Origin of the sequence: Xenorhabdus sp. KJ12.1, from assembly GCF_963876495.1 — a bacterium.
Lineage (GTDB): Bacteria > Pseudomonadota > Gammaproteobacteria > Enterobacterales > Enterobacteriaceae > Xenorhabdus > Xenorhabdus stockiae.
Genome location: NZ_CAWNQH010000077.1, coordinates 1 through 46,656, shown reverse-complemented (window position 1 = coordinate 46,656; position 46,656 = coordinate 1). Strand labels below are relative to the sequence as shown.

The window sequence follows — 46,656 nt, the reverse complement described above, 5'->3', positions numbered from 1 at the left end:
TTATGACAGTAACGACAAATCACATCCACTTTAGCCATATCTCACCCAGAATAAAAAGTAGGGAGTTTATCACAAGATCTAATCATTGGGAGCATGACCGCTTTCCAAGCCGTTAACGACCTTTTTCAAAAAAATTTTCACATTACAAATAAGCTGGCACATAAATTGGCAACAATGATTGCGTGTCACCGTTTCATGGAGTGATTGCCATAGCCGTTCTATTTTGTTTAACCAAGGCAAATAGACCGGAAGAAATAGAAGCGTCACGGTGGGATGATCCAATAGCCATTCTCTGACCTTCTTACTTCTATGAATACCATAGTTATCTAAAATCACGCTCAGCGTTTCTGCATCACGATAGGTTCGTTTTAATATTTCTAACATTTTGATAAATAAATCTGAACTTTTTTTCGTGTCACCCGTCGACACAATCTTTCCTGTTTGGGCATCAAGACAACCGGAAAAATAGTATTTTTGATTTTGACCAGGTGTCACAATCCGTTTTTGTTGGCCTTTAAAGTACCAGTCAGCGCCAATCTTAGGATTAAAATTAATATCAACTTCATCTTCATAAACAACAGTATGTTTTTCGCCAGCCTGAGAAAGCGCTTCAGTAATACGCGCCATTTTTTCGTCATATTCGGGATCAGATTGTTTTAATGCAGGGGCCACTCGTCGCCAGACAATACCTTGTTTGCAGAAATAACGGTAAAGTGTGTTGATGGAAAGCGTAATATGCATATATTTTCTGAGTAAAAACACAAAAAACGACAGACTCCAGCGAGAACCGATATAGCCAAATTGCTGGGGAGCGTGCTCTAAAAAATAATGGAGAAGAGGCAAATAACGTGCTAAATGCCACTGAATATTATGCCCGGCAGGTAAGCTCTGTAAGCCCGCCCATCCTTGCTCTCTAAACTTTTTCAGCCAACGCCAAACGGAAGATTCAGCGCAACAAAGTATTCCCGCCACTTGGGGGACAGAATGTATTTTACACAGTAGAAGTATCCCCATGAACCACCGTGCATAATCTTTATCAGATGTTTTTTGAACGATTTTTTTCATCTGCCGACGTTCATTGCGTGAAGTGGCTGGTATCATAAGCATGACTCGATCCTTTTTTCTGTGATTTTGCGTTTTGGGAACAAAAATTTCGCAAATTTAGGATCGAGTTTCTTTGATACTCCTACCATTTTGACAAGCTATTTAGCATTTTTATCTTCTTTTAATATCCGCTTTTACCGTGTGCCGATAATTATGCTGTTTATGATTATCTTTCGGAAGAAAATTATTTAATAGGAAAAACGCGTATTCAACGTATAGAAAGAAATAACTTCACCCACCGACACCGTATAAAAAGATTAAATCAAAAACAGTTGACTATTTCGCATCAAAGTAAATGCACAGTAAAAGAATAGTGACGTTCATTGAGCATTGAGCATTGAGCATTGAGCATTGAGCATTGAGCATTGAGCATTGAGCATTGAGCATTGAGCATTGAGCATAAAAAATACGTTTAGTGAATAACCTGACCATTAGTACAAGACAGGAAAAAAATAAGCGTATTTATATCAGAGTACATTCATAACACCTAAAAAAACAACGAAAAATAATTAAAAAAACATATTATCTTGATTTAGTGAAATATTCAACGCTTAATATTCAATCCATGAAAAAACATAACTTAGGTTTATTATTGCATAATAAATAAAAACTAGTTGAAACTTATCCAGCTCTATATAATGAAAATTATAATAAATAATTTACAGGAAGATAAAACCTTAGAACTAGAAAAATAAAAATAATATTTTTGAAGATAATCGAAAAAATCCGAACGAAATACCATATCAAAAAGAGATTAAAATGAACAAGCTTAATACTATAAAAAATAATATGAAATTATCACATCCAGTTGAGATTCTAGAAGAGTTATTAATAAGAATATATTTATATGGCCATACCTCAAATAGAGATCTTTCATTAAATAGTAAATTACCTATTCCTATCATCTCTGCATTTAAAAAAGAATTAATAAAATGTGATTATGCTGAAAACAAAGGTGTTTTTAAATTAAACTCTATCGGCGTAAAATACGTACAAGATGAGCTGGGATACCGATCAATTGATATAAATAAATATAACTTACTGTCATCAGAGGAGAAACGAGAAGAGTTTGAGAAAGAGATTTCCGTTTTATTGGAGCCTATATATAACAGCAGACCTCAAGTCAATGTTTTGTTAGATCAAGCACATGCAACATTAGAAACATCAATACGCCGGGTAATGCTATTACTTAATAATCCAAGGGTATTTAAACAAAATATTTTATTTTTGGGTGATGATGATTTGACTTCCTTAGCTCTGATGATGGCATTTAAAATGCTCGGCTACGACTGCTCAAAAAATATTTTTGTCAAGGATATCGATCAGGACCTACTAACATTTATTCGGGATGTCGCAGAGCAAAATGATTTTGTCATTAATACTGAATATTTAGATCTAAAACTCTCTAATGTATACACTAAAAATTTTGATATCGTCTTGACTGATCCACCTTATACATTGAGCGGATTAAAACTATTTTTATCACGGGCAATTAGTTTCACTAAAAATGATAATAGTGAGATCTTACTCTCCTTTGGTCAAAAAAAACCAATAGAAAACCAAGAAGTTCAAAGGTTATTCAATAATCAGAATCTTCTTATCAAAAATATTTATCCGCAATTTAATAAATATCATGGCGGAAGTATTATCAGTAATATCAGCGATCTCTATGTTCTTGCTGTTACACCTCAAACATACCCGACGATCTCAGGGGGAAATAATTATTCAGATAAAATCTATACTGGAGAAATTAACCCTCGTATAAAATTTTACCAATGTAAATCATGTAATAACATGATAACCATTGGACACGGAAAGAACATATTAACGATAGAACAACTCATAAAGGCAACTTGTAATAAGTGCCACGGCACTAAATTTCAATATCGTGGTCAGGAAAAAGTAAGTTCACCGGATAATACACGACAACTCGGCACTCACATCATCATAGATATGAAAGATTGTGATGCAGAGGTACTGAAATCTGTATCAGCCATTGAAAAAATCATGCTTGATATTGCCCAACAATGTCAGCTGAATGTTGTGACTCATAACTTCCATCAATTCCAACCATGGGGTGTCAGTGGTGCACTAATATTATCAGAGTCACATTTTACTATTCACACATGGCCTGAATATCAGTACGCTGCTCTTGATTTATTTGTTTGCAATGAATTTAAACATCAAGATGCATTTATGATGCAACTACAAACGCAACTTAATGCTCAAGAATATGAGTATAAGATACTACAGCGGGGTTTTTAATTTTAAAATAAATAGAATATCTTCTTAGCACCTTACTCAACGTTGAAACATTAAGTTTATTCACTCAACGAAAGAACTGATTGTTAATTAACCGGGCGTGAAAGACAATCAGTTACAGAATAAATAATACAAATCGTTATGATATCCCGAAACTGATTGCTTGATACCCAAAAAGCACAATAGGACCCTGAAAGCCCTTTAGATTAAACCGTTTTAATATAAAAAATATTCAAATAGAAAGTAGACGTTTTGCAAAACTCCCCTCTTTATTCTCTTTTTTGAATTTTCTATACTTTGATGCATAGCTTAGCATTGTTTCTTGATGCGGATATTCACGGATAAATATCCCTCCCCACAAATCATCCCATTTTTGATAATTGGGATCATTCAATAAATATATATGTGCTTTCTTGATATTCCAATGAGGAATACCCGGATACAAGTGATGCACTAAGTGATAATTATCATAATGTCTTCCAAACAAGAAGCGTTCCCACCAAATACCTTTTGTATTTCGTGTTAGCAATAATGCCTCCTTTTCGGATGCGGGCAGAGGATAATGTTCAGCTATGCCGATAATCCACCCAATAGCTACTGTAACCGTAAATAATGGAACTATCCAAAGTAGAATAAAATACAGGAAGTAACCAGAATAAATGATAATTGAAAGTATGATAATCCAATAAATAAAAAAGTAAGTTGATTCTTTATCATTTTTATTTTCTGATTTTTTCTTTATAACTTTATCTTCGTCTTTTTTTAACTCTTTATTCCTCCTTGATTTAATTATGTCTTCTATGACATATTTTATATATTTGAATGTTCTGTATCCTGAAAGGGTTAATAATATATTTTGTATAAAAAACTCCCTATCATTTTGATTAAAATCATATAATCCACTATCTATATGGAATTTATAATCAGGATCTTTTTCTGGGTCACCTAAATGAGCGTGATGATACCTGACATGGGGATCTTTATAAGTGCTAAGCAAATGAAATACCAAATTCCCAGATAAAAAAGTCCCGGCGATATAATTCAGGAACTTGTTTTTAGCTAAAACATGATGAGATGAATAATGTAATATATTAGTGAACGCCCGTTGTGTCGAACCTATCATCAATAAAGAGAGTGGGTAGAACCAGAAACTTATACCAACACTTAAATATATCGCAATTATTACAACAAGATAATCTTTTGAAAGTGCAATAGCCCAGTGATAATTATCCAATTTCCTTAGTGTTCTTAAACTGGAAATCACATTGCGAGATATATTGAAATGATTACTTAACTTTATTTCAGACAACGGCATAATTAAATCCTCTCCTGATATTTTATTAACAATGAGATGAATTAAGTTTTGATAGTTAACTATGTGACTGGAAGGTTCGTTTAATCAGCTTTCTTATTCCAGTCACTTAAGATAACTTAAAAGGAATTACGTCAATATTTCATTTTTCTCATTAAGAATGATATCTTCTGACTGTAAAAGGGCTTTAAGCTTTTCAACATATAAAAACTCTTCTCCCATCATCAAGATATCATCTTGATCACGTTGAATGTGCTCAGCCAACTGCATAACTAAAGCAGCAGCGCCTGTAGCGGTTAAATGTGCTTGTCCCTTCGGGTCTTTAATATGGGTATATATGTGTTTTCGATCCCCTTTTTCATCAGTTCCATGTATATCAATCCGAATTTGATGCTGATCTCCGGTACCGGGATGATAAAAAATCTTTTTACGTAACTTTTTAAACAGATCACCTGATATCAATTTCCAAATACCATTTTTTATAAAAAATGATAAGATCTTATTCGCCTTATGATTATCATAACCAATTCTCGTGGCAACGGTTTGAGCATTTGTTATTAAAGGCAAAATAAATTGATCAGGCATATCTATGCGAAAAACACTATACCGACAATTATCATCAAATAAGATAATACGTTCATCCGAAAAAGGGCGTGTTTTCTGATATCGCCCATTTTGTTTTACAGTAAATGGCGTCGCAAGGCTATCTAAATAATCAAATGAATCCGGGCCTGACTGATCATTCGAAGCACTGAGTATACTGATATCAATACTCGTGACGTTCACCAATGATTTACTCATATTATTGGCAAGTGTTGCAACCACACTCGCCATCCACGATGACGCAAAAATCATTGAGCTTGGTTTTTTATTTTTCATGATTACAGCCTTGCTTAGTGCAACCTGCAATCGTTCAGTCCAACGCGTTATATCTATATAAGCGATGCCATTTTTATTTGCAAAATGCAATAAATTATCTTTTGGATCATTAACAGTGGCTAATATTATGTCAATTTTTATTTCATCTGATAAATCGATATTATCAATATCAAGAGCCACTGCCTTTGCATTTCCTAATGTTTGGGCTAATTGACTGGCATTATAAATATTTCTTCCTGCAATAATTAACTCCAACTCAGGAGCATGCTGATTTAAAATCTGCGCAACTTGCTGCCCAACAATGCCATATCCTCCGACTAATAAGACAGATAATTTTTTCATTTAATAAACCCTCAGAATAGAACTCAAGATTTTCTTTCTAGAATGATTAAGTACATTTGGCAATACAACTTCAATTATTGCGTAACCTTTTACTCATGCGTTTTTTAGCTAAACTCCTTCTATCATTTTGATTTATATTTTCCTTATCTTGATGCGTACCACTATATTTATTGATTATATTCTGCAACGCAGTTTGGAGTTTAACTACAGAACTATAAGTAAACATCATTGCAATGGGAATATCCATATTTAACTTCTTCTTTAATTTTTCATTAACTTGGACAATATCAAGTGAGGTCGCGCCTAAATCAAAAAAGCTTATATACTCATCCAGTTCAGAAAGACCCAGTTGGTGTCTCCATACTTCTATAATAATCTCTTTTATTGAATCCTCAGCACGCGAATGTTTTATATTGTATACATGATCTTTATTATTTAATCGTGAAAGCTCATCTTGTTCTATTCTGTCTTTTATGGGTAATACTGACACTGAAAATTTATTAGGATAATGGGAAATTATCTGAAGAAATACATCTTGCCCTTCTTGGTTAGTTAAACCGAGCGTTGTATTGGGATTTGTTATAGTATTAACCGCCATACCCACTTCTAACCATCGATCCCAAGAGATGGAACAAATCCTGAAAGGAAACCTCTGGTCGTCTGCAATCGCCTCTAAATAAGCATTAGCCGCAACATACGCAGATTGTCCATAAGCTCCGTAATAAGATAGCAAAGAAGAACAAAACAGCATGGAACGAAGGCTTTTGTCACTAAAATAGGAAAGCAAGTTATTAGCACCCATGACTTTGGCAGCCATGATATCACGATGCAATGTGAGATTAGGTTGCGCAATCAATGCACCAGCATCAGATCCTGCTGCATGTATCACCATACTGAATGGTCCCAATTCCTTTTCAACTGATTGCAGCAATGAATGAAGCTCTTTTTCACAAGAGACATCAATAGAATGAATATAAACTTCACTCCCAACTTGTTCTATTTTTTCGATACTCTCAATTTTTTTCATTGTTTCCATTTGTGTTGGATCTTTCTTTATAAGATCCCATTCAGATCTTGCCGGAAACGGTGAGCGAGAGGCTAAAGCAAAACGTGCACGATACTGAATTGCTAATGATTCTGCCAGCTTTAATCCTATACCACCAAGACCCCCACTAATAAATACTAAATCCCCTTCTTGTAATCCATGTGATTTCTCAACACTATTCAGAGGCGTTATTGATAATGGTTTGAATTCAGGAAGCCATAACTGACCATGCCGTATTGCAACTTGATTATATTTACCTGAATTCACAAGACCCCGTATCAGCAAGTTAGATCTGTCATCCTGTACGTCATTTCCAGATAAATCTATTTGCATTACTTGATGCTGTTGGTACTCATGAGAAATTGATTGAACCAACCCCTTTAACAATGAAATCGTTGGTATCGCTTGTTCACATCCCAGCACGTTTTCAATTTCAGGGGTGAAAAGAATAAATCGTGCAGCTTGCAATTCTAGCAGAGTTAAAATGATGCGAAGACCTTCAACCCATTGCAAATAGTATTCAATGGGATCATTTTCGCATCTTTCTTTTTCAGGGATCAGAAGAAATCTACTTTCAGGTAATGGTGTTAATGATTTAAGACTATCTGAATCATCAATAAAAATCACTGTGCTATCAGGCCACAATGCTTTGCTTGAAGCAAGATAACCGGCATGACTTGATTGAGTACAAAGAATAAAAACCGGTTGATCTATATTTCCTTCTTCTATTTGAGGATAAAGTTCTCGCTGCCAACCAGGGAAATAGAGTTTATTATTATTTAACGTATTATTATCACTATTTATATTGATGCCAGAAACTAATTTATCCCTGAGTTGAGTATACTCCGTTCTGGCAAACTGATACACTGGCATATGAATCAAATGCCCTTGTAGCGGATTGATATTTTGCCAATCTATACCTTCGGTATTACACCATATTTTCCCAAGCTGACGATAAAAATACTCATGATCATCATCTGTTAAATTAGGGTGTTTAATCATATTAATGATTAATGGTTTATTTTCATTTTCGTTTTGATAATATTTATGTATGAAACTGGATAAAGTATTACCCGGACCCACTTCAATAAAAACAAGGTCATGGAACTCTGACAATGTTTCTATGCTACCTAAAAAATCAACTGTATTTCGTTGATGTGACAACCAATATGCAGATTGCCTGATACCTTCTTCAGAATGCCAGCTACCTGTTAAATTAGAAAGAATGGGTATCACAGGATGGTTAAAATTGACTGAATTTAACGCCTTGGCATATTCTGTCTGAATCTCATTTATCGTTCTGGAGTGGAATGCATGAGAGGTTTTTAATCTTCTGCATTGGATATTATCATTTTGAAGAGCAGATGCCAGCCTCTCAATATTAGCCGCATTACCAGAAATGACGACAGATTCTTTACCATTAATTGCAGCTATATCAAATTTTTCATCAAGGTAACTGCGTATCTGTTCTATTCCTAATGCGACACTCAGCATCATCCCTGGTGACATCATTTCGATGAGTTTTGCCCGCTGACTGACTAAGTGTAGGGCGTCCTTGAGGGAAAATACGCCAGATATTGTTGCCGCAACATACTCACCTAAACTATGCCCAAGTAAGGCAAACGGTTTAAATCCTTTATGTTGCAGTAAAGATGTCATGGCATATTCAACAATAAAAATAGCTAATTGGGTTATTTCGTTGGATACGCTCTTCTGTTCAGATATATTCACAAAAAAATCATGCAACTCTTTTTGAGTATCTTCAGATAATAAATCGAAACAATCCTGGCAGCTATTTCTGAATATTGTTTCCTGCTGATATAAGGCATAAGCCATACCCGGATATTGTGTTCCCTGCCCCGGATATAAAAAGACGATCCTCTTGGCTGAATGTTTTGCTTTTCCGTGAATAAAATCAGATAAGGTGCTGGATGTCTTACTCCCGGAACAAACCAATACAGATCGGGAATCAAAGTGTTCCCGCCCTTGTTGCAGGGTATAAGCAATATCAGACAATTTATGCTTTTTCTCTGAAAGAAGTTTTAGCAGCTCATTTTCCATCATCGATAAACTTGATGCATTCTTAGCAGACAACGGCAAAAGTGCCACTTGTTCAGGTGATTCAGGTTTCAATGGTTCATGGAGCATCTCTTCGAGGATGACATGCGCATTTGTCCCTCCAATACCAAAAGAACTGACGCCCGCCCTTCTGATTGATTCGCTATGCCACTCTTGGCTATTTTTATTAATGTAAAAAGGTGATGATTCCAGCTTTAATTTAGGATTGGGTGTGCTGAAATACTTATTGGCACAAAGCATTTTGTTTTTCAGCATTAATGCCGTCTTAATTAAACCCGCCATACCAGCAGCACTATCAAGATGCCCAATAATAGATTTAGTTGAACTTATTGCAATACTGCCCACCGGACAATCATGGAATACATTTTTTAACGCAGTAATTTCAATTGGGTCACCTAATTTAGTTGCCGTTCCGTGTGCTTCAATATATGAAATTGATTTAGGATCAATTTTGGATACTGTGATTGCACTACGAATAACATCTGTTTGCCCTTCAATACTTGGCGCGGTATAGCCAATCTTTCTTGCACCATCATTATTGATCGCGCTTCCTTTAATCAAAGCAATAATAGGCCGTTTTTCTGCAAGAGCCTGCTTTAACGGTTGCAGCACAATGGCTCCAATGCCCTCGCCTCCCACAGTGCCATTGGCCTGTTCATCGAAAGGGCGGCAAACACCATCCGGTGATTCTATCATGCCATCCAGATAGAGATATCCCTGTTGATTTGGTGTCACCAAAGCGGCGGCAGCCACTAAAGCCAACTGGCATTCGCCCAGTAATAATGCACGAGCTGCCATATGCACTGCGGTTAATGAAGAAGAACAAGCGGTTTGTAGTGCAACGGCCGGACCAGTCAGCCCCAACTTATACGCTAACCGCGTGGCCGCAAAATCTTTTTCGATAAGACTAAATGCAGAAAATAAACCGACTCCATCTTGCTTGCTCTCTTCATAAGCTGCCATTTGCCACTGTAACTGAGCACTGGCTACCAAATAACAGCCTACTTTTCCTTTATAAGCTGAAGGCACTAAACCTGCTGAACCTAATGCATCAAAACTACATTCGTGAAGGTGCCTGATTTGTGGCTCAAGTAATTCCGCTTCGCGCTTATTGTATTGGAAAAACTCAGCATCAAACCGTAAAGGATTTTCAATCACACCTTTCGCATTGACATAATTCTGGTGCTTATATTCATGTTCAGGAACACCATTCTTAGCTAACGTTTCATCAGAAAACCGGGTGATACAGTCATTACCCTCAAGACAATTTTTCCAAAAACTTTCGACCGTTGGGCTATCAGGAAACCGGCAGGAAATGCCAACAATAGCGATTTCCAGACCTGTTAATTTTTGAGATAATTTATCATTAATTGGGTTTTCTTCTTTACTCATAATATGTCATCACCAATGAAAATTAAAAATAAATACGAATCGAAAGTTCACGAAATCCATTCATATACTGATTGTTCATCATTTTATTTTTGACCATTTACACTCAATGATTAAACATTCCTATCGCATTATCAAATTGTTCAAGTTGATTATCGTCAACCAAATTATTTGCCTTGCCATGAGATTCTATAAAAATTGCTTGTTGTTCTATTGTGGTATATTGGAATAAATCAACAACTTCAATTTCCTTATTAAAAAATTCATTCAACTTAATACTCAGTTGTAACAATGTGTATGAAGAACCACCCAAATCAAAAAAATTATCACCTGAACTGATATTTTCCTTATTCATTTTTAAAACGTCAGACCACAGAGATAATATATTGACCTCAACTTCACTACTACAAGGTTTCATTTCAATGCTTCTTGCGATGCTTCTGGGATCAGGCAACCTCGCCACATCGATTTTACCGCTGTTATTTTGCGGGAATTCTTCAACCTTAATGAAATAACTCGGAACCATGTAACCTGGCAAACGTTCAACCAATACTTTCTTCAAAACCTCTCCGTTAAATTCAATATTGGTATATATATAAGCCACTAAAAATTTATTGTCTGAATCTTGGGAGTTAACCATAACAAAAACATCACAAATCGCTTTCGAACCGGGCTCAAGCCCATTGATTTGTTCATTAATCGTTTTTTGAGTAATGACTTCTATTTCCCCCAATTCAATTCTATAACCATTAATTTTGACCTGATTATCAGATCGGCCAAGATAAATTAAGCCATTCTTTCCTGAATATTGGGCAAGATCACCGGTTCTATAATATTTTTTACCTTCGATAGTAATAAACTTTTCGGCGGTTAACTCTGGATGATTTATGTAGCCTTTTGCAAGCCCCTTTCCAGCAATGGCAATTTCACCAATTGCGCCTTCAGGTAACCGTCTTAAAAAGTCGTCAATCAATATAATCTCTTCACCCGGCATCGGAAAACCAATGGGAATTGTCGGTGTTTGAATTTCACTCTGCTCGTTAAATTCAAAAGAAGTGGATTGTACACAACATTCTGTCGGGCCGTAAGCATTAGAAGCATTAGGAACCGACTCCCAACATTTGGCAAAATTATACCAATTATGTTTTTCCAACAATTCACCACCAATCATAAGATGATTGACCGTACAACGAATTGAATGTTCTGCGAATTGTGTTCGGATCATACGTAAATGTGTCGGTGTACAATCTGCAATCTGGATAGCATTCTTGCCCCAGAATTCAACCACCCTTTTTCCATCCCGCCTGACGGACTCAGGCACCATATGAAGAGTATGGCCGAGTAACAATGCCGGATATAGTTGTTGTACTGAGGCGTCAAAACTCAGTGCAGACATCATGGCTACATTCAGAGTACCCTGATAATGTTGATAAACTCTGTCATGTAATCCTAAAACCAGATTTATGACAGCAGCATGCGAAACTTCAACACCTTTTGGCGCACCTGTTGAACCAGACGTAAAAATAACATAAGCAGAATCTTCTGACGTTATATGATACTGTTCACCGATATCAATATTGGTATCGCTATCAAGCGATACATAAACAATATTCTGACAATCTTCAAGCTCACAGATCGTTTCATCAGAAACAATGACATGCTTAATCAAGGCGGTATCTTTAACATGTTTCTTTCGCGAAGCAGGCCAATTTATATCAAGTGGACAATATTTAGCCCCTATTTTTAAAACAGCCAGCATAGCAACAATGGCGGCACATGAACGATTCATATGAATACCGACGGTATCATATTGTTTAATTCCCTGGCTTAACAATGTAGTGGCAAACATTGAGCTTAATTTATCTAATTCGATATAACTGAGGGTGCAATGTTCATCTGTGATCGCTGTGCGCAAAGGATGCTGTTTTACTCGTTCTTCAAATAAAGAATGAATAGTAGAATGACTGTCAATTTCAGGTGTAAAGTGATGGGCATATACACCCGATTCTTCCGATAATTTGAGCGCACCGAGCGACTTATGAGAACGAATTTGCTGGCTCAACAACACGACCATTTTAATAATTTCGGTATAATAATTAACATGATAAGGTGAATAAACTTCACAACTTATTATTTCATCATCATGTTCAAAAAATACTTGAGAAACAGATAAATTATAAATTTCTTTATTCACCGTCTGACAGTTTTTCAATAGAATACACGATGTGAAAAATTTAGGTTGTTCACAAATTTCGTGAAATGAACCTATTCTATACTGTAATAAATTCTGGATATCTTTTGATACTGTCTTTATGAGATCGGCCAAAGATTGTTCAGGTGAATATTTTGTCGGAATACATATTATCTGAGGTTCTTCACCATCATCGAGATAACTTGTGGTTAAAATTAAAGAGCTTTGGCTTCTCTGCATTATTGACTGAGCAAAACCCATCAGTGATATCAGTAAAGTACTTAATCGTTTATCTGAACCATTCGCCATGGATAAGATATTTTGTGATTCTTCACGTGAAAACACTATTTTTTGTCGGTTCACGCCATCATGATTGAATATCAGAGATTTTTCAAACTCAGAGGGTTCATGATCATTAATTATTCTCTTCCAAAAATATTCTTTATCAATGTTTGTATTTAATTCATTTTTTACATTCATTATATCGATATCCTATCATTTGAGTGTTGACTCAATTGATCTCATAAATTAGCTGACCTAATTAACGTTCTCATTGACATTTTTCAAAGAATGTATTTAAAATACATAAAGTTAGTTAAAATCAATCATCGTTATAAACCTCATGAGCGTTTTCAATTCCCATGAAAACTTTAGAGATATTCAAATACCCTTCAGAGAAGACTCGTGTGTTTCTCATATCCTGCAACATACAATAATAGTCACTTAAATTTTCTGTTTCTATAATAACAAAATCCTGAAACTCTGCGGTAAAACCCTCAGTATCTATCGTTCTCAGGCTAATGGATGAACTGTATTTTTTTAATATCTCTGGCAAATGTTCATTTTGCAATTTTTTCCGTTCATTCCGATTAAGCGCATTCCATTTCTGATGTAAAATTAATGTCCAAATAATGACGTATTTCATTTTATTTCCTATATGATTTTATTTATTTCAAATGTTATTTTATTGATGACTTCACTTTTAACTTCTTGTAAATAAAAGTGCCCACCCTGGAATCCATAGATTGTACATCGACCTGAAATATAGCCCGGCCAATCTTTCATCATTTCATATGTCACCTCTGAATCTTTTTTACCATAAAACAAACCTACTGCAGTTTTATTATCAATTTTTGATTCACTCATGATAAAATCATCAATGACTTTAAAATCTTTCCTGATTATTTCAAGCATGATTTTCATTGCATGTTTATCTTCAATTAATTCACTGACATCCCCTAATGTTTTTAAATAATCTAAAAACTGATTTTCCGTCATTAAGTCGCGATGAACTAATTCTGCTCTTTTTATATGAGGTGGTTTGAATGCAGATAGGCCAATCCACAGTGGGTATATACAGCTCGCTTGCAATTTTAAAGTCAATTCATAAGTAATTAATGCCCCCATACTATGCCCAAAAAACGCAAATGGTTTATCGGTCTTAATCACAGGCAATAACGCCTCTAAAATGTCTTCCATCGATTCCAGGCACGCTTTGCCAAAACTCAATCCCCGACCAGGAAGTTCTATCGCAATGAACTCTATCCAATCAGGTAATTCTCGTTGCCATGTTCTGTAAAACATGTGAGATCCCCCCGCATGATGCAGGAGATATAATCTCAATTTCGCATTTATCGGTGTATTTAAATGAATTTTATCTAACATATTAACTCTATAAATAAGATGTTGTCGGATTATTGATGTAATTCAACATCCCCAGCCACATAATCATTTACGGACTGGGAATGTATTTACAGCCATTAAAAAACTTGAAAATGCTTTGGTATTAAACAGATATGGCTAAAAATTAAAATCCAGAAAATCACTCTCCGTCACTTCATCATGATGATTTTCATTGTTTGCATTCAATATAAATTTAATGTCTTTATCAGGATAAGCGATAATGTTATTTAACAATGTAATATATCGATACTTGAAATACTCCATTGTTTCCTCTTTAAATAAATTCTTTTTGTATTCAATGTTAAATTCATAGCCTGAATAATTTTCCTTAACAAAAAAGGTAATATCAAATCGGGTATTTTCCTGATGGAGATCATAACGAGAGAATTTAACTTCAGGTAATACAAAATCTGCCATTCCAATATTCATATAGGAAAATACGGTATCAAAAATCGGTGTTCTATTTAACCTTGGCTTAATATTAAGCTCCTTCACCATATTTTCAAACTGAAAGTCAGCATTCTCAAATGAGGCTATCGTTCTTTCAGCTATCCTTTTGACAAAGTGCTTAAAGGGTAATTCACCGTTACACTCAAAGACAATCGGCAACAAGTTTACAAACATACCAATGATATCTTGTAGTTCATTTTGCGGTCGTCCCAATATTGGTGTACCTACGGCAAATTCATCTTGTCCGGATATATCTTTCATCAAAAGCGCATAAGACGAAATGAAAAGCATAAATTTTGTGATATTTTCGCACTCTGCCAGCTCATCAAGTTGATCACTCAATGCTTTATCAATCACAAAATCTATCCGGCCACCTATATTACCGACCTCGTTTGTTCGGGCATAATCTATAGGTAATTTAAGCTCCGGTACATTTTTTAACGTTGATAACCAAAACGCCTTCTGTTTCAATATACGACTATCATTGACCATTCTTTGTTGCCAAACCGTATAGTCTTTATATTGTATTTCTAACGGTTTCAGCTCCTTATCCTGGTAAAGCTCTAAAAAGTCCCTTACGAAAATATCTTGAGAAAGCCCATCCGAAATAATATGGTGTAAATCCAAGAAGAATATGTAGTGTCCTTCCCGAACTTCAATTAGGGTCACTCTTATCAATGGTGGCTCGTCTAATTTAAATGGCTTAATAAGACTATTAACCTTAATTTTCACCTCATCATCACTCATATTGGATGAGTCAAGCTTTAAATATTCCACATTTATTTCAATGTCATCATGATATTTTTGTCTTGGTTCGCCATCATAAAGAATAAATGATGCTCTCAGTGAATCCTGTCGTTTAAATAATAATTGAAGTGTTTTGTTAAACTTGTCCCTGTCTAGTTTACCAACAATGTTAAATGCGGCTGTTTCGTTATAAGCAACCGAATTTTTATCCATAATCTGTTGCAGATAAAGCCGTCGCTGTCCGGATGATAGCGGGTAGGTTTCCTGAGCTTCTGCTGGCAATATCATTTGATACTCTGATTCTGCCTGTGAAGCAGATAAAATAACAATGTCTTCGATCGTCGGGTTCTTAAAGAAGTGTGTTAATGAGACATCTATTTTGCAATTTTTGTGTACCCTCGATAATAATGTTATCGCTTTGAGTGAATTACCGCCCAGTTCAAAGAAATCATCTTTTAAGCCAATCGGTTCAATTCCCAGAAAATCTTGCCAAATTGAGGCTAATTTTTTCTCAATATAACTTTTTGGTAAGACATATTCAGAATCTAAATCAGGTCTTTTTGCGTAATTCCCATGTTGAATGGCTGTCTCATTATCGTGGATAGCAGGAGCCGACCATTGGGCAATACGTGCATTGATATCCGCAGTTGAGATCACAATGGCTTGTTTTTCCCGATAATTGAGTACCTTTTCTAATAAAGCAATTCCTTCACTTCTTGTTACAAGCAAGTGTGACAGGCTACTGCCCACTCCCGCATTAATTTTTTCTTTTTCTGCTAATTCCCAGCCATCCCAGTTGATTAATGCCCATGTTTTTCTATTTCTCCGATTATGGCGTAATACAAACGAATCTAAATAGGCACTGGCGGCCGCATATGCGAAAAACCCTACACCTCCGAGAATAGGCGCCAAAGAAGAAACGATCAGGCAAAAGTCATAATTAACAGGTTCCAAAACTTGTTCTAATACCGTTATCCCTTTTTGCTTAGGAACGAGATGGCTATCAATATACCCTATCTCCGTTTCACTTATTGATCTAAACGAAGCGTCATCGCTTAACCCCGCCAAGTAGAATACACCATCAATACGGCCATATTTGGCAACCAAATCATGGATAAGTTTTTTCATGGCGTCATGATCACTCGCATCAACCTGAACAAACTCCAGGTTTTTTGCAGCATCGGTGACAGATTGCCACTTCTGGTCATGTTCGTGTTTGGCGCGTGAAGAAATAACCAAATTAGCGTTATACTCTGTAGCAAGGTATTGGGAGAATGTGTGACCAATAAAACCACGCCCACCAATGAGTAAATACACCCCCTCTTTTTTCAAGCGGGAGGTTTCATCCTTCACAAAGGGAATAGATGGTAAGAATGCTTCAGTCCATCTCCGGTTATTTCTGTAGATAACCGTTTTATTTCCGCCCTCTTCGATTTCGCGTATTAGCATCTCAGCAGAGCAATCATCAACATGACCAACATCGATAGCCCGGCAAGATATTTCATGGAATTCTTGTCGAATAATCGTGCTGATAGCCAGCATCGCAGCCGCATTCGGATCAATATCAGGTTCATTACAAACTTCACGTGCATTCTGGATAAGTAAGGTAATATTCTTTAAATGATTTATATTGCAAAATGCGCGATGTGATTTGAGTAAATAAAGTACCGAAGCCAATTGTTCATTAACCGCCAGGTTTACACCGGTACAATCAATGATAATGTCTTCAATTGAAATCTGGTTATTGTTAAGAAATTTGAATAAATTTGCATGATCTTCACTGTTGAGACCACGAATGGTACTTGGAGCTCCAATTTCCAATTTACATTGCTGACCAAGACTAACTTGAATAACTTTGTGATAATGATTGGCTAATGCTTGTTCGTAAAGGGTACTTTGCTCAGAATTATCCCCTAACTTGAATAAAAGCGCTGTCTTAACGTTTTTCTCTTGCTTCAGGTTTCTTAAAAGATCCTGTTGCCAGACAGATTGATAAAACCAATCTGATATATTTTCATTCTTGGTAATAGGTGTCTGACTCGTTTCTATACTTTCATTGCCAGAAAACAGATGTAAGAAATTCGCATTTTCAGGCCAGTAGGTACTTCTGTCAAAAGCATAACCGGGCAATGAAATACGTTTGCAATCTGGTGATGTGCGTATTTTGCTCCATTGAATTTTAACGCCTTGTTGCCATATTTTCCCTAATCCAGCCCAGAATAAGTAAGGATGACTGTTAGCTTTATTATCTTCCGGCAGTAATTGTATGATTGATTGCGAGGATTCTGGTGTCGTATATCGGCGAATTAAATTAACGAGATCTCTTCCCACTCCCACTTCAATCAACACATAATGATTACTGGCATTAAGAATATTTTCCATTCCCTGAACAAAACACACCGTTCTTTCCGCTTGTTCAGCCCAATAGTGAATTGATTTTACGTCTCCGGCAGAAAGTATTTTACCCGTCACAGAGGACATGATTGCTGTTTTCGGCGCATTTAACGTAAAGCCAGAAAGTATTTGCAGTAATTCCTCCTTTATTTTCGTCATTGCGGGGGAATGTGCTGCATGTTTGGATTTGATGGGCGTCGTCAGGATGCGTTTTTTCTTTAATACCTGAGAAAATTCTTCGATGGATAGTTCATCAGATGAAACGACACAAGAATCTTTATTATCTATTGCGATAACAATGTGATCAGGGCAAAGCGGCAATACCTCTGATGCAGGCAGTGGGATACTCAGCATGGCGCCAGTAGGCAGACTTTGCATGAGTTGTCCGCGTCTTACAACAAACTTTAATGCGTCTTCTAATGTAAAAACGTCAGCAATAGTTGCAGCAACCAGCTCCCCAAAGCTATAACCGATGAGCATTGAGGGTTTGATGTCTATATCAATTAAACATTTGGCAAGCGCATATTCGATAATAAAAATGGCTGGCTGTGCATATTGTGTTTCGCTAAGAAAATCACCATCGCCATAATTAAACCATTTGTCTTGCAGGGACTCACCAAGATACTCAGAAGCCAAAAGCAGACATGAGTCAACAATTGAACGGAATAATACGTGATTTTCATAAAGTGACAGTGCCATATTTGAATACTGTGCTCCCTGCCCGGGAAACATAAACACAATATTCTGTTCTGAATCTTTTGCTTTTACGGGGTTCGTCGTCTCTCTTTCCAAAGCTGAACATAATTCCTGATATGTTGAACCAACAAACGCTTTACGATAACGGTGATGTTTTCTTCCTTCCTGCAAAACATATGCAATATCATTTAAGCGGTACGGATTAGAACCTTTAAGCGCATTCAGCAAATTCTGTTGATTATTTTGTAGCGCGGTGGGCGTTTCTGCTGAAATTAAAAATACATTCGGCTGTCCATTATCTTGTACTTTTTCTTGTACTTCTTCTTGCTGATCAGCTTCGGCAATCACGATATGCGCATTCGTTCCCCCAATACCAAAAGAACTGACGCCTGCCATTCTTTTTTTCCCCACAGGCACTGTCCAATCCATAGGGCTGGCTACAACTTTAAACGGTGTTTCATCTATATGCAGCTTATCATTCGGCTTATTGTAATGCAGCGTGGGGGCTAATTGTTTATTCTTCAATGACATAATAGTTTTGATGACGCCTGCAACACCGGCGGCTTCATCTAAATGACCAATATTACTTTTTACCGCACCCAACCAACAAACATGATGGGAATTTTGGAATACACGTGCCAGTGCGGTCACTTCAATGGGATCACCAATTTCAGTAGCTGTTCCATGACATTCTATGTAACTGATATCTTCCGGCTCCACACCAGCCAACATATGCGCACTGGCAATAACCTCTGCTTGCCCTTCTATACTTGGCGCCGTGAACCCCACTTTACGTTGCCCGTCATTATTAACTGATGACCCTTTTATAATCGCATGGATTTGATCATTATCTTCTAAAGCACGATCAAGAAGTTTCAGAAGCAGAATTCCCACTCCATTGCCACCCACAGTACCATTCGAATGCGCATCAAATGGACGACAGTGCCCATCAGCCGAGCGGATCATTCCCCGCTGGTATGTATAGCCTGATTCCTGGGGTAATGAAATGGAAACCCCACCAGCCAATGCCAGATCACAATCTCCACTTAATATTGACTGGCAGGCAGTATGAATGGCAACCAAAGAAGTTGAGCAGGCGGTATGCACAGACATCACCGGCCCATTTAAACCTAATCGATAAGCTATCCGGGTAATGATAGATTCCGGCAGGCTCCAATTCACCGCATCAAAGATTTCAGCCGGAGTCAGCTTCTGTTTTAGCTGATGAGAAATCCACGGCAAATTGATCGAAGCACCCGCAAATAAACCTATTCTGTCTTTATTATCGCCGGGAATATACGCAGCATCTTCCAGGGCATGCCAGCAGCATTCGTGTAATAACCGACATTGCGGGTCCATTTTATCAACTTCGTCTTTGAGATAACCAAATACATTGTTATCAAAGGACTTGTAATCATTGAGTATCGCTTTAGCGGGGACAAAATTAGGATCATTGATCTCTTCTTTGCTGTACCCGTTCTTTATTAACTCTTCATCAGTAAATTTTTTTATACTTTCTTTTCCTGAAATAAGATTTTGCCAAAACATTTGTGGTGTAGTTGCATCAGGAAAATTACAAGCCATGCCAACGATAGCTATATCAAATGAATTCGTCATATATTAACAACCTAATTTTATATAGATAATTTAAACAACCTGATCTCCGGCTCTATGTTTTATTGGAGATAAAGGCATTATTGAAATAATCTGTCAAAATACGCATATCACGGTATAATTCACCCGCTAAGGAACGCAAATAAACCCATTACAAATTAGTCATTAACATGCTCCTATTTATTTTGGTTTTTAGCATAGGATATATGGCGAAAAAATATGATGAGTAAATGAATCAGGCTCATGATTAAAGTCAAAATTAACAATGTTAACATTAGTATAAAACTCATTGGCATCCAGATAATCAATGAATTCCAAGACATATTTAATAAAACGGCGGGAAAAACGAAACTTAACAGCGTCAAACTCAAACAGGCTAAGATTGAGATTATCACGATGACTTTCTTTGCCCCAGACAAGTGCCTGCTCTTTTTAGTTATATTATTACGATAAATTCTGAATATTATTATTAGCAAAAACAGGAAAAGTAAAACACCTGATGCTAAAAATACTCTATCAAATGTATCAAACAGTTCAACATCATTAGCGGAGGTCAGGTTTATTGTCCCATTTCCCGATGACAGTTGCTTTAAAATTTGTTCACCAATAGTAAATGTGACATTACTGTTAACATTCGCCATAACAGCAACAGCGACGTTAGATTTAGTATTCATTCCAATAAAACTGGAGAAATTCGGGTTCATTCCAGTATGATATATCTTATCGTTATTTATAGACCATCCTAGCGCATAATGAACATCTTTACCCTCATTCGTCGATAATTGTGTATTGGGCTCAAACATACGCTTTTTATATTTGCTTAATGGTGAATCGTTACCCTTAAGAAGAAAACGTAGCCACTTAGCCATATCAATTGCGTTTGTCTGAATATATCCGGCAGGAACATTAGAAATGAAGAACGGTGTATCGTATGGTCTGGGGGCAAGATAGCTTATCTGATAGCCTGTTGCCTTATGGTTAACCATAGCATCAACTGAGGTATCATTCATTTTCAGCGGGGTTAACACATATTTCTTTAATAGCTCAGAATAGGGTTGCTGTGTTACCACTTCCATCATTCTGGCTGCAATATCATAATTAATCGTTGCATAGGAATAAAGCGTTCCGGGGTTGTTATGAAGATCTATCCGTTCAATACGATTAATCATATTCTCCAGAGAATCGCTGCTATTACCACCATAAATAAAATCAACACTTGAAAATGGAATCCCCGATGAATGATTCAGCAATTGAATAAAGCTGACCTCTATCGGCTGATTATCATAATAAAATGAGAGCGAAGGCAGGACAGAAGAAATGGTTGTTTCTTGTTTTATTTTTCCTTCTTCAATGAGTTGTGCCGCGATTAACCCAGTAAAAGCTTTACTCGTCGATCCCAATTCAAACACTGTTTCCTGCTTAATGTCTCCATTTTGTTTTTCGTTCTGTTTGCCTAAAGTTATTAGGTGTGTTTTGTTGTGCTTATCAATAATGACCAGTGACAAACCTGGTATCTTACCCACTTTCATATAATCAATAAGTTGCTTTTTTAATTCAGTATGATTGTTTGGTTCACTTTTGACAAAAGAAGCGGTCATGAATATGATGCTAAAAAAAATAACAAGCAATCTGATTTTCATCCAATAAAGCCCCTGATATTTTATTTTGTAAAATTTAATTCGTCACGACTATTCCAATACATTCCGGGTTACATGGTGTCATTACTTCCGGTCACATAGCTGACTATGTGACCGGAATGGCACACTTCACTAAAAAAATAACCTGAAAGGTGAAGGAGTTATTAAGCCACTTTATTAACCGAGGATATCAATGACAGAATCCAATTCCGATTTTATGAGATTCAAGTAATTTAACTTATTATTGTCATGGTCATTATCCTGACATGATGCAATCAACTCGTTCATTCTTCCATTAATAAAATAGAATGCGCTTTCGAATTGTTTGACATGTTCGGGTCTTACAAGAATTAAAAAGCGCCTTAATGAATTAATTTGATTATTCCAACGTGTGAATATTTCCTCCAAATCCTTAGCAGTACTGTTCGTTAATAGCTCTGGGGTTTCAATAATTTTTTCTATCGCGGCCAGACCTATATAACAAGAAAACTCATTTTCATTATATTTTATCTCTTCTTTTCTTCTAAAATCATTAATCAGATTATTTAAAATGAGCTCCTTCTGTCCACGGCTATCAGGAAAATCACCAGTGCAATTTACGGTAATGACTAAATAAGGCCGGGATTTATTGAAGACTTCATGTGACTCCATAAAATCTAAACCTCTAAACCCAACAACCGTCTTCTCAAATTCCTGTGTGCTGATCTCCCCAAAATATTGGAAGCTTCCATCATATATTTGATACCCTGAATCGGTCTTTCCAACCAGCACAAAAACATGTGGGATTGTCTCGTCTTCCAGCACGATATCCTGGAATAGCGGCCTTGTTATATACTCCGCCTCTGATAAACCGTATGAAGGTGAAAAAGGCAGATAGTAGTCACTTCCGGTTACAATGACGACATTTCCAAGAGATAACTCTTTTTCACAGTAGCTCTGATAGGATTCGTAATCTTCGAAGAATTTCTTAGCATAAGAGAAGGCATAATTTTCTTCTAACCAAGGCCAGCCAAGCATATTACCAAAGTTAACTTCCTGATTAGATAATTTAACCTTATTTTCAGCCTGTTGTAATACAATGCCAATTAAGTGGCTGCCATCTGAAACCTGCATAATGGCATCATCGCAGTTTAGATGATGTTCATGTTTCAGTTTTTCTCTGACTGCTGAATATAAGCAACTGGCATACGTTGGATATAATTCAGGTGAAAAATGCTCATTGAATTTCCAACCCTTATATTCAATCTTGAGGCCATTATCTAATATCTTGCTTATCTCAGCCAAAGTCTGGCCCGACAACAACATATTCATGTTAATCGGTATATTAATTGCCTTCGCTTTTGCAACCACTTGCACTGCGGAGAGAGAACTCCCGCCCAGAGAAATAAAGTCATCACTGTTTTCAACGCCATCAATACCAAGAATGCGTTTCCAAATAGAACCTAATTCGGTGATAACTCTATCTCGTTCCTGGACCAGCAAGTTGATATTTGTATTGGCCGCTTTGATTGTGTTGGTCACTTTAGCGTGCTCTTCTTTTCTTTCCTCTTTTTCAACAGCATGAGGGGAATTGCCAGAAAACAATGCCTGCAACCTTTTTATATCTGTCGGGTATGCTTTTCCGCGTATCGGTGTTGGGGGAAGATGAATCAATTCAGGTTGCTGAACATTGATTTCCTGCTGCCAATTCACACCAATACCATGTAAGGAGATCAGGGCTAATTTTTCTATCAGCTCATTATGATGACTCATGTCTCTGGTTTTATGGCTTTGCCACGCGATACAAGCATGATTTACGCCATAATCTGAGTGATTCTGAACGAAAGTAGAAAGTCCACTTCCTGGCCCGACTTCTATAAACAGGCAATTTTCATTTTCTAAGATCGTCGCAATAGATTGTTTAAAGAGTACAGGTTGGCGAATATGATTAACCCAATAGTCACTTGCTATAACTTTGTTGTTATCAACCCACGTACCCGTTACATTCGATATAAAATCAATTTGAGGCTTATTAAGTGTGATTTCTCCGAGAGCCTGACTATATTTTTCCAGAACAGGATCCATATAACAGGTATGGAACGCTCTTTTAATTTCCAGACGTTTCGTTTTAATTAATAACCCGCGACATACTTCTTCTAATTGAGTTATTCCATCATCAGATCCCGCGACAACACAAAGCTCACTACTGTTGTCTAAGGCAATTTCAATATCCTCAGTTAATATTTCTTTCACTTTCTCTGATGAGGACATTACCGCAAGCATTGCCGCCGCTGCTGTCGATTGCATACATTGACCGCGAATGCAGATAATTCTAACCACATCTTCGTATGAGAATACTCCGGCCAGTGTCGCTGCCACGTATTCCCCCAAACTATGGCCTATCATTACATCGGGGGTAATATCATAAGATTTCAGAACTTGTGCCAGCGCATATTCAATAATAAACAGCAACGGTTGGACAAATTCCGTTTCGTAAACATGTTCATCCTGAGAGTCATTAATAAGCAGTGCTTTCAAGTCAGTTGCGCAATAATCATTCGCGATTAAAAATCCTTTATCACACCATTGCTTAAATAACACATTGTTGTTGTAAAGATCTTGCCCCATAGCCCTATATTGAACACCTTGACCAGGGAATAAAAATACCACTTTTCTCTTAATACCAAGTGATAGATTAATATTATCTTTTTCTGTTGAAGACAGCGCCTGAATCAATTCATCACGATTGTTTACTGTCGCAACAAATTGTGATGCCATTAGCTCCCTTAACATCAGACTATAAACGATATCACTCACATTCAGTTGTTGGTTATCGCTCTGAATCACCTGCTTTAACTGTTTTTTATAGGATTGTAATGATTTCTCATCCGGTGCTGACAAGATTAATGGCAATCGATTATTGACGTTTTGTCTGGACGATTTGCGCTGATCAGCCTGAAATTCTTCCAGTACAATATGCACATTCGTTCCACCCAGACCAAAAGAACTGACGCCTGCCCTGATTGGATTTTTATTATCACGTAATTCCGTATATTGGTTATTAATGATAAATGGGCTGTTCGTAATATCTATTTCTTTATTGAGACGGGCGAAATTTATCGTGGGTGGCAGCACTCTATATTTGATGGATAATGCAGCTTTAATCAGCCCAGTGATTCCAGAAGCAAAATTCAGGTGGCCTATATTTGATTTCACACTGCCAATTCTGCAATAGTTCTTTTTATCCGTTGAAAAAGCCTGTTTCAGTGCATTGAATTCAATGGGATCACCCAAATTCGTTCCCGTACCATGTGTTTCTATAAAGTTGATACTTTCTGATGATACATTTGCATCTCGTAATGCCGCCTGAATAACGTCAATCTGACCTTTTGTGCTTGGCGCAGTGTAACCGACTTTCATGCCCCCATCATTGTTAATTGCACTGCCGATAATAGTCGCATAAATATTATCCTTGTCTGCTATTGCTTGTTTTAGTGGTTTTAGAACCACCATACCAACGCCATCACTGAATACCGTCCCGTTTGCCTGAATATCAAATGGCCGACATTTTCCATCCTTAGAGTAAATCATACCCTCTTCAAATAAATAGCCAGCTTTGATTGGCAAAGTAATTGAAACACCGCCTGCCAGAGCGACATCACATTCTCCTGCACGCAGTGATTTAACGGCTTCACTAACGGCGACAAGCGATGAAGAACAGGCCGTTGAGATAACCATACTTGGCCCGGACAAGTTTAATTTATATGACACGCTCGTCGACATATAATCTTTGTCTGCAACCACCATAGCGCTATATTGACCGGCACTGCCTTCCGCCGTTGCCATTGCCTGCGCTAACCATTGTAAATTCCCTGATGCAGCCGCATATAAGCCGATTTTTAGCTTATTGTTTTTTGCCGGTATTCCCGCATCCTGCAATGCCTGCCAACTGCAAGTGTGCATCGCCCGTACTTGCGGATCCATTTGACGCGCTTCGTAAGGAGTATAGCCAAAGAATTCAGCATCAAACTCACCCGAATGAGGCATAATACCTTTGGCACGAATATAATTCGGGTTGTCTAATAATGCTGAATCAATGCCTTCTTCAATGAGCTCTTCCTTACTCATTGTGCTGATTGATTCTTTTCCGTAGCATAAGTTATCCCAAAATTCATGAATATCCTCAGCACCCGGGAATTTTCCGGCTACGCCGATAATCGCAATGTGTTTATCAAATATCGCTTCCGATTTAGCCCTGCTTTCAGTTGCATAAGAACTGTCATAGCTGTCTTCAATGCTTTCATCCTGAACGTTATCGGTACTGACTGTTCCAAACTGATTGGTTATATAGTCAGCTAATAGATCAGAAGTGGGATAACTAAACATATCAACAACGGAAATATCGATATTGAGTGCATCCGTTAATCTTTTATTGACTTGAACCAGATCCAAAGAGTTAGCACCTAATTCAAAGAAATTATCTTCACGGTTAATATGTGCTACTTTTAAAAAGTCTTTCCACACCGAAAGGATAGTTTCTACGATTTGGGCTTTGGAAATCGTTTTTCGTTGGGATTTATTGGCTTTATTAATATCGAACGTTTTTAAATGAGTACCAACCCATTGTTCAAAGCGTTTATCTAAATCACCGGTGGAAACAATAAATTGCCCTCTTAATGGTGATTGTAAAACACGCTCTAAAATTTTAATCCCTTCATCAGGTTCAATTAAAAGCTGACTCAATGAGGAGCCCAGTGCATTACCCGCATCATTACGTTCGAAAATCCATCCATCCCAGTTAACACTAATCCAGGGCTTACCTTTCTTGTTTTGCTGTTGCGCAAAAGAATCAGCAAACGCACTGACAGAACTATATGCAGAAAAACTCAATCCTCCCAGTATTGCGGCAATTGAAGAACAAAGCAGGCAGAAATCCAGCGGCTGATTTTCTGTTAATTCTGCCAGAATCTTATAAGCCTCAACTTTGGTTTCTAATTGTGGTAAACAGGCGTCCAGCGTTATTCTGTTAATGCCCTGGAATGAGTTTCCTTCCGTGACACCCGCCGCACAGATGATGCCATTTAATTCTCCATATTGTTCAGCGATCGTCGCTAATAAACGTTGCATTGCAGACTTATCAGCGACATTGGCAGCATAATAAGCTAAGTTTCCTGTACCAAGATCGGAAAGTTTATCGAGCCGCTGCAATATTTCGAAGGATGGCGAGTGCGATTTAATGGCTTGTTTCCATTCATGCTGATCAGGTAATTCCCTTCGTCCGGCGAGTATCACTGTCGCCTGATATTCTTTCAGGAGATATTCTGCAAATAAAAGCCCTAAATCCCCCAATCCTCCGGTAATGAGGTATATACCCTGCGGTTTAAGGAGCGAGTGCTCTTTCAGTGGATTTATTGCAAGCCGCTCATAGGCTTGTTTTGAACAACCCTCTTTTGTCCGACGAACAATAAAGCGCTCATCTGTTGCTAATAATTCTTCAGTTAATATCTCACAGGTTTTTTCAATCGATTCAGTCGTGTCAATTTGTACTAATCTGGGATGACATTTGCTGACTTCTTGCGTAATGACTTTTACTAAGCCATTGAGCATATTGGATTCAGGTTGTTCTGTATTAACCAGCAACAAACGGAAATCACACATATTTCCGACTGTTGTCCATGCCTGAAGCAGAGTAATGGCAGAAAACCATGTATTTTTTACTTCATGGCTTCCCGATAAAGGCCAGGCAAATATTATCGAATCAGGTTGTAATTGATTCTCTTTTAATTCATTAAACAGCCTTTCGAAATGGCTGGCTTCTCCTTCTGACAATGTAATAACATTGTTCGCAGTGGTGTAATTATCACCTGATAACACAAATCTTACTGCTTTTTCGTCAATATTCATATGACGACAAAGAGGTTCGCACCACTCAATATCTGGCACAAAACAGAGCGCCATTTTCACATCAGATTGGCTCGATTTATTTGGTAAGAGAGCATCCTGCCATATTTCACCATAGAGCCATTCTGAAATGTTATTTTTTGGGATTCGAATTTCAGATACTTTTTCTGAATAATTCAAACTGGCGCCGGAGTTTCCAAGCTCCATATTCTCTGAAATAAATTGATAACCGGGTAAACTCACTCGTTTTGGATTCAGATCTTGGTAAATGGCCGGCCAATTGACGGGTTGGCCTTTCATCCAGAGTTGTCCAAGTAATTTTAATAAATAAACTCTGTCGTTTTCCTCTTCTAATGGATGACGCATCACATTAATAACAGAGATATCTGTATTTGCCGCAACAATCTGTTTAACAAACGTAGACAGTGTTCTGCCCGGCCCGACTTCAATAAAAGTATTCAGCTCAGACTGTTCCAGGCAAGTCAGAATACCTTGATGAAATTCGACGGTTTCACACAAGTGCGAGACCCAATAATCGACAGAATTTGCTTGTTTTGCCGTGATCCATTGGCCTGTTACATTTGATATGTAAGCTTTATTGGGCTTTTTCCACTTTATCTCCCTCAAAGCCTGTTTAAATTTCTCTACAGCAGTCTTCATCATTGAGGTATGAAAGGCGTGAGAGGTTTCCAGTAATCGGGTACGGTAATTTTGTGCAATCAAATTCTTCTGAACTTTCTCAACTTCACCCTGAGGCCCTGCGATAACACAGGCATTCGATGAGTTTACCGTTGCTAACGTGACTTCATCTATCAAATAAGGCTCAATATTTTCTCTGCCCGTTGAAACACTCAGCATCGCTCCGGGCTCACATTCCTGCATGATAAGGCCTCTGATAGCAACGAGTTTCAGGGCCTCATCCAATGTCATGACTCCTGCCATTGCGGCTGCAACGTATTCACCAATGCTATGGCCAATCATTGCGTTCATTTCTATTCCCAGTGCTTCCAAAGTCCTGGCAAGAGAATAAGATATGGCAAAAATAACCGGCTGGGTAAATTGAGTGTTACGGAGTTTTTCTGCACTCTCCTGACCCTTCTCATCATAGAGTAGTGCGAGTAAATTTATTCCAAATTGCTCTAATAGATATTCATGGCACTCATCAAGCTGCATTCTGAAAATACTCAGCTCATTGTATAAATCCCTTGCCATATTGATATATTGAGCACCCTGACCGGGGAACATAAATACAATACCCGGTATGTGGTCAGAGGAAATTTCCGCGATCTTGTTTGTCTCTTTAACATCAGATAATGTGGTGTTGAGTTCCTCTATATTTCCTGCAACAAACGAGGTGCGATATTCATATTCTCCTCTTCCAATCTGGAGTGTATAAGCAATATCAGAAAGCGCCTTTGTATGAACATCTGCACTCAAAAACCGGTTCAGGGCTTCTGCCGTTTTAATTATCCCTTCTCTGCTTTTGCTTGAAAGCGTGATGAGTTCTGCACGATCCTGCTCGTCACTGGTTTGATCTGAGATTGATTGAATGGTCATATGCACATTGGTTCCGCCAATGCCAAATGAGCTCACACCTGCGGTTCTGATATTATTGTTATCTTCCCAATCAGTGGCAGTATTGATCAAACGGAACCGTGTACCTTCCAACGATAAATGATGCGCTGTTTCAGTATGGCAAGTGGGTGGGATCTTCTTATTCTTCAATGCCAGCAGTGCTTTAATAACCCCCGCAACACCTGCGGCACTATCGGTGTGACCAATGTTCGATTTAACGCTGCCAATATGACAAGTTTTGGGATTGTCGCTTGTGACGTTTAAAGCATCTTTGATGCCTTCTAATTCAACTTCATCGCCAACCAATGTTGCCGTTCCATGCGCTTCCAAGTATTCAACGTCATTGGCAGAGAGACTCGCCATTTCTAAAGATTGTTTGATACAGGCAGACTGCCCGTTTGCATTCGGGGCGGTAAATCCTGCTTTTTCATGACCATCATTGTTAACACCATAACCAACGATGACGCCATAAATATGATCATTATTTTCAATGGCATCTTCCAGCCTTTTTAAAGCAACCATGCCAATGCCATCGCTGAAAACAGTACCACTGGCATCTTCAGAAAATGGGCGGCAATGACCATCTGCGCTATTCACCATTCCATTGACATACATGTAACCGCTTTTTATCGGTACGGTGACGGAAACCCCTCCGGCCAGTGCCAAATCACACTGATTGACCCGCAGGCTCTGACACGCAAGCGTTATCGCTAACGCAGAGCTGGAACACGCACTCTGAACGGTCACGGCCGGCCCGGTAAGATTCAATTTGTAAGCGATTCTGGTTGTGAGAAATTCCCGGTCATTTAACAACCCAATACCAAATTGTTCGGTGGTGTCTTGCACTTCATCTTTTACCAAATCCAGCCATGCGTAATTAGAGCCGGAAGAGGCGAACAGACCCGTGACAGGGCGATATTTTGGATTACCATATCCAGCATCATCCAGCACTTGCCACGTTATTTCATGCAGCAAACGGAATTGTGGGTCCATATATTGTGATTCACGTGCTGTATAGCCAAAAGCGTCTTTATCAAAATCCAGTGAATGCTCAATAATGCCTTTTGCCCTGATATAATTTTTATTCTTGAAAATGTGTTCAGGAAATCCTGCATCGATCAGTTCATCATCCGTAAAGAAAGAAATACCTTCTTTGCCAGATAGTATATTTTTCCAATATTCCTGTATGTTATGACTTCCGGGGAATCGGCCGCTCATGCCAACGACAGCAATGGCATGTGCCGGGTAATCATTAAATACTCTCTTTTTGCTACCTGATGCTTTTCCTCTTGCTGCCCTTTTCGACTTATTGATGATCTTAGCTGGTGCTTCACTGATTAAGCTGTGTATTTTTTCAGAAAGTTTCTGGCAGGTTGTATAGCGATAAAAATCATTAACTGATAATTTTATTGCATAATGGTTATTGATCTTTTCGTGTAGCTGAACAATATCTAAAGAGCTGGCACCGATATCAAAGAAATTATCCTCTTTCGAAATTTTCTTATTTGAAAAATAGACTTTTAAAATATCCAATATCTCTTTAGACAAAGATTTAATATCGATTTTTTCTGCAAAAATGACATTTTCTTCCTGCTCATCGAGCAGATGACGGGCAGTATCTGGTTTTATTAAAGGTTTAAACTCAATTCGATTCGGAAGTTCTTTATAATTTAAGTGTTCTATCGAAATGGGTTCCATTTTCTCCCAAAATTCCTGGAGAATAAGATGCGCATTGGTTCCACCAACACCAAAGGCACTGACTCCGGCAGTGATAAGTTCATCAGTTTTACTGAGCCAGTTTTTTGTTTGCGTGTTAACATGAAAAGGTGTTTTTTCTAATTCTAATTTTTTATTCGCTTTCTCAAAATTAATGGATGGCACTAACGTTTTAAAATAGACACATAATGTGAGTTTTATCAGTGATATTATCCCTGCGGCGGTATCACAATGCCCCACATTTGATTTGACGGAACCTATAGCACAAGATTGTGACCCGTTAAAAACCGCTTTCAAGGCGGCAATTTCAATCGGATCTCCCAGTAAAGTTCCTGTCCCGTGTGCCTCTATATAACTAATGCTGTCAGGATCAACTTCTGCGACATCTAATGCAGCCTGAATAACATTTTGCTGTCCCTGAGTACTAGGGGCAGTAAAACTTATTTTGTCACTGCCGTCATTATTAATTGCGCTGCCTTTGATAACGGCATAAATTCTATCGTTATTTTCTATCGCATCACTCAATCTTTTTAGTACAACAACACCAACGCCATTACTGAACACCGTACCACCCGCGTGTTCATCAAAGACCCGTGTTTTGCCGTCTGCACTATTTATCATCCCTTCCTGATATATATAGCCAGCTTGATGTGGATGCGTTACGCTGACGCCCCCCGCTAAAGCAACCTCACATTCTCCGGCTTGCAGAGCCTGACACGCTGTATGCACGGCAACTAATGAAGTTGAACATGCTGTTTGTATCGTGACTGACGGGCCGCGCAAATTCAGTAAATAGGAAATACGGGAACAAAATGCAGAGTCATTTAATGTTGCGACATGGAACTGTTCTGCCGCAGAACTGAATTCCGTATTTAATGTTTTGAACCATGACCACTGATTACCTGCTCCTGCGTAAACACCAATTTCTCCCGGATAATTTTTGGCATCAATGCCAGCATGGTTAAGTGCCTGCCAACAAGTTTCAATCATCAAACGAGTTTGCGGGTCCATTTTTTCTGCATCTGAGTAATTAATTGCAAAATAATCGGCTGCAAAATGATATGGATTGTTGATTACACCTTTGGCAGGAACATAATTTTCATGTAAATATTCTTCAGCCGATACGCCATTATTTTCTAATATTTCTTGCGTGAATCTGCTAATACCTTCTTTTCCATCACGGAGCATTTCCCAAAAATCATGTACGTTATCTGCACCAGGGAACTGACCTGCCATTCCAACTATGGCAATTTCAAGACCAGTAAGATTATTTACCATAATTAACCTTTATTATGATCATTTGCTAATGAAAAGAGCTGGCTTATTCAATTTAAATAATTAATCATTTCTATAAAGAAGAAAATGATATATTGGCTCAAGGCATCAAATTCATTACGAATTTAAGTATTCAGATTTCCCCGGATTAGTTTATATATCTAATTTTTAATTTTCGGGATTTGCTGATAGATTCGTACTCTTATAGATATCACTCAATAATCGAATTTTTTCTATAAAAACTACGCAAGGCATGTTGCGAGATTATCATTTGCTGAATTTGATTAGTTCCTTCAATAATTTCCAGAACCTTGGCTTCACGATATAACCTTTCTACCGGATAGCGGCTGGATAGTCCATTTCCTCCGAGAACCTGAACGGCGTTATTGGCAACCAACATAGCGACTGCCGAGCTATTATATTTCGCTATATTCGTTTCCATAATGGCCTTGTGATCACCCTGATTCCTTAAATAGCCAATCTTTTCACAAGTGGCTTTTGCGGCATAAAATGCCGTAGCTGAATCAGCAATGATGCCTTGAATTAGTTGATGCTGTGCGATTTTTTGGCCGAATTGTTGCCTCTTACGCGCATAAGTCACCATCTCTTCCAACGCGGCATGGGCAATAGCAACCCCCGCCCAGGCGATACTATAACGACCAAAATAGAGGGCTGTATTAGCGACAAAGCTAAACCCTTCACCCTCACGCCCGACTAAACTCTCTTTTGGTATTTCTACATTATCAAAATAAAGTTCTGATAAATAAGCACCACGGCTTGCCATCAAATCCAGCATTGGTTTTCTCGTTAACCCTTTCACCCCAAATTCGACGATGAATGCACTCACTTTTTCTTCGCAACGGGCAAATACGAGGAATAAATCAGCAATCCCTGAATAAGTAATCCATTTTTTGCTGCCATTAATTCTGAACCCATCTTCTGTCACTTCATACTTTGTTTTGATGGCATTAGCATCAGAGCCAGCTTCCAGTTCAGATAAGGCAAAACATGCGATTTTTTCACCTTTCGCCATTGGCGGTAAATATTTTTCTTTTTGCGATTGGCTTCCTAGTTTTGCAAGCGTTTCACCCACTAAGCTTGTGTGAACCGTTAATAATGCGCGTGTTGAATTACATCCTTTACCGATTTCTTCAGTCAAATAACCATAAGAAAGCGGGTCCATACCTTGCCCGCCATATTCTTTGGGCAACATCGCGCCTAAAAAGCCCTGCGCTCCCATTTCAGTGATAATTTCACCGGGCACTTTACCCTGCTTATCAATTAAAGTTGCGGCTGGTCTTAATACATTATCTGAAAATTGCTTTGCAGCTTCCACCAAAGAATGGAGTTCATGTCCCATCATATAAACCTTACTCTCTTATTTTATTAATTAAGTTCAGCATTGAGTTGATTGAAACAAAATTTTCACGTTCTATATATTCATCCGGTACGGTTATAGAACATTTTTCCTCAATAAAACAAAGTAAACGCATGGCAAAAAGTGAATTGACCAAACCACTTGTAAATATATTAGTATCATCCGACAACTCAACATCATCATCAAATACAGAGATATTATTTTCAATAAATTCACGAATTTCTTTGGCGATTGTATCCAGGTCTTTCATTATCATATCCTATTAATTTATAATGACATCAACATAGTAAGGGAAGTCAGGTACTTGCTCTAATTCGTTTTCAAAGAGCATCGTCTCATCAGCGAGCTTTTCTATTTCTTTAAACCCTGAGAATTGGTAAGTCACAAACATTTGCCGATTACGAGGTGTACGTCTGAATTCAGCATACAATTTATGCCCTTTTGCTTTTGCCTGCTGCATAATATAAGTCAATGCTATACTTCCCACTCCACGAGAAAGCGTTCTACAGGACATTAATAATAATTTAATATAGTCAACCTCTTCTTTATAGTGTACTAATGCCAGACCTATCTTCCCGTAAGAGCCATATTTATCCACTAATTCAAAAACAAATACACCATACTCATCTGAGTGAATTAATTCATTTAATTCTTCTCTACTGTAAGTTATGCCTGTTGAGTTAAGCTGATTAGTCCGTTGTGTCAGTTCCTCAGCCCGGAGGAGATCTTCGTGTTTGGCTTTGGCGATATAAAACTTCATATTGAGTTGGCTGAGGAATTCTTCTGATGTACCAATAAATTCATCTTCCTCTTCTTTACGCAGAATATCTTCTTGGTAACGCTGCCTTCTTAATTTTGCATCATCCGATATTTCCATGTTGGCAATTCTAGGCAAATGAAGTATTGACTGATATTCCAAGGCATCAATACAAGTGACTTGCGGGAATTTAGCATTAACTTCATCCCTTTCTAAAATCTGATCATCAACAAAAATAAATGTATCCGCTGAGATATTTAAATTTCTCTGAATATTTTCAATCGAGGAAGATTTAGCACCCCAATGAATTTGAGGATAAATAAAATAGTGTTTTAAATTAAACTCACTCAGCATTTCCAAAGCATCAGACGCTTCATTCCTGCTTGCTATTGACTGCAAAATACCCATTTGATCCAATTGGTCGATGATTTTTTCTATTCCTGGCTTTAAATTAAGATTATCCCCCTCAGAGAGAACCCCATCCCATATAGTATTGTCTAAATCCCAGATGATACATTTTACCGGTGTATCACTGCTTACTGGCTTATTTGCTAAGTCATCCATCATTAATATTCCGCGTTTTTATAATTAAAAAAGCCCTTACCACTTTTTCTACCAAGATTTCCCGCTTCAACCATTTTCCTTAGCAGAGGACAGCAACGGTATTTCGGGTCCTGATAACTTTCATAGAGAACCTGCAAAGAGTTAACAACCGTATCCAGCCCAATCAGGTCTGCGGTTTCTAATGGCCCCATAGCATGTCCGTAACCTTCTTTGAAGATGCGATCAATATCTTGTGGGCTGGCGAGATTATCCTGTACGAGAAATGCCGCTTCGTTCATGAATAAGTGAGAAAGCCGGTTAGAAACAAATCCGGGAAAATCTTCTACAACAACAGGATTTTTCTCAATGCTCTGTAAGAATTTTTTTGCCTCAGTCAATGTTTGTTCGGAAGTATGGAAACCTTTAATCACTTCTACACATTTCTTTATGGGCACGGGATTCATAAAGTGGAGGCCAAGTACTTTTTGAGGAAAAGGTAACGCTGCTGCAATTTTTGTGATGGATATACAACTTGTGTTTACAGCAATATAAGTTTCAGGCTTAATGTATGGTGCTATTTTTTTATAAACATCCTGTTTAGTTGCCCACTCTTCATTGACATTTTCAATTACCCAGTCACACTCTCTAATCTCTTCATAAGATGACGTAAATTGAATCCGTTCTTTCAATTCTGATATATCCAGAGATTTAAATTCAGGCTTAAGCATCCGATATAAACGAAATTCACTTGAAATTCGCGAAGCGAGATTTCTCAGAACCTCTGAGGATATATCGATAAGTAATATATTATGCCCATATGCAGCACATGTTATTGCCGTGTCTAATCCCATAACACCGGCACCAATAATTGATATTTTCAACGATTACCCCCACTTTTAATGATTGAAAATCAGCTTGTCTAAAAAGATAAAAACAAAATATAGAATATCCGATTCCATAAGTGTTATTTAGATACGCTACCGCCCTTAAGTCACAGCCTTAAAACCAATGTAAAATTTATATTTTTCCGCAAAAAACTTTGACAGCGCAATCAACTCTATTTTTTAAAATAAAATAGAGTTGATTCATGCAATGATTTATTTATCAAAAAGTAACCTTCATGTTAATTTCGAGAAATTAACATGAAAAACACATGGAAAATATACTTTATCAATTAACAGTAAATAAAAGAAATATTAAGACCATAAAGACCTATCATTATTTCCCATGTGATAATTAATATTTATTATGAGCACATAAAATACATCGTCATTCATTAAACAGGCTCTCCTGTACTTCCTTTGGCTTTGCGTCGCCTGTCCGCTAATCTGCTCTTGCCGGATTGGAATGACGACAGCATATGCTCTTGGGATGATTGTTTGTCTGAGTTCACCTGTTCAGGTGACAACCGGTTCTGTTTAATCCAGTTTGAGAATGAGGAAATCGTCGGATGCTCAAATAATACAGTGACACGAACCTCCTGATTGAACGCTTGTTGCAACTGGGATTGGAGTGCAATTATCTTTATCGAGTTACCACCAGCATCAAAGAAATTGATGTTTATATCAATCATTTGGCTTTCCAGCACCGCTTTCCAAACCGCCTGCACTTTAGCTACCACCGGATCTGCCAATGGCACATGATTTTCCACCGGTTTTGTTTGCAGTTGTTGCGCAGCATACTCCTGTAAGCTTCGGCGATTAATTTTGCCGGTAATGGTACGTTCAAACCCATCGACAACCGCAATAAGTGAAGGTAACCACGATTCCGGGAAGTTACGCCGGATATGTTCTCGTACCGGAGGCTCCAACATCGCAGGGGGTTCATGGCTATCAACAAAAAGATACCACTGGCGCTTTCCCTTCGATTCTATTGCGGGCGATTCTGTTACGGGCAATAGACAACAGGCTTTAACCACATCTAATGTCTCAACAACACGCTCCAATTCACTCGGTTCAATGCGAATACCGTTCACCTTCACCTGGTCATCAATCCGCCCCAGATAGCGAAAACCTGACTCACTGGAAAAAGTAACCATGTCGCCAGTGCGATAAAAAGGATGCTTACTGTATTGATCCAAGTACTTAGATTTAACAAAATATTTCTCCGTCTCAACGGGGTTCGTCGTGTAACCACGGGCAACCGCCTTGCCTCCCACCCAAAGCTCACCACGAACACCGGCAGGCAATGGTTTGCCAAATATATCAGCGCAGTAGGCAATAACATTTTGAATTGGCCAACCGATGGCAACATCCGCAGTAAGAGATTGTTTCGCGTTGAGGCAATCCACCGTCGTCTCACTGGGACCATAATGGTTGCTAACGGCATACCCTTGCTGCAACAAATCATCCCGAAGACGTTTGGGTAATTCTTCACCCCCAAATATCCACAATCTCATGGCAGGCAAGAATGGTGCATCCTGAATAAGCTGTGCAATGGCTCCGGGAATAAAGTTGATTAAGGTGATGGATTCAGACTGCAACAGCTCAATGAATGCCTGTCTCTCCAGTAACACATTCGGCGATGGATAGATCAGCGTGGCACCAACAACAAAACTCCCTAATAAATCTTCTACGCTGGGGTCGAAATTCAGATCGGTCAGCCCAAGCACTCTATCAGCGGCTGTCAGCACCGTCTCTTTAATAAACCAGTCCAGCAGGTTTGCGACCGATTCATTACGAATCGCAATCCCCTTAGGCGTACCCGTCGTTCCCGACGTGAATATAAAGTAAAATTCATCTTCAGGCCGTCGGTTAGTCCATAGCGTTGGCTCCGCCGTAGATGGCTGTAAACTCTTTTCCTCAATATCCAGCAGTAAATAACGCCCGCTCTCTGCGCCTGGTTCTTTATTAAAGGAAGCACCACATAAAACAATGCTGCAATCTGCCAAAGTTAACAGCATCTTTTTACGTTGCAGTGGATCTTTCGGATTGACATAGAAGTAACTGCCCCCACTGAATAATATTGCGAGTATTGCCTGAGTCGATAACAATCCTTTTTCAAGATGGACAGCAACTCTGTCTCCCGGAATAAAACCCGATAATCGTAACTGTTCTTGTACGCTACTAATTCCTTTCAATAACTCACAATTGCTGATGTTATTTTGTCCATCGACCAGGCTGATTCCTTGGGGAGACTCGCTAAGACGCTGATAAATACCTGTCAGCAATAAATTGATATCCGGCGTCTGTTCGTTGATCTCCCCGATGCGCAAAGACACTTCTTCAGCGCTCTCTGTACTAAATTTTAAGATGAGATCTTCAATCAAGGTATCTGTGGTGTGATTAATCAGATCTTCCACCAACGATTCAAACCCATTAAACACCATTTTTACTGCATCAGATGCCCCCGTGAAAACCTCTCCGGCACTGAGTTCGACTAACCATTGTTCCACACCAGAAACGGTTAATGTCAAACCGAAATGCGTCGTTTCTTCACTGTATAAATCCGTCACGAATGCGCCACAACGGGTATCCTTCAATGTGGCATCAATGGGATAGTTATCAAAAACCACAATAGAGTCATAGAGTTCTTCACGTATTCCCGCTTCCTCACGGATCAATAAAGGCGGCGTTTTTTCATATTGTTGCGCCTGCTGTAGCGCTTGAAAAACAGAACGCAAAGCAGCTTCTATAATCCACTTACCTTCAAGCGTAAGGATAAGCGGTACGGTATTGATAAACAGACCTAAGGGCTGACGGTCAATGTCCTGCGTCAAAGCTCCGCCTCTGCCAGAAAATGTACAGCCCAACGTAATGGTTTTTTGGAAGGTGAATTTAGCCAGCGTCAATGCCCAGCATAGATAAATAAAACTGGCCGACGTTACCCCCGCGCGGCGGCAAAGTGATTCTATAGCCGATTTACGTTCTTCGCTCCATAGGCTACTTACGACGATTTTTTCATTTATTGCTTTCTCAGCCACATTGTGACCAGTAGTTCGGAACAGGGGTTCATCCAAGAGTTTGGTTGTTGCAGAAAACTCTCCATCAGGCAAATGTTGAAACACCTCTCGCCAATATTTGCGACCGGACATCAACGCTTCCTGGCTTAATCCCTGCCAGAGTTGTTGTGAATAGATACGAGCATCCAGAGGAACAATTTTTTGCCGACGCAATCCCTGCAACCAGAGGGAAATCAACAACGAACTACTCCAGCCATCCATCAGAATATGGTGAAAAGAGAAGGCCAGACTTACCGTTCCCGCCTTAACATCGTGGAAGCCAACAATGCGAAACACTTCTTTGTTCAATGCAAAAGGAGTGGCTTTAGAATATGCCAGCCAATCAAGGCAACGCTGTTTAATTGACGGGACGGGAGCCGTCGAATCAACACGGGTGTATTCAAACGGAATTCGGGGCAAAGAATAAATAACCTGATGGGGAGTGCGAATACCTTCCCAGACAAAAACCGACCTGAGAGCGGGCTGTGACTGCTGTATCTGCTGCCATACTTCAAGGAGGGCTTCTTTATCGACATCCACCTTCACGCTGAATGCCACACCAATGTGATAAGCGCTGTTTCCATCTTTTAATGCGTGAAACAGTAACCCATTCGCTTGAGGCGTCACTTGTAGCAGTTCTTCAATATAATTAGCGTTGAATACTGTATTCGCTGAATCGATAGCGGTTCTCATGCTGAGGCTCCCTTAATAATGAGATCAAGCTCCGCTTGTGAGAGTTGACAAAGAGGAAAATCGGCAGGTATTAATGGCTGTTCCAAACACTGATCAGCCTGCAAATCACGGGATACCTCATGTTTGCTATCACACCAGGCTAAGCGTTTTTCGTTTAATAGCTGCTTTTCGCTCAATAATAGTTTTTCGTTTAATTGTGCCAAGTAATGCTGCGCATCATCACCATTAGCGTTGGGAATACCCAACCTCAATTCAACTAAAACAGAACCAGACTCACGGCAATCACGAATGAGGATGTCAAAGTCGGTCACACTCTTTTCGTCAGGATGCCGGAAACCTCCCGACAAGGACTGAACCAGATCGAAATGCGCCCATGTTCCGCGTCCCTCTAATCCCGATCCAATATCATTGATGCACATGTGTGGTCGTTTTCCCGGATGACTCAGCCCCAACTGCACTTTCCAGCTCTGTTTATCTTCATAGAGACCCGACTTTAATATTCGCAAAAAAGCAGTTTGGGAAAGTCGGTATGGGTGCTCTGATGAAATGTTAAGAGCCAACTGATTAAAGCCGGTAAACCAACCCACCGCATTCGCCATTTCCGTGTTCCGGGTTGCGGGAATGCCTGCTTCAGAGAATAAACGCCCATGGTTTTCAAACAGGATTACAGGCTGCGGAGGCAATATTCCGTTATCTTGCATAACGTCCATCAAAGCAGCCGCGATCAATTGTGAACGCTCAGCCTTAAAGCGTTGCTCCATCAATCGCAAATCATGACCGCAAATTGACAGCGCCAAAGTAACCGGAGTCACCGAGGAGTGATGGAAGGTATCGTCATAAGGTACATCATCCACTTCAGGAACGTGTTCTCCTAACCATTTACCCCAAAGGAATGCGCCTTGCTCATGGATCGTTTCCTCTGCGTTCGCAGTCTGGAATGAAGAATCATTAATAGCCTGCTCCAATTCATCCAATAAGAAAATCCATGAATGCACATCGCAAATAAGGTGATGACAAACCCAAAACAGATAATTTTTGTGTGAAACCGGATCAAATACGACCGAATGCACGCTGGGTTGTTTCTCCAGACAAACTCGGCCTTGCAATTTATTCAATCGGTCTTCAAGGTGTTCACCCGGCGCCAGAATCTCGTCTTCTGTCACGGTATCACCGTCATACACCTCCGGTTCTGGAGATGCAAAGTAAAACTCACTCAAATCTTGATTTGCTCTCAAAGCAAAAATTTTATGCCTTGCTTTAACCATTGAGACAGCCGCGTTTATTTCTTCAGCCGAGAGCGAAGATTTCAACTCAAGCACCATGCCTTGTTGCAAACGATTGCCGTGTTTAAAACATTGTTGCCGGAACCAACGGGTACTTGGTAAGAACTTAATCCAGCTTGCTTCAATCTCTTCTGAGATAGCCGAATTGGTGACTTCATTTTCCAATGCCGCTACGCAGGCTTTTTCAAGCACAGAGCCCAAGGAATTCAACGTTAACAGTTCACTTGCAGCAATCCGAATCCCTTCTCTGGCTAATAATGCAACGAGCCTGATCGCTTTGATCGAGTCTCCTCCCTGTTCCAGAAATGAAGTGGTAAGATCGACGGTCTGGGGCCAGATAGGTTTCAGAAAATCTGCATTTAACCAGATTGGCAGTTGATAGGTTCCCGACGCATTCTGGCTTGGTGTATTGTCTGAACCGAGCTGGGAAGAACCACTCGCCATCAACGTTGCCTGAGCTGCGGCAGTCAGCGCCGCCATATCAACTTTACCATTCGCATTAATCGGCCAGGGTTGTACGGTACAGTATAGCGTTGGTAACCAAGCATCAGGAATTTTTGTTTTCAGGCTACGTTGAAATTCCGGGCAGTCATGCGGTATGACTTGACTGCTGCACAAAGCGACTGTTTCATACCCATCCGCTTCATCAACCACCAGTTTCAGTGCCTTCAACTCCCAACTATAGTTGTCGTTTTCCCCAACACTCGTCAGTACACTTTCCACTGCTTTCTCTATTTCCGCGGGGTGGATCCGGTAGCCACGTATCTTAAATTCATCGTCAATACGCCCAAGGCAATGAAATATGCCTTGCTCGTCCTGTAACCCCAAGTCACCAGTACGATACCAACGGCTTAAGCCATCAGCACCGCACACAAATTTTTCCTGCGTCTGGATACTGTCGTTGAGATATCCCGTGGCCAGCACCGGACCACTGATACTGATTTCACCCCTGAATCCACGGGGCATATTTTGCCCCCAAGAATCTTTTATCGACATCTCTGTTTTACCCAACGCTGTACCGATAGGCATAACTGCGGTGTTTATCTTGTTATTACCGTCAGGAGAGCTTTCTCCCTCACTCACTGAGCAGATACAGCATCCGACTGTTGTTTCTGTCGGCCCATATTCATTGATTACTTTGCTTCCCACAGGAAAATAATCGAGTGCTTTCTTCACCAGAGAAGAAGACAAATTTTCTCCACCCACAACAAAAGTCAGCGGATGACTTCTTTCCGGGCTGTGCTCAATCAGCAATGAGAGATGGGATGGCGTGCATTTAACGCCCGTCAATGACTCATCAGCCAGTAACGTTTGCAGCAATTCAGGGTTATCACGGATATCTTGTTCATGAGGCTGGATAAATCCGCCCGACAAAACCGGAACCAGAATAGCGGTCTGGGTTAAATCAAAACCAAAGGAGGTAAATAAAGGCGCATTAAATGGAGTCTGCGCAGCGTAAGCCGCCTTAGCCGCCAACGCATAATTGGCCAGCGCCATCGGGGAAATCACCACGCCTTTAGGTTCTCCGGTCGATCCTGAGGTATAGAGAATATAAGCAGGGTGACAGTGTGTATGTTCTGTCCATGTCACTGGATTCAATGCAACATCAATCCCTGCCTTATCCAAGGAAACACGTAACAAACGCAAGCCCAGCATTTCTGCAAGGTGATGGTCGGTTTCCGTATAAATGCAGAGAGATGCCCCCGAATTACGGGCAATAGCCGATAATCTGGCTAAAGGCATGATCGGACAAACGGGAACTACCGTCACATTTTCAATCAGGCAAGCCAGATAAGCGAGCACAGTTTCAGGAGTACGTCTTCCCAGAATAAATACCGGATTGTGCTCATCATGCCCATTTCGTATGGTACGCAACTGTTCTCTGAACTTGTTAATCCATTGCAATCCCTGACGATAAGTTACCGCATCAGCACCCTGCTTGAATAACAGGTTATCAGCATAACGTTCAAACGCATGGTATAAATGAATGCCGATCGGTTTTGTCTGGGATTCTTTCCAAGAGTGGGTTTCTTGCTCTTTTTCACCTAATGGTGTTTGTGTGACTTCTTGTTGTGCCAAAATTTCGCAGGCAACTTCCATTGCATAATCAGTGACTGTTTTCAGAAACATGTGACATTGATCTAATGACCATATCTTGCGGAAATCACCTTCAAGTTTGAAGTTCCCACCCTCAAAGCGGTCATGGATATGAATGGTCGCAAACAGGGCTTCTACTGCTTGCATATGATCAATTGATACGTCAGCACCTAAGACAGTTTTCCGGAAAATGCCAGTTTGATAAGAAACCCCGAAAGCGGGAATGATTCGTTTCCAATCTTGTGATGCAAATTCATTCCATCGGGCGCCTGGCGCATAACGTGAGTGGGCAACCGCTTTTTGCAAACGCGGCTTAAGCATATGGTAACAATCTGTCACCGTCTCCCCCGCTTCACGAGATACGGGGATCAAAACCGGTGCCACTGCCATAGAGGCAGAGCGTTTCTCTTCATTACTCCAGCGGTTAAGCATCGGTGCCTGCAATAAAGCGCCATTGCCATCCTCAATAACCATTTGTGTATACGCAACTGCCGCGAAAAATAGCCTGAAAATGGAGCCGCCACGACTTTTAAACTGGCGCAGCATATCGTTTTCAGCTTCGCTCAGTTCGTAACGTACACGCCGGGATAGAGGCGTTAGTCTGCGATAGTCACCAATCGGATAACGGCTGGCTATTTTGCCGGCATTAGCTGATTCCGTTTCGTTACCGGTATTGTCACTGAAAATACTCCGCCAATACGCTTCATCTCTTTGCATACGCCGGGAGTTTTCATAATTCCGCTCACCCTCCGCGTTAACCGAAAATAGGAGATATTCAGTATCCGGTTCTTCTTCTTCCAACGCACTCATTAGATGTTCTATCAGTATTGACAATCCCTCACCATCTGTAGCCGCATGATGTGCCTTAATAAACCATCCTGTTTGTTCTTGTCGGAAGCGTACAGCAAAAATTCGTACTGGTGTGAGTGACAGCTTTTCTTCTGTCAACATCTGACGTTCAGCCCAACTCTCGAAAGCTTGTTTTGGATCTGGGTAGCAACTAAAGTCTATCTGTATGATTTCAGCGTTTGGTGTTATCTGTCGAATGCCATGCCACTGGGTTGCTAATGGATCTGTTTCAATAACATTGGCCACAAATCCAATATGAAAGATATCCATTGAGTTTTGTATTATTTCAGCTGCCCGTACAAACCTGTCCAAAAAAATATCTCTATTTATACGTATTGCAACACCCAAATAAAGAGAATATCCGGTTAAATTAAATAATTCCATTTTGAAAATAGCTTGCTGTGATCTAGATAGCTCAAAAATAGGTTTATCCATGATTAAAAACTCATTTATACTCAGTTGGGCGAAAAATTGCATTATTTATTCTTAATGCAATTTTCACCATAGACCATGATAATTAATCTCAGAATACTTAACTTTAGTCATTGCAATAATTATAATTATTGTTGAATATAATTACTCAAATACAGTCGCCATGAAACATTATGGACAAAAAATAAACAGATTATTTTGCATTATAAAAATTCAATGAGTCGCATTAAAATAACGCGCATCAGGAATAAATCCAAAACTATTATAACAAATTAACCCACAAGCTGACTTAACACTTAAATTTATGGTATCAGAGCCAAATTAAATTTCAAAATTTATTTTGAATAGACCTCGTGAAATTCATCACAAAATATATTAGAAATTAATCATAAAAAAATAATAACCTAAAATTATGGTATTATATCTCAATATAACCAATTTTATGATCACAGATTCAATTCATTGTAATAGAATTAAAACCTATCTAAATAATTTTTCATAATATACTCATCGTCATTGAAGATGCTTGATTTTTCATTCCTATCAGATCAAAATCGCGCCCATGAAAATTACCCTGACAGATGCCCAAAAAGAAGCGCTTGAATTGATGCACGATACGACTCGTGATGGGCGCGTCCGTGACCGTATCAAAGCCGTGCTTTTAGCCTCAGAAGGCTGGACTGCTCAAATGATTGCTCAGGCTTTGCGTATTCATGAAAGTACCGTGAGTCGCCATCTGAAGGATTATTCTTCTGAGGAAAAACTCGCCCCTGAAAATGGAGGCTCTGAAAGCCGCTTGTCTGCCGAACAAACGACAGAGTTAGTGGCGTATCTGACCGCTAATTTGATGCACACCACCGCGCAAATTGTCGCCTGGGTCTGGACGCGCTGGCAGGTGACTTTCACCGTGGCTGGGATGACAAAGTGGCTTCACCGCCAGGGGTTCAGCTATAAGAAGCCGATGGGGACACCGCATAAATCCGATACGGATAAACAGCAACAGTTTATTGAGCGCTACAACGCGCTGAAAGCGGAATGTGGGCAAAATGAGCCGATTTTGTTTATTGATGTCGTGCATCCTACCCAATCTACAAAATTACGTTACGGCTGGATGAAGCGTGGAAGGACGCAGGTTAAAGTGGTCGAAACCACCGGCAGCCGCACCCGCCTCAATATTATAGGCGCCCTCAATTTGCAACGGATTGAAGCGACGGTGATCCGTGACTATCCGACGATTAACGCGAAAAATGTCGTCCTGTTTTTCTGTGCCATCCGGGAAACGTATCCGCTTTAACAAAGAATTCATATTATTCTGGATGGAGCGGGTTACCACCGTGCTGAAATAGTACAATTTTTTGCTGAAGTCCTGAATATCAGGTTGCATTATCTGCCGCCTTACAGCCCTAACCTCAACCCGATTGAGCGATTATGGAAGTACGCGAATGAGCAGGTACGAAACAATGTCTATTTCCCGGATGCCAAAACGTTCCGTAAAACCCTTCATCATTTTTTTCATGTCACCTTACCCGAAAAAGGACAGGAATTAGCTACCCGGCTGACCGATAATTTCCAGACTTTAATTCCTGCATCTTCAAGTTAATTGCGTATTTTTATTAAAATGCTGGAAGTCTTAAAAAGATATTATCGGGGTGTGAAAACGCTGACCGTGATTTTGGATAATTATTGCATTCATAAAAGCCGGGCAGTTCAGCGTTGGTTGGCTCAAAACCCCACCATTATCCTCTTATTCCTGCCCGTCTACTCGCCTTGGTTGAACAAAATAGAATACTTATGGCACACGTTACATGAAACAGTCACACGTAACCATTGTTGTCGGTATATGTGGCAACTGCTCAGTAATGTGAAAAAATTCTTGAAAAAATCTGCAAATAGACTCTTTCAGAGAAAGTAAATCGAGTGTCTCACTATTATGAAAAGTTATTTAGATGAAATAGATGAAATAATCGCTCTAGATGACAAAAAACCCAATGTTTACCTATTATCTAAAGTGTATTCTTACATACATAATAAAAAGTTAAATGACAATATTTTTATAGCGTTCAACGCTTGGGGTACTCATGGATACATAATTAATAATCATGCAGCACAATGTCTATATAAAAAACTTAAATCAATACGTTATGAAGCTGATATGTGGTGGATTTTTCGACTAGTCGGTTTTATCAACATATATTGTCATATTCCTCATATTATCAATACAAAAGATATCGATAAATCTGATTCAACCATTGAATCAGAAAGAAAGCAATATATCAACATAAGAGAAAAGATTCGTATTAACATAATGAAAAATGGGTCATGCTCCCAATGATTAGATCTTGTGATAAACTCCCTACTTTTTATTCTGGGTGAGATATGGCTAAAGTGGATGTGATTTGTCGTTACTGTCATAA

Annotated in this window: 18 protein-coding genes and 3 pseudogenes; 5 read left to right on the top strand and 16 right to left on the bottom strand. The window is 39.0% G+C overall.

Features of this window, described 5'->3' with window-relative positions; all coding sequences use genetic code 11:
- Positions 1 to 78: 78 nt before the first annotated feature.
- The gene (locus tag AACS92_RS13595) at positions 79 to 1,107 is read right to left on the bottom strand and encodes an IS630 family transposase (RefSeq protein WP_099111498.1); all 1,029 of its coding nucleotides are present in this window, start codon (positions 1,105 to 1,107) and stop codon (positions 79 to 81) included.
- Between the two features lie 152 nt (positions 1,108 to 1,259).
- Here AACS92_RS13595 and AACS92_RS21940 point away from each other — a divergent pair.
- Together AACS92_RS21940 and speD are read left to right on the top strand one after the other, a co-directional pair.
- Positions 1,260 to 1,418: pseudogene (locus AACS92_RS21940) on the top strand (IS1 family transposase); the annotation flags it as partial.
- 445 nt (positions 1,419 to 1,863) lie between these two features.
- The gene (speD, locus tag AACS92_RS13590; RefSeq protein WP_099111497.1) at positions 1,864 to 3,369 is read left to right on the top strand and encodes an adenosylmethionine decarboxylase; all 1,506 of its coding nucleotides are present in this window, start codon (positions 1,864 to 1,866) and stop codon (positions 3,367 to 3,369) included.
- A 229-nt stretch (positions 3,370 to 3,598) separates the two neighbouring features.
- Here speD and AACS92_RS13585 read toward each other — a convergent pair whose 3' ends face one another.
- From AACS92_RS13585 to AACS92_RS13515, 15 genes are all read right to left on the bottom strand, one after another.
- Complete coding sequence (locus AACS92_RS13585; RefSeq protein ID WP_099111496.1) at positions 3,599 to 4,681, bottom strand: fatty acid desaturase family protein; 1,083 nt, start codon at positions 4,679 to 4,681, stop codon at positions 3,599 to 3,601.
- A gap of 126 nt (positions 4,682 to 4,807) precedes the next feature.
- Positions 4,808 to 5,899, bottom strand: coding sequence for a saccharopine dehydrogenase family protein (locus AACS92_RS13580; protein ID WP_099111495.1), 1,092 nt, complete (start codon positions 5,897 to 5,899; stop codon positions 4,808 to 4,810).
- Positions 5,900 to 5,969: 70 nt separating this feature from the next.
- The gene (locus AACS92_RS13575) at positions 5,970 to 10,415 is read right to left on the bottom strand and encodes a type I polyketide synthase (RefSeq protein ID WP_099111494.1); all 4,446 of its coding nucleotides are present in this window, start codon (positions 10,413 to 10,415) and stop codon (positions 5,970 to 5,972) included.
- 103 nt (positions 10,416 to 10,518) lie between these two features.
- Positions 10,519 to 13,083 (bottom strand): non-ribosomal peptide synthetase, encoded by a 2,565-nt coding sequence (locus AACS92_RS13570; protein ID WP_099111493.1) that lies wholly within the window; start codon positions 13,081 to 13,083, stop codon positions 10,519 to 10,521.
- A 121-nt stretch (positions 13,084 to 13,204) separates the two neighbouring features.
- On the bottom strand, positions 13,205 to 13,528 hold the full coding sequence (locus AACS92_RS13565; RefSeq protein ID WP_047680361.1) for a darcynin family protein: 324 nt from the start codon (positions 13,526 to 13,528) through the stop codon (positions 13,205 to 13,207).
- 8 nt (positions 13,529 to 13,536) lie between these two features.
- Positions 13,537 to 14,268 carry a thioesterase II family protein gene (locus AACS92_RS13560; protein ID WP_099111492.1) on the bottom strand — a complete coding sequence of 244 codons (732 nt, stop codon included), beginning with the start codon at positions 14,266 to 14,268 and terminating at the stop codon, positions 13,537 to 13,539.
- Positions 14,269 to 14,403: 135 nt separating this feature from the next.
- Positions 14,404 to 20,190 (bottom strand): type I polyketide synthase, encoded by a 5,787-nt coding sequence (locus AACS92_RS13555; RefSeq protein ID WP_099111491.1) that lies wholly within the window; start codon positions 20,188 to 20,190, stop codon positions 14,404 to 14,406.
- Positions 20,191 to 20,363: 173 nt separating this feature from the next.
- Positions 20,364 to 21,827, bottom strand: a complete 1,464-nt coding sequence (locus AACS92_RS13550; protein ID WP_099111490.1) for a serine hydrolase domain-containing protein — start codon at positions 21,825 to 21,827, stop codon at positions 20,364 to 20,366.
- A gap of 174 nt (positions 21,828 to 22,001) precedes the next feature.
- Positions 22,002 to 32,273 carry a type I polyketide synthase gene (locus tag AACS92_RS13545; protein ID WP_099111489.1) on the bottom strand — a complete coding sequence of 3,424 codons (10,272 nt, stop codon included), beginning with the start codon at positions 32,271 to 32,273 and terminating at the stop codon, positions 22,002 to 22,004.
- A 208-nt stretch (positions 32,274 to 32,481) separates the two neighbouring features.
- Positions 32,482 to 33,633 (bottom strand): acyl-CoA dehydrogenase family protein, encoded by a 1,152-nt coding sequence (locus tag AACS92_RS13540; protein WP_099111488.1) that lies wholly within the window; start codon positions 33,631 to 33,633, stop codon positions 32,482 to 32,484.
- 7 nt (positions 33,634 to 33,640) lie between these two features.
- On the bottom strand, positions 33,641 to 33,898 hold the full coding sequence (locus tag AACS92_RS13535; RefSeq protein ID WP_047680374.1) for an acyl carrier protein: 258 nt from the start codon (positions 33,896 to 33,898) through the stop codon (positions 33,641 to 33,643).
- Positions 33,899 to 33,910: 12 nt separating this feature from the next.
- Positions 33,911 to 34,972 carry an HAD-IIIC family phosphatase gene (locus AACS92_RS13530; RefSeq protein WP_099111487.1) on the bottom strand — a complete coding sequence of 354 codons (1,062 nt, stop codon included), beginning with the start codon at positions 34,970 to 34,972 and terminating at the stop codon, positions 33,911 to 33,913.
- On the bottom strand, positions 34,972 to 35,829 hold the full coding sequence (locus tag AACS92_RS13525) for a 3-hydroxyacyl-CoA dehydrogenase family protein (protein ID WP_099111486.1): 858 nt from the start codon (positions 35,827 to 35,829) through the stop codon (positions 34,972 to 34,974). Before AACS92_RS13525 ends, AACS92_RS13530 begins: the two co-directional genes overlap by 1 nt.
- A 395-nt stretch (positions 35,830 to 36,224) precedes the next feature.
- Complete coding sequence (locus tag AACS92_RS13520; RefSeq protein ID WP_241538011.1) at positions 36,225 to 39,581, bottom strand: AMP-binding protein; 3,357 nt, start codon at positions 39,579 to 39,581, stop codon at positions 36,225 to 36,227.
- Entirely contained in the window at positions 39,578 to 44,245 is a 4,668-nt protein-coding gene (locus tag AACS92_RS13515; RefSeq protein ID WP_241538010.1) for an AMP-binding protein, read from the bottom strand. Before AACS92_RS13515 ends, AACS92_RS13520 begins: the two co-directional genes overlap by 4 nt.
- A gap of 559 nt (positions 44,246 to 44,804) precedes the next feature.
- Between AACS92_RS13515 and AACS92_RS13510 the strand changes: the two are divergent.
- The 3 genes and pseudogenes from AACS92_RS13510 to AACS92_RS13500 all read left to right on the top strand — a co-directional run bounded on the left by AACS92_RS13510 (position 44,805) and on the right by AACS92_RS13500 (position 46,574).
- Positions 44,805 to 45,842, top strand: a pseudogene (locus tag AACS92_RS13510) (IS630 family transposase).
- Between the two features lie 6 nt (positions 45,843 to 45,848).
- Positions 45,849 to 46,154: pseudogene (locus AACS92_RS13505) on the top strand (transposase); the annotation flags it as partial.
- Positions 46,155 to 46,172: 18 nt separating this feature from the next.
- On the top strand, positions 46,173 to 46,574 hold the full coding sequence (locus tag AACS92_RS13500; protein WP_099111485.1) for a hypothetical protein: 402 nt from the start codon (positions 46,173 to 46,175) through the stop codon (positions 46,572 to 46,574).
- Positions 46,575 to 46,656 lie beyond the last annotated feature (82 nt).

Excerpts from the sequence above, each read along its gene's own strand:
- AACS92_RS13595 (WP_099111498.1), bottom strand. The coding sequence starts at position 1,107 with ATGCTTATGATACCAGCCACTTCACGCAATGAACGTCGGCAGATGAAA.
- speD (WP_099111497.1), top strand. The coding sequence starts at position 1,864 with ATGAACAAGCTTAATACTATAAAAAATAATATGAAATTATCACATCCA.
- AACS92_RS13585 (WP_099111496.1), bottom strand. The coding sequence starts at position 4,681 with ATGCCGTTGTCTGAAATAAAGTTAAGTAATCATTTCAATATATCTCGC.
- AACS92_RS13580 (WP_099111495.1), bottom strand. The coding sequence starts at position 5,899 with ATGAAAAAATTATCTGTCTTATTAGTCGGAGGATATGGCATTGTTGGG.
- AACS92_RS13575 (WP_099111494.1), bottom strand. The coding sequence starts at position 10,415 with ATGAGTAAAGAAGAAAACCCAATTAATGATAAATTATCTCAAAAATTA.
- AACS92_RS13570 (WP_099111493.1), bottom strand. The coding sequence starts at position 13,083 with ATGAATGTAAAAAATGAATTAAATACAAACATTGATAAAGAATATTTT.
- AACS92_RS13565 (WP_047680361.1), bottom strand. The coding sequence starts at position 13,528 with ATGAAATACGTCATTATTTGGACATTAATTTTACATCAGAAATGGAAT.
- AACS92_RS13560 (WP_099111492.1), bottom strand. The coding sequence starts at position 14,268 with ATGTTAGATAAAATTCATTTAAATACACCGATAAATGCGAAATTGAGA.
- AACS92_RS13555 (WP_099111491.1), bottom strand. The coding sequence starts at position 20,190 with ATGACGAATTCATTTGATATAGCTATCGTTGGCATGGCTTGTAATTTT.
- AACS92_RS13550 (WP_099111490.1), bottom strand. The coding sequence starts at position 21,827 with ATGAAAATCAGATTGCTTGTTATTTTTTTTAGCATCATATTCATGACC.
- AACS92_RS13545 (WP_099111489.1), bottom strand. The coding sequence starts at position 32,273 with ATGGTAAATAATCTTACTGGTCTTGAAATTGCCATAGTTGGAATGGCA.
- AACS92_RS13540 (WP_099111488.1), bottom strand. The coding sequence starts at position 33,633 with ATGATGGGACATGAACTCCATTCTTTGGTGGAAGCTGCAAAGCAATTT.
- AACS92_RS13535 (WP_047680374.1), bottom strand. The coding sequence starts at position 33,898 with ATGAAAGACCTGGATACAATCGCCAAAGAAATTCGTGAATTTATTGAA.
- AACS92_RS13530 (WP_099111487.1), bottom strand. The coding sequence starts at position 34,972 with ATGATGGATGACTTAGCAAATAAGCCAGTAAGCAGTGATACACCGGTA.
- AACS92_RS13520 (WP_241538011.1), bottom strand. The coding sequence starts at position 39,581 with ATGAGAACCGCTATCGATTCAGCGAATACAGTATTCAACGCTAATTAT.
- AACS92_RS13515 (WP_241538010.1), bottom strand. The coding sequence starts at position 44,245 with ATGGATAAACCTATTTTTGAGCTATCTAGATCACAGCAAGCTATTTTC.
- AACS92_RS13500 (WP_099111485.1), top strand. The coding sequence starts at position 46,173 with ATGAAAAGTTATTTAGATGAAATAGATGAAATAATCGCTCTAGATGAC.